This is a genomic window from Nocardia inohanensis NBRC 100128 (assembly GCF_001612945.1).
Taxonomy (GTDB): Bacteria; Actinomycetota; Actinomycetes; order Mycobacteriales; family Mycobacteriaceae; genus Nocardia; species Nocardia inohanensis.
Genome location: NZ_BDBK01000002.1, coordinates 920937 through 978607, shown reverse-complemented (window position 1 = coordinate 978607; position 57671 = coordinate 920937). Strand labels below are relative to the sequence as shown.

Annotated in this window: 47 protein-coding genes, 1 pseudogene and 1 riboswitch (1 of these 49 only partly in view); of the genes and pseudogenes, 20 read left to right on the top strand and 28 right to left on the bottom strand. The window is 66.7% G+C overall.

Translation table 11 applies throughout. The features are described from left to right. The first annotated feature begins 2 nt into the window (after window positions 1-2). From ybaK to NI1_RS10740, 4 genes are all read left to right on the top strand, one after another. The gene (gene ybaK, locus NI1_RS10755; RefSeq protein ID WP_067817520.1) at window positions 3-497 is read left to right on the top strand and encodes a Cys-tRNA(Pro) deacylase; all 495 of its coding nucleotides are present in this window, start codon (window positions 3-5) and stop codon (window positions 495-497) included. 110 nt (window positions 498-607) lie between these two features. After that, window positions 608-1153, top strand: a complete 546-nt coding sequence (locus NI1_RS10750; RefSeq protein WP_067817517.1) for a MarR family winged helix-turn-helix transcriptional regulator — start codon at window positions 608-610, stop codon at window positions 1151-1153. After that, window positions 1150-2835, top strand: a complete 1686-nt coding sequence (locus NI1_RS10745; RefSeq protein WP_067817514.1) for an MDR family MFS transporter — start codon at window positions 1150-1152, stop codon at window positions 2833-2835. Before NI1_RS10750 ends, NI1_RS10745 begins: the two co-directional genes overlap by 4 nt. 164 nt (window positions 2836-2999) lie before the next feature. Next, window positions 3000-3302, top strand: a complete 303-nt coding sequence (locus tag NI1_RS10740) for a hypothetical protein (protein ID WP_157535039.1) — start codon at window positions 3000-3002, stop codon at window positions 3300-3302. Window positions 3303-3337: 35 nt separating this feature from the next. On the opposite strand, the gene NI1_RS10735 is transcribed toward NI1_RS10740, so the two are convergent. Next, a complete protein-coding gene (locus NI1_RS10735; RefSeq protein ID WP_067818205.1) occupies window positions 3338-4102 on the bottom strand; it encodes an SOS response-associated peptidase in 765 nt (254 codons plus the stop codon). 146 nt (window positions 4103-4248) lie between these two features. On the opposite strand from NI1_RS10735, the gene NI1_RS10730 reads away from it, so the two are divergent. Next, window positions 4249-5757, top strand: coding sequence for an aldehyde dehydrogenase family protein (locus NI1_RS10730; protein ID WP_067817505.1), 1509 nt, complete (start codon window positions 4249-4251; stop codon window positions 5755-5757). A gap of 79 nt (window positions 5758-5836) precedes the next feature. On the opposite strand, the gene NI1_RS10725 is transcribed toward NI1_RS10730, so the two are convergent. Next, a complete protein-coding gene (locus NI1_RS10725; protein ID WP_067817503.1) occupies window positions 5837-6124 on the bottom strand; it encodes a hypothetical protein in 288 nt (95 codons plus the stop codon). Window positions 6125-6240: 116 nt separating this feature from the next. Between NI1_RS10725 and aroA the strand changes: the two genes are divergently transcribed. The 3 genes from aroA (at window position 6241) to NI1_RS10710 (ending at window position 9263) form a co-directional block, all read left to right on the top strand. Further along, window positions 6241-7548: a 3-phosphoshikimate 1-carboxyvinyltransferase gene (gene aroA / locus NI1_RS10720; protein ID WP_067818202.1), complete on the top strand. Its 1308-nt coding sequence runs from the start codon at window positions 6241-6243 to the stop codon at window positions 7546-7548. Further along, window positions 7485-8552, top strand: coding sequence for a ribosome small subunit-dependent GTPase A (gene rsgA, locus NI1_RS10715; RefSeq protein WP_084522896.1), 1068 nt, complete (start codon window positions 7485-7487; stop codon window positions 8550-8552). The genes aroA and rsgA overlap by 64 nt, the downstream gene beginning before the upstream one ends. A gap of 81 nt (window positions 8553-8633) precedes the next feature. Further along, window positions 8634-9263: a nitroreductase family deazaflavin-dependent oxidoreductase gene (locus NI1_RS10710; protein ID WP_245663155.1), complete on the top strand. Its 630-nt coding sequence runs from the start codon at window positions 8634-8636 to the stop codon at window positions 9261-9263. 15 nt (window positions 9264-9278) lie between these two features. Here NI1_RS10710 and NI1_RS10705 read toward each other — a convergent pair whose 3' ends face one another. After that, window positions 9279-12071, bottom strand: coding sequence for a helix-turn-helix transcriptional regulator (locus NI1_RS10705; protein ID WP_169815558.1), 2793 nt, complete (start codon window positions 12069-12071; stop codon window positions 9279-9281). Between the two features lie 470 nt (window positions 12072-12541). Between NI1_RS10705 and NI1_RS10700 the strand changes: the two genes are divergently transcribed. Next, a complete protein-coding gene (locus NI1_RS10700) occupies window positions 12542-12859 on the top strand; it encodes a hypothetical protein (RefSeq protein ID WP_067817499.1) in 318 nt (105 codons plus the stop codon). Window positions 12860-12877: 18 nt separating this feature from the next. Here NI1_RS10700 and NI1_RS10695 read toward each other — a convergent pair whose 3' ends face one another. Both NI1_RS10695 and secA read right to left on the bottom strand, forming a co-directional pair. Beyond that, the gene (locus NI1_RS10695) at window positions 12878-15985 is read right to left on the bottom strand and encodes an AAA family ATPase (RefSeq protein WP_067817490.1); all 3108 of its coding nucleotides are present in this window, start codon (window positions 15983-15985) and stop codon (window positions 12878-12880) included. Window positions 15986-16321: 336 nt separating this feature from the next. Further along, window positions 16322-19156, bottom strand: a complete 2835-nt coding sequence (gene secA / locus NI1_RS10690; protein WP_067817488.1) for a preprotein translocase subunit SecA — start codon at window positions 19154-19156, stop codon at window positions 16322-16324. Window positions 19157-19537: 381 nt separating this feature from the next. Here secA and NI1_RS10685 point away from each other — a divergent pair, with 381 nt between their 5' ends. The 6 genes from NI1_RS10685 (at window position 19538) to bluB (ending at window position 26543) form a co-directional block, all read left to right on the top strand. Further along, complete coding sequence (locus NI1_RS10685; RefSeq protein ID WP_067817485.1) at window positions 19538-20959, top strand: WS/DGAT/MGAT family O-acyltransferase; 1422 nt, start codon at window positions 19538-19540, stop codon at window positions 20957-20959. Between the two features lie 46 nt (window positions 20960-21005). After that, complete coding sequence (locus NI1_RS10680; protein WP_174564482.1) at window positions 21006-21515, top strand: DUF6912 family protein; 510 nt, start codon at window positions 21006-21008, stop codon at window positions 21513-21515. A 184-nt stretch (window positions 21516-21699) separates the two neighbouring features. Beyond that, window positions 21700-22860 carry a ferredoxin reductase gene (locus NI1_RS10675; RefSeq protein WP_067818191.1) on the top strand — a complete coding sequence of 387 codons (1161 nt, stop codon included), beginning with the start codon at window positions 21700-21702 and terminating at the stop codon, window positions 22858-22860. A gap of 153 nt (window positions 22861-23013) precedes the next feature. After that, window positions 23014-24441, top strand: a complete 1428-nt coding sequence (locus NI1_RS10670) for a fatty acid desaturase family protein (RefSeq protein ID WP_067817483.1) — start codon at window positions 23014-23016, stop codon at window positions 24439-24441. Between the two features lie 95 nt (window positions 24442-24536). Next, complete coding sequence (locus tag NI1_RS10665) at window positions 24537-25790, top strand: fatty acid desaturase family protein (protein ID WP_067817481.1); 1254 nt, start codon at window positions 24537-24539, stop codon at window positions 25788-25790. A gap of 120 nt (window positions 25791-25910) precedes the next feature. After that, window positions 25911-26543: a 5,6-dimethylbenzimidazole synthase gene (bluB, locus tag NI1_RS10660; RefSeq protein ID WP_067818188.1), complete on the top strand. Its 633-nt coding sequence runs from the start codon at window positions 25911-25913 to the stop codon at window positions 26541-26543. Between the two features lie 49 nt (window positions 26544-26592). Here bluB and NI1_RS10655 read toward each other — a convergent pair whose 3' ends face one another. From NI1_RS10655 to NI1_RS10620, 8 genes and pseudogenes are all read right to left on the bottom strand, one after another. Beyond that, window positions 26593-26994 carry a hypothetical protein gene (locus NI1_RS10655; RefSeq protein ID WP_067817480.1) on the bottom strand — a complete coding sequence of 134 codons (402 nt, stop codon included), beginning with the start codon at window positions 26992-26994 and terminating at the stop codon, window positions 26593-26595. 210 nt (window positions 26995-27204) lie between these two features. Further along, window positions 27205-28488, bottom strand: a complete 1284-nt coding sequence (locus tag NI1_RS10650; RefSeq protein WP_281179485.1) for an acetyl-CoA C-acyltransferase — start codon at window positions 28486-28488, stop codon at window positions 27205-27207. 111 nt (window positions 28489-28599) lie between these two features. Continuing rightward, the gene (gene hpf, locus NI1_RS10645; RefSeq protein ID WP_084522995.1) at window positions 28600-29316 is read right to left on the bottom strand and encodes a ribosome hibernation-promoting factor, HPF/YfiA family; all 717 of its coding nucleotides are present in this window, start codon (window positions 29314-29316) and stop codon (window positions 28600-28602) included. Window positions 29317-29500: 184 nt separating this feature from the next. Then, window positions 29501-30145: a ComF family protein gene (locus NI1_RS10640; RefSeq protein WP_067817477.1), complete on the bottom strand. Its 645-nt coding sequence runs from the start codon at window positions 30143-30145 to the stop codon at window positions 29501-29503. Window positions 30146-30161: 16 nt separating this feature from the next. Further along, window positions 30162-31976: an MtrAB system accessory lipoprotein LpqB gene (lpqB, locus tag NI1_RS10635; RefSeq protein ID WP_084522894.1), complete on the bottom strand. Its 1815-nt coding sequence runs from the start codon at window positions 31974-31976 to the stop codon at window positions 30162-30164. A gap of 409 nt (window positions 31977-32385) precedes the next feature. Continuing rightward, window positions 32386-33929 (bottom strand): annotated as a pseudogene (gene mtrB / locus NI1_RS10630) (MtrAB system histidine kinase MtrB); the annotation flags it as partial. A 44-nt stretch (window positions 33930-33973) separates the two neighbouring features. Next, window positions 33974-34651 (bottom strand): MtrAB system response regulator MtrA, encoded by a 678-nt coding sequence (mtrA, locus tag NI1_RS10625; protein ID WP_033090495.1) that lies wholly within the window; start codon window positions 34649-34651, stop codon window positions 33974-33976. Window positions 34652-34729: 78 nt separating this feature from the next. Further along, on the bottom strand, window positions 34730-35377 hold the full coding sequence (locus NI1_RS10620) for a dTMP kinase (protein WP_067817475.1): 648 nt from the start codon (window positions 35375-35377) through the stop codon (window positions 34730-34732). 102 nt (window positions 35378-35479) lie between these two features. Between NI1_RS10620 and NI1_RS10615 the strand changes: the two genes are divergently transcribed. Then, the gene (locus tag NI1_RS10615) at window positions 35480-36580 is read left to right on the top strand and encodes a glycerophosphodiester phosphodiesterase (protein WP_084522892.1); all 1101 of its coding nucleotides are present in this window, start codon (window positions 35480-35482) and stop codon (window positions 36578-36580) included. A gap of 401 nt (window positions 36581-36981) precedes the next feature. Here NI1_RS10615 and NI1_RS10610 read toward each other — a convergent pair whose 3' ends face one another. The 3 genes from NI1_RS10610 to NI1_RS10600 form a co-directional block, all read right to left on the bottom strand. Continuing rightward, window positions 36982-37572 (bottom strand): DUF4190 domain-containing protein, encoded by a 591-nt coding sequence (locus NI1_RS10610; protein ID WP_084522890.1) that lies wholly within the window; start codon window positions 37570-37572, stop codon window positions 36982-36984. A 229-nt stretch (window positions 37573-37801) separates the two neighbouring features. Then, complete coding sequence (locus NI1_RS10605) at window positions 37802-38068, bottom strand: DUF397 domain-containing protein (protein ID WP_067818179.1); 267 nt, start codon at window positions 38066-38068, stop codon at window positions 37802-37804. Between the two features lie 33 nt (window positions 38069-38101). After that, window positions 38102-38947 carry a helix-turn-helix domain-containing protein gene (locus NI1_RS10600; RefSeq protein ID WP_067817468.1) on the bottom strand — a complete coding sequence of 282 codons (846 nt, stop codon included), beginning with the start codon at window positions 38945-38947 and terminating at the stop codon, window positions 38102-38104. 122 nt (window positions 38948-39069) lie between these two features. Between NI1_RS10600 and NI1_RS10595 the strand changes: the two genes are divergently transcribed. Genes NI1_RS10595 through NI1_RS10585 form a run of 3 tightly spaced genes read left to right on the top strand, consistent with a single transcriptional unit; the run spans window position 39070 to window position 41327 of the window. Beyond that, window positions 39070-39513: a DUF4254 domain-containing protein gene (locus NI1_RS10595; protein WP_067817466.1), complete on the top strand. Its 444-nt coding sequence runs from the start codon at window positions 39070-39072 to the stop codon at window positions 39511-39513. Further along, entirely contained in the window at window positions 39510-39740 is a 231-nt protein-coding gene (locus NI1_RS10590) for a hypothetical protein (RefSeq protein ID WP_067817461.1), read from the top strand. The genes NI1_RS10595 and NI1_RS10590 overlap by 4 nt, the downstream gene beginning before the upstream one ends. An 18-nt stretch (window positions 39741-39758) precedes the next feature. Further along, window positions 39759-41327, top strand: a complete 1569-nt coding sequence (locus NI1_RS10585; RefSeq protein ID WP_218026722.1) for an ATP-binding protein — start codon at window positions 39759-39761, stop codon at window positions 41325-41327. Window positions 41328-41357: 30 nt separating this feature from the next. On the opposite strand, the gene NI1_RS40230 is transcribed toward NI1_RS10585, so the two are convergent. The 9 genes from NI1_RS40230 to NI1_RS10540 all read right to left on the bottom strand — a co-directional run bounded on the left by NI1_RS40230 (window position 41358) and on the right by NI1_RS10540 (window position 54824). Continuing rightward, window positions 41358-41612, bottom strand: a complete 255-nt coding sequence (locus NI1_RS40230; RefSeq protein ID WP_439957245.1) for a DUF6959 family protein — start codon at window positions 41610-41612, stop codon at window positions 41358-41360. Between the two features lie 108 nt (window positions 41613-41720). Next, on the bottom strand, window positions 41721-42206 hold the full coding sequence (locus tag NI1_RS10575) for a hypothetical protein (RefSeq protein ID WP_157535037.1): 486 nt from the start codon (window positions 42204-42206) through the stop codon (window positions 41721-41723). Continuing rightward, on the bottom strand, window positions 42203-48442 hold the full coding sequence (locus tag NI1_RS10570; RefSeq protein ID WP_067817453.1) for a putative T7SS-secreted protein: 6240 nt from the start codon (window positions 48440-48442) through the stop codon (window positions 42203-42205). Before NI1_RS10570 ends, NI1_RS10575 begins: the two co-directional genes overlap by 4 nt. A gap of 3 nt (window positions 48443-48445) precedes the next feature. After that, window positions 48446-49084, bottom strand: a complete 639-nt coding sequence (locus NI1_RS10565; RefSeq protein WP_067817450.1) for a hypothetical protein — start codon at window positions 49082-49084, stop codon at window positions 48446-48448. Between the two features lie 2 nt (window positions 49085-49086). Next, window positions 49087-49494 carry a hypothetical protein gene (locus NI1_RS10560; protein ID WP_067818173.1) on the bottom strand — a complete coding sequence of 136 codons (408 nt, stop codon included), beginning with the start codon at window positions 49492-49494 and terminating at the stop codon, window positions 49087-49089. A 110-nt stretch (window positions 49495-49604) separates the two neighbouring features. Further along, window positions 49605-51080 (bottom strand): adenosylhomocysteinase, encoded by a 1476-nt coding sequence (gene ahcY / locus NI1_RS10555; protein WP_067817448.1) that lies wholly within the window; start codon window positions 51078-51080, stop codon window positions 49605-49607. Window positions 51081-51207: 127 nt separating this feature from the next. After that, window positions 51208-52371 carry an alkane 1-monooxygenase gene (locus NI1_RS10550; protein WP_067817437.1) on the bottom strand — a complete coding sequence of 388 codons (1164 nt, stop codon included), beginning with the start codon at window positions 52369-52371 and terminating at the stop codon, window positions 51208-51210. A gap of 186 nt (window positions 52372-52557) precedes the next feature. Beyond that, entirely contained in the window at window positions 52558-53250 is a 693-nt protein-coding gene (locus tag NI1_RS10545; RefSeq protein ID WP_067817434.1) for a response regulator, read from the bottom strand. Next, complete coding sequence (locus NI1_RS10540; protein WP_245663154.1) at window positions 53247-54824, bottom strand: sensor histidine kinase; 1578 nt, start codon at window positions 54822-54824, stop codon at window positions 53247-53249. The genes NI1_RS10545 and NI1_RS10540 overlap by 4 nt, the downstream gene beginning before the upstream one ends. 152 nt (window positions 54825-54976) lie before the next feature. Between NI1_RS10540 and NI1_RS10535 the strand changes: the two genes are divergently transcribed. Then, window positions 54977-56344, top strand: coding sequence for a cation:dicarboxylate symporter family transporter (locus tag NI1_RS10535; protein ID WP_067817431.1), 1368 nt, complete (start codon window positions 54977-54979; stop codon window positions 56342-56344). A 78-nt stretch (window positions 56345-56422) separates the two neighbouring features. Here NI1_RS10535 and NI1_RS10530 read toward each other — a convergent pair whose 3' ends face one another. The 3 genes from NI1_RS10530 to NI1_RS10520 all read right to left on the bottom strand — a co-directional run. Further along, the gene (locus NI1_RS10530; protein ID WP_067817428.1) at window positions 56423-56866 is read right to left on the bottom strand and encodes a 6,7-dimethyl-8-ribityllumazine synthase; all 444 of its coding nucleotides are present in this window, start codon (window positions 56864-56866) and stop codon (window positions 56423-56425) included. Between the two features lie 80 nt (window positions 56867-56946). Then, window positions 56947-57104: riboswitch (FMN riboswitch) on the bottom strand. 13 nt (window positions 57105-57117) lie between these two features. Further along, complete coding sequence (locus NI1_RS10525; protein WP_067817425.1) at window positions 57118-57639, bottom strand: NUDIX hydrolase; 522 nt, start codon at window positions 57637-57639, stop codon at window positions 57118-57120. Between the two features lie 31 nt (window positions 57640-57670). After that, a protein-coding gene (locus NI1_RS10520) for a coenzyme F420-0:L-glutamate ligase (RefSeq protein WP_067818167.1) crosses the window boundary here: on the bottom strand, window position 57671 shows a 1-nt sliver of it. The gene runs 1382 nt beyond the window's last position; only 1 of the gene's 1383 nt is visible here; its start codon lies beyond the right edge, outside the window — the gene reads right to left on this strand; only part of the stop codon is in view: it crosses the right edge, with 1 base visible at window position 57671.

Sequence of the window (57671 nt, the reverse complement as noted above, 5' to 3'; positions counted from 1 at the left end):
TCATGGCTGCTGCTTCCACCCCCGCGATCAAGACCCTGGTGCAGGCGAAGGTGGAGCATCGGGTGCACGCCTACGAGCACGATCCACGCAGCGATTCCTATGGGGCGGAAGCGGTCTCGGCACTGGCGGCAGAGCTGGGCGTGGCGGCCGATCAGATCTTCAAGACCCTGGTGATCGAGCTGGGTTCGGGGGCGCTTGCCGTGGCGGTGCTGCCGGTGCCGACCAAGTTGTCGCTCAAGGCGGCGGCCGCGGCGCTGGGCGCGGGCAAGGCGGCCATGGCGGACAAGGCCAAGGCCGAGCGGACGACCGGGTACGTGCTGGGCGGGGTGTCGCCGCTGGGGCAGAAGAAGCGGTTGCCGACGGTGATCGACGAGACGGCTCTGCTGTGGGACCGGGTGCTGTGCAGTGCGGGTAAGCGCGGGCTGGAGATCGAGCTGTCGCCGGCGGATTTGATCACGTTGACCGGGGCGGTCACCGCCGATGTCGCGGTGAGCTGAGACACCTCTCCGGAAAGAACTTGCCAAAGCGCAACTATCTCCACATACTTGCACGGTACAACTAGTTGATTAGTGCAAGCAGTTGCTAGACGCAAGGAGGTGATCCGGCCATGACCGATGACCCGGCGACACCCGTATGTGCCATTCCGGACGATGTCATCGATGCCGTCGCCCTCCAGGTGATCCGCCTCGGCCGCCTGCGTGATCGCACCAATGCGCAGATCGCCGCCGCCACCCAGGGCGAGATCGAACCGGCCGCGTTCGCCATCCTGTTCCAGCTCATCCACCACGGGCCGATGCGCTCGGGGGCCCTCGCCGAGGCGCTGTACTCCGACGCCTCAACCATCAGCCGGCAGGTCGCCGCCCTGGTCAAGAAGGGGCTACTGGAGCGCCGCGCCGATCCCAGCGACGGACGGGTGAGCGTACTGGCCATCACCGAGATGGGGCGCACCGTCGCCACCGAGATCCGGGCCCGGCGCAACGATTCGCTGCGCAAGATCTTCGGCGACTGGCCCGAGGACGAGCTCGAGACCTTCGCGCGGCTGTTCGCCCGCTTCGTGGACGGTTACGAGATCTCGCGGCAGACCATGCTGGCCGAGCTGTCCACCAAAGCCTCCCTCTTCCCGAAAATCGAAACCGCAGAGAGCAATTCGTGACGACTACAACTCAGACCGAACCGGTCTCCTCGGCCGGGTTCACGCATAAACAGATCATGGCCGTGCTGTCCGGCCTGCTGCTCGGCATGCTGCTGGGCGCGCTGGACCAGACCATCGTCTCCACCTCCATCCGCACCATCGCCGATGACCTCCAGGGTTATTCGATGCAGGCGTGGGTGACCACGGCGTACCTGATCACCGCCACGCTGGCCACTCCGCTCTACGGCAAGCTCTCGGACATGTACGGCCGCAAGCCGTTCTATCTGCTCGCCATCACGCTGTTCGTCTCCGGGTCGCTGCTGTGCACCCTCGCGGGTTCGATGTATCAGCTCGCGGCGTTCCGGGCCTTCCAGGGCTTGGGCGCGGGCGGTCTGATGTCCCTCGCCTTCACCATCCTCGGCGATATGGTCAGCCCGCGTGAGCGCGCCAAGTACCAGGGCTACTTCCTGGCCGTGTTCGGCACCTCCAGCGTCGTCGGCCCCGTGCTGGGCGGCATCCTGGCCGGGCAGAACGAGATCCTGGGCATCTCCGGCTGGCGCTGGGTGTTCCTGGTGAACGTGCCGCTGGGCCTGATCGCGCTGGTCGTGGTCTCCCGTGTGCTGCGGCTGCCGAAGGTGGAGCGGCCCAAGGTTTCCGTCGACTGGCTCGGCGTCATCACCATGGCGGTCGGCATCGTGCCGCTGCTGGTGGTGGCCGAACAGGGCCGCGAATGGGGTTGGACCAGCGCGAATGCGCTGACCTGCTACATCGTCGGCGCGCTCGGCCTGATCGGCTTCGTGGCCGTGGAGGCGAAACAGGGTGACGCGGCGCTGATTCCGCTGCGCATGTTCAAGAACACCACCTTCGCGCTCGGCGTGCTCATCTCGATCGTGGTGGGCGCGGCCATGTTCGGCGGCATCACCCTGATCCCGCAGTACCTACAGGTGGTGAAGGGCTCCAGCCCGACCATGGCGGGCCTACAGATGCTGCCCATGGTGGTCGGCATGATGGTGGCCTCGATCATCTCCGGTCAGACGATCTCCCGGACCGGGCGCTACAAGTGGTTCCCGCCGATCGGCGCGACGCTGGTCGTGGTGGGCCTGTTCCTGCTGCACTTCGTCACCGCCGACACCCACCTGTGGGTGGCGATGATCTTCATGCTGATCCTGGGCCTGGGGCTGGGCAACCTGATGCAGCCGCTGACGCTGGCGTTGCAGAACGCGTTGCCGCCCAAGGACATGGGTGTGTCGACCGCGGCCGCGACCTTCTTCCGGCAGATCGGCGGCACCCTGGGTGTGGCGATCTTCCTGTCGATTCTGTTCGCGCAGGTCGGGCCGAATATCGGCACCGAGTTGCGGGCGTCGGCGTCGCAGCCGGCCTTCCAGCAGGCCGTGGCGCAGGGCGTGCACTCGGACAATGCGGCCGAGGCGGCGCTGTCCAAGGGCCTGGCCGCGAAGGACACCTCCGCCGCCGGTGAGGTGCTCAAGGACAGCTCGATCATCCAGCAGCTGGATCCGGCGCTGGCGCATCCGTTCAAGGTCGGTTTCGCCGAGTCCATGGACACCGTGTTCCTCGCGGCGGGCGGCGTGGCGGTCATCGCGCTGCTGCTGGTGCTGTTCTGGAAGGAAGTGCCGCTGCGCACGGCGGGCGGCATCCAGGCGCGGACCGAGAAAGAGATCGAGGCCGCGGTCGAGGCCATCTAGCTCGCACGACGAGTAAGTCCCGGCCCCCGCTGTCCGCGGCGGGGGCCAGGTTTGAAGAGGCTGATTTCCTCAAGAGCGCTCCGGCCGCGATCCCTGGATCGCGGCCGGAGCTGTGTATTACTTGATCAAGCCAGGTTCGTTCGACCCGAGGATGTGATCAGGCAATGTCTCTCCAACGGCGTATTCGCTCCATCTTGGTTATCGGCGCTGCGATTGCGGCGCTCGGCACCGGACCCATGACGCTGGCCACCGCCACCGCCGCTCCCGGCATCGAGATCCCGGCAAAAGCGCCGGAGTACCCGCTCGGCCCGGAATCCAACTACCCGGGTGAACAGAAGCAGGACAAGAACGCGGAGAAGGCGGAGAAGGTCGGCGGCGGGGTGGCCACCAAGGCCATCGATACGACGGCCGGGCTCATCAAATGCGGGCTGAATTTCGTGCTGCCGTCCGTGAAGTGCAGTATCTGACCGCTTTTCGCATGGCACCCGCGAACGGGCCGGGCTCAGATCAAGCTGATCTGCCCGGCCTGTTCGGTGACCTGGCCCAGTAGGTCCGGACCGTTGTTCTTGACGCTGTTCACCAGCGACGGCACCTCGCGGATCACGATGTCCGAAACCGATTGCGGGCTGGGGGTTTCCAGTAGTTCGGCCGGGGCGGGGTGGTCCGGGTCCAGCCAGGCGTCCCAGTGCGAGCGCGGCATGGCCAGCGGCATGCGGTCGTGCACCTTGGTCAGGTCGCCGACGGCATCGGTGGTCAGGATGGTGCAGGACAGGATGGGCGGGGCGTCTTCCAGCTCGCGGTCCCGCCAGACCGACCAGAGCCCGGCCATGTAGAGCCGCTCCCCGTCGCCACGGGACATGAAGAACGGCCGCTTGAAAGCCTTTCCGTTGCCGTCGGTATCGGTGATCCACTCGTACCAGCCGTCCATCGGCACCAGGCAGCGGCGTTTCTTCACGGCGTCGCGGAAGGACGCGGTGGTGGCGGCCTTGTCGGCGCGGGCATTGAACAGGGGTTTGCCCTTGGCCGGGATGCCGGGTTCGGCGGCCTTGGTCCAGGGCGGGATCAGACCCCAGCGCATGGCGCGAATGCGCAGCGCGGCCGGGTCCTCGGGATGGTCGCGGTCGTGCCGCTCGACCACGGTGAGCACCCGGTTGGTCGGGGCCACGTTGTAGTTCGGGTCGAATCCCTTGTCGTCGGTCTCGTCGATGGCGTCGAGTTCGACGGCCAGCTTGGCGGGATTCGTCGTCGTCGCATACCTACCGCACATGAATCCCATGCTGCCACCGGATACCGACAATGTGCGGTCCCCGGGCCGCGAGAATTGTGACGCGCGCATCTGATGGCGATTGACATCACTTTACGGGTGTGAGACGTTCGTCCCATCACACTCTCATCAAGGGACTGCCGCCAATCATGACTGCAACCGACGCCGCCGCGCTCGATCAGGCCGACACGCTGACTTCCGTCAACCCTGCCACCGGCGAAGCGCTCGCCACCTACAAGATCGACGACGAGGCCGCGGTGCAGGCCGCCGTCGCCAAGGCCCGCATCGCCGCCGCCACCTGGGGTGCGCTGACCTACGCCGAACGCAAGAAGCATCTGCTGCGCTGGGGCGCCAAGCTGGTCGAGAAGTCCGACGAGCTGAGCGCGCTCATCCACGCCGAGAACGGCAAGCCGCTCGACGACGCCTTCCTCGAATTGATGCTGGCGCTCGAGCACATCAAGTGGGCGGCCTCCAATGCCGAGAAGGTGCTCAAGCCCAAGAAGGTCTCCCCCGGTGCGCTGATGGCGAACTTCGCGGCGCATCTGGAGCAGCGTCCGCTGGGCGTGGTCGGCGTGATCGGGCCGTGGAATTACCCGGTGTACACGCCGAACGGATCCATCGCCTACGCGCTCGCGGCCGGTAACGCCGTGGTGTTCAAGCCGAGCGAATTCTCCACCGGCATCGGCAATTTCGTGGCCAAGGCGTTCGCGGAGGCGAATCCCGAACTCCCCGATGGGGTTTTCGTCACCGTCAACGGATTCGGTGCCACCGGTGCGGCTTTGGTGAAAGCGGGCGTGGACAAGCTCGCGTTCACCGGCTCCACCGCTACCGGTAAGAAGATCATGGCCAGCGCCGCCGAGACGCTCACCCCGGTGCTGCTGGAGTGCGGCGGCAAGGACGCGGTCATCGTGGCCGCCGACGCCGATATCAAGGCCGCCGCGGACGCCGTGGCGTGGGGCGCGACCGCCAACTCGGGCCAGACCTGCGCGGGTGTGGAGCGGGTGTACGTCGACAAGTCGGTCGCCGAGCCGTTCATCGCCGAGGTGAAGCGGATCCTCAGCGACGTGAAGCCGGGGTCGGACAGCAAGGCTTCCTACGGGCCGATGACCATGCCGAGCCAGATCGACATCGTGCGCCGGCATATCGAGGACGCGCTCAAGAACGGCGGCAAGGCCGTACTGGGCGGGCCGGAGTCGATCAAGGGTCCGTACATCGAGCCGGTGATCATCGTGGATGCCGACGAGTCCTCGGATGCGGTGTGCGAGGAGACCTTCGGGCCGACCGTCACCATTCGCACGGTCAGCGGCGTGGACGAGGCCGTCGAGCTGGCGAACAAGAGCAAGTACGGGCTCGGCTCCGCGGTGTACTCCAAGAAGCAGGGTCTCGAGATCGCCCGTCGCCTGGATGTCGGCTGCACCTCGGTGAACTCGGTGCTCGCCTACGCCGCGATCTCCGGACTGCCGTTCGGCGGCACCGGCGATTCGGGCATCGGGCGCATCCACGGTGCGCCGGGTCTGCTGGAATTCTCGCGGCCACACTCGATCGCGGTGCAGCGCTTCACGATTCCCGGCATGGCGTTGCTGTCCTACACCCGCACCGACCGCACCATGAAACTGCTGCACAAGGTCGTCGGCCTGGTGCACGGGCGCGCCAAGTAGGGAAGACAACTCTCGTAGCTTTCAGGGGTTTTCCTGAAACCCCTGAAAGCCGAACGGGTTCCTTCCGGGGGTCCGGCGTTCAGCTGGGCGGCAGGGGCGGCGGTGCGAAGAACTCTTCGAGGGGGGTCGGGCCGGTGTAGCGGCGGCAGGGGCAGCGCGCCCACTCTTTGATGCCGTAGCCCGTTTTGCGCATGGTCTCGGTGTGGCATTCACCGGACTCGCGATCGTGCAGGGCCAGGTCGTGGCCGCAGCCGCAGAGAGCCGCGGGCTGGGCGGCCTGCTTCGAGGACCGGCGGCCGTATTTGCCGAGCGCCCAGCCGCCGCCGAGCAGGGCCGCGCCGGTGAGCAGGCTGATGGGATCGAACATCCGACCAGTATACGTACCTCTATACGTATATGGCCAGGGCGGGCTGAATGGCGGATTTCGTGCTGGATAGGGGCGTGGACCTTCGGAAGGTATGGATCATTTGGGAGGATGGGGGTGTGACTTTCTGGCCCGCGCCCCATGTCCGAGTTCCCGTCAATGCCACCGTGACCCTGCCCGGGTCCAAATCCATCACCAATCGAGCCTTGATCCTTGCCGCACTGGCGGATCGGCCATCCACGCTGACGGGCGCTCTGCGCAGCCGGGACACCGATCTGATGATCGAAGCGCTGCGGGCCATGGGCACCACCATCGAAGGGGACGGCGAGACGCTGACCGTCACGCCGCCTGCCGGATTCACCAGCGCCATGGTGAATTGCGGGCTCGCCGGGACCGTCATGCGCTTCCTGCCGCCGGTCGCGGCGCTCGCCACCGGTGATGTGGCGTTCGACGGGGACGAGCAGGCGCGGGTGCGGCCGCTGGGCACGATTCTGAACGCGCTGCGGGAGCTCGGGCTCGATATCGACGGCGACACACTGCCTTTCGTGGTGCACGGGACGGGGACGCTGCGCGGCGGGCCGGTCACCATCGACGCGTCGGCCTCCTCGCAGTTCGTCTCCGGGCTGCTGCTGTCGGCGGCGCGGTTCGAGCAGGGCGTCACCGTGCATCACAGCGGCTCGGCGCTGCCGTCCATGCCGCATATCGAAATGACCGTGCAGATGCTGCGGCAGGCCGATGTGCGGGTGGAGGCGCCGAAGGATCCGCGCAAGGCGCAGACCTGGACCGTGGCGCCGGGGCCGATTCGCGCGGTGGACTGGGAGATCGAGCCGGATCTCTCCAATGCCACACCGTTCCTGGCGGCGGCGGCCGTCACCGGCGGCGAGGTGAGCATTCCGCATTGGCCGCGGCTCACCACCCAGCCGGGGGATGTGATTCGCGAGATCCTGGTGCGGATGGGCGCGGAGGCGCGGATCTTCGACGGCCTGCTGACGGTGCGCGGGCCGGAGCGGCTGGCGGGCATCGATATCGATCTGCACGACGTGGGTGAGCTGACGCCGACGGTGGCGGCCCTTGCGGCGCTGGCGGATTCGCCGTCGCGGCTGCGCGGGATCGCGCACCTGCGCGGGCACGAGACCGACCGGTTGGCCGCGTTGGCCACCGAGATCAACCGGCTCGGCGGCAAGGTCACCGAGACCTCCGACGGGCTCGAGATCCTGCCCAACCCGCTCAGCGGCGGCAGCTGGCACTCCTACGCCGACCATCGGATGGCCACCGCGGGCGCCATCATCGGCCTGGCCGTGCCGGGCATCGAGATCGAGGACATCGGCACCACCGCCAAGACGCTCCCGAACTTCGTCGCGCTGTGGGACGGGATGCTCGCCGACTCCGGGGTGGAACGCTCCGGCGGGGCGGGAGCGGGACACTGAGGAAGCGCGAGTACGACGAATCCGATGTCCGGGTCCGCCCGGGCAAGGGGACTCGTCCCCGCACCAAGACCCGCCCGCAGCATCTGGACGCCGAGACGGCCATGGTCGTCTCGGTGGACCGGGGGCGCTGGGGTTGTGTGCTCGACGACGATCCGGAGCGCCGCATCGTCGCCATGCGCGCCCGGGAGCTCGGGCGCACCCCCATCGTGGTGGGTGACCAGGTGGATCTGGTCGGGGATCTCTCCGGTAAGCCGGACACGCTGGCGCGCATCGTGCGGGTCAGCGATCGGCGAACCGTATTGCGCCGCACCGCCGATGACACCGATCCGTTCGAGCGGATCGTGGTGGCCAATGCGGAGCAGTTGTTCATCGTGGTGGCGCTGGCGGATCCGCCGCCGCGCACCGGGTTCGTGGAGCGGGCCATGGTGGCCGCGTATGTCGGTGGGCTGCAACCTATTCTGTGCCTGACCAAGCACGATCTGGCCGCCGAATCCGAATTCGCCGCCGCCTTCGAGGATTTGGATCTCACCATCCTCTACGGCGGGATCGAGGATCCGCTGCAACCGGTGGTCGATCAGCTGCACGACAAGCTCACCGCGTTCATCGGCCACTCCGGGGTCGGCAAGTCCACGCTGGTGAATCGTCTTGTGCCGGAAGCGGAACGGGCCGTGGGTGTCGTCTCCGGCGTCGGCAAGGGCCGCCACACCTCCACCCAGTCGGTCGCGCTGCCACTGCCCGACGGCGGCTGGGTGATCGACACCCCCGGTGTGCGCTCCTTCGGCCTCGCCCACATCACCCCCGACGATGTCATCAGCGCCTTCAGCGATCTCGCCGAGGCCATCGAGGACTGCCCGCGCGGCTGCACCCACCTGGGCCCGCCCGCCGACCCGGAATGCGCCCTCGACAACCTCCCCGGCAAGGAACGCCGAGTCGCCGCCATCCGCCTGCTCCTCAACGCCATCAACACCAACGACCCCTGGTTCCGCAGCGCCGCCTCGGACTGAAATCCCCAGCCCCACAACCACTTCCAGCCGGACCGGAGATTCGTCCTGCGAATTCTGAGACTCCGGTCTAGTCTGGCGTATATGGACGCCGAAGTGCCGGACGTTCCGGCTCGCGATTTCTCGCCCCCCGAATACCCCCTGTCGCGCAAGCGAACCCCCCTCCGCGAGCGCCTGCGTAAACGCCGGTCCGAGCGCCGCCCCCGTGCCAACCGCCCCGGCGACCACGCCCGCTGGAACCCCCTGCCCGCCATCGGCCGCGCCCTGGCCCGCCGCCCGATAGTCATGCGCACCGCCCCCGCCGTCGTCGCCCTCGAACGAGTCACACGCCGACTCACCAAGGGCCGCAAGGGAGTTCTCGACCTGGCCGGCCTCCCCGCGCTCCAGTTGACCGTGCGGGGACGCCGCACCGGACTCCCCCGCACCGTCAGCCTCCTCTACGTCCCCGACCTGGAAGACGAGAAAACCATCCTGCTGATCGGCTCCAACTGGGGCCAGCAGCGCCACCCCGCCTGGTCCGCCAACCTCACCTCCGCCGACTCCGCCGAACTACAAATAGGCGACGAGCACTTCACCGTGAACGTCCGCCAGCTCACCGGCATCGACCGCGAGCGCGCCTGGCAACGAGCCCTCACCTTCTGGCCCGGCTACGCCATGGAACAGCGCCTCGCCGGCACCCGCCGCTTCCGCCTCTTCGAACTCACCCGAGCCTGACCACTGCACGCGGTTTCAGTGGGGGCGGATGATGCGGAGGCCGTTGTCGAAGTCGACTCGGGCCAGTTCGCCGCGGCCGCTGAGGCCGAGCTTTTCGAAGATTCGGGAGAGGTGGTGGCCTACGGTTCGGGGGCTGAGGATCAGTTCGGCGGCTATCTCGCGGTTGGTCATGCCTTGGGCTGCCAGTTGGGCGACTTTGAGTTCTTGCATGGTGAGGGGGTTGTCGCCGAGAGTGGTGGGGATTTTGGGGCGGGGGACGGTCAGGTCCAGTTCGCGGCGGGCGCTGAAGGACCAGGGGGCGGCGTCCATCAGGTCGAAAGCTTCTGCGGCGGTGCGCAATTGCTCGGCGGCGTCGCGGCGGCGGCGGGCGCGGCGGAGCCATTTGCCGTAGAGGAGCTGGATGCGGGCGCGGGCGAACGTGTGGTGGCCGGCGGCGTCCACGGCCAGGGCGCGGCGGTAGCTGTGGTCGGCCTTGTCGTCCTCGCTGAGCAGGGCGTTGCAGGTGTAGGCGGCGGCGATGGCCCAGGGGGCGCGGGTGCGCAGGGCCCAGGCGCGGATCAGGTCGGCGTAGTCGGTGGCCTCGTCGAAGCGGCCGGCACGGGTGGCGGCCTCCACCAGGTCGACGGCGGCCAGGCGGGCCAGGGTGGGATGGCGGGCCTCGTGACCGGGAGCGACCAGGGCGCGCAGCCGCAGGTGGGCGGTTTCGGGGTCGCCGACGGTCAAGGCGTGGAAGCCCTGATGCCAGTAGGCGGCGGCGATCAGGACGGTGGCATTGCGCGGGCGGGCCAGGGCGAGTGCTTGCTCCGCGCTCTCGGCGACGGTGGCGGCATCACCGCGCAGCGCGGCCAGGCGGGCGCGCACCGTCCAGCATTGCGCCAGCACATTGGCGGTGTCACCGGCCTGCGCCAGCTCGAAAGCCTCGGCCAGCGTGGACTTTCCGGCCTCCCAGCGGCCGGTCGCCAATTGCAGCAAAGCCAGCTGCGGGAGCAAACCGATGGCGCCGGTGCGTGAACCGGCGACCCGCAACTGCGATGCCACCCGGGTATAGGACTCCACGGCCCGGCCCGCCAGCCCCCACTCCATGATCTGCGCGGCCGGCGGCAGCAGCCGGGCCGCCTGCGCGGGATGCGTTGCCGCATCGGCCATATCGAGCTGGCTGCCGATCGGCTCCGCGTCATCCGCACCGGTCGACCAGCGCGATCGCGAAGCCAGCAAACGCAATTCGGCCGCCGCCCCCGCATCCACCACGGCCGTGTCCCGCAACAGCATGGTGCCCGCCCGCGCGATATCGCCGGTGATCATCTCCAGCATCCCGGCCAGCCCACCCCCGGCCGCCGCCACCGCCGTAGCCGAAGTCCGCGTCCCCGCCAATGCCAGCAGCCGGCGCGCCGATTCGATATCCCCGCTGTCCCAAGCGAATCGGGCCGCCTTGGACAAACGCATTCCGGCATCGTCCGAATCCGGCGTGATCGCCGCCGCCCGCCGCAGTACCGCCGCGGCGGCAGCCGGACCGTAGCGCGCCCGCACCCGCTCCGCCCCGGCGGCAAGCGCCGCCGAGAGCTCCCCATCCGGCCCTTCTACCGCCATGGAACTGTGCCAGTTCCGCAGATCCGCATCCCCCTCCGCCGAACCGCCATCGAGCGGAGGCGTTACGGGTGCGGCCGCGCGTGGTGATGAAGCGCGGGCGTCGGAATCCGGTTGCGGCACAGGTTCATCGCGCTGGTCCGGAGGTTCCGAGGGGGCGAGCGTGGCGGCGAGCGCACGGTGGATGGCGCGGCGCTGCGCACGCGAGGAAGCATCGTAGGCGGCATTGCAGAGCAGGCGGTGGCGTTGCTCCACCCGGCCGTCGCCGAGGGCCAGCAAGCCGGTGGTGAGCGCTTGTTCCCAGTCGGGGGCGGTGACGCCGAGAGTGCCGGCGGCCGCGGTGACGGTAGCGATGATGCCGCGATCCTCGGCGGCGGCCACGGCCAGCAGGGTGCGCAGGCCCGGCGAGAGAGCGGCGAGCCGGGAGGCGAAGGCCGAGCGGAGGCGCGGGCCGAGCGGGACCGGGCCCCAGGCGATTCCGGCGAATTCCTCGGCGTCGACGGGGAGTTCCCGCAGGGCGAGGGGATTTCCGGCGGCGACGGCCAGGGCGCGAGCGGTGCGGGCCGCTCCGAGGGAACGACCACGACGGGCCAGCAGCAGCCGGGCGTCGACATCGGAGAGCGCGGGCAATCGATGCCCCGGCAAGCCCTCCCACGGGGTGGCGGCGGGCTCTTCAGGGAGGGCGGCCAGCAGCACCACCGGGCTCGCTGCGAGCCTGCGAATGGCGAAGACGAGGGCTTGCGCCGTGGCGCGGTCGATGAAATGCGCATCGTCGAGCAGGAGCAGCAGCGGGCGTTCGGCGGCGGCCGCGGACAGCAGGGTGACCAGGGCGGCACCCACCAGGAACCCGTCGACCGCACCCGGGTGCCGACCGCGAGCGAGATCGCCCATCGCCTCGAAATGGTGACCCAGGGCGGCGCCCAAGGCGACGGCTTGGGGTGCGGGGAGGGCGGTCAGGCGGGTTTCGAGGGGCAGCAGGAGCTCGTGCAGGGCCGCGTAGGGCAGCTCGGCTTCGGCTGCCGCACCGTTGCAGGTGAGGATGCGGAAGCCCTTGGCGCGGTGCGCGATATCGCGCAGCAACGCGGTGCGACCGGTTCCGGGGTCGCCCCGGAACACCAGGCTCGCACCGCGGCCGGTACGTGCCGCGGCCAGCATCTCCTGCGCACAGGTCTGCTCGGCTCCCCGTCCGAGCAGACCGTGTTCATGCCCGCTGCCGGCCACCATGGCAATCGGTCGGCAATCAATTCCCTCGCCCCACTTCATCCTGATCAAAGAGATATCACGCGAATATCACATATCGGTCACATTTGACCGACCGATACAGTGACCGATATAGCGACCGTTGCCCATGATGTTGGGGGCTGTCGGGGATTCCAAGTACTCGATACCCGTCACATAGAACTTCAAACCAGATACTGCGGAACCCGGGCTCGACCTGGGCGGATTCGCCGACCATCGACGACCGGCAGCTGTACCGGCCGCAGACCGACCAACCGGCTCGCCGCAACACCCGCCATCGCGCCCCCATACGGGATTTCGAATTACATTCCCGGCCGACTTACCAGAAAGTTCTCTGATCGGAATTACGCTCGGCAGACCCCGAAAGAGGACATCCCGAGTTCCTTTCGACGGGAATCGACGCGACGGCATTCGCCGGGGATGCGCCAAGCGCCGGAAGTCGCTAGCCTGCCGACGTGGAAGACCATGAGCGCAATGATTTTTCGCCGCTCCTAGACAACGATCTCGGCCCGGGCGCACCGGTCGCGCCGGAGGTCCGCGTGGGCCGCAACGACGACGGGCAGCCGCTGCCCGAATGCGTGCGCTGCGGCCGGGCCGCCGTGCTCTATCTGCGCGCCGTCTGGCTTTCCACCCGCGCCATGCTCGACGGCGGCACCGATGTGGACAGCCACATCCACGTGAATTCCTGCGGGCCCTGCGCCGGCAGCGTGGCCGGCATGATTCTCATCAATTGGGATCCCCGCTATTGGGGCGAATCGGTGCAACTCGACTGACACGGAAACCCTTGCCGCTCAACGCGGGCGGATGATGCGCAAGCCATTGTCGAAGTCGATATCGGCGAGTTCGGCGCGGCCCGCCAAACCCAGTTTCCCGAAGATCCGGGACAGGTGATGGCCGACCGTGCGCGGGCTCAGCACCAGTTCCGCGCCGATCGCCCGATTCGTCAAACCCTGGGCGGCCAGCCGCGCCACCCGCAACTCCTGGGCGGTGAGCACCGGATCGGTGCTGTGGCCGGTGGCGGGAGCCGGGCGGCGACCGGTCAGCTCGAGTTCCTGCTGCGCGCGTTCGACCCACGGCGTCGCGCCCATATAGCCGAAGGCTTCCCGCGCCGCGACCAATTGCTCGGCCGCGTCGCCGCGCCGGCGAGCACGCCGCAACCATTTGCCGTAGAGCAGCCGGGTACGGGCATGCCCGAGATCATGGCGGGGGGTGCGGCGCTGGGCGAGCGCGCGTCGGAAGTGATACTCCGCCTGCTGATCCGGGCTCAGCAGGGCGCGGCAGGCATGCGCGGCGGCGATGGCCCAGTCGGCGCGGGAGCGGATCGCCCAGTCGCGAATGGTCTCGTAGTAGGCGGTGGCGTCGGTGAGGCGGCCGACCCGGTGCGCGGCCTCGACCATGTCCAGGGCGGCCAGGCGCGCGTAGGTGAGGTGGCGGGCGTCGTGACCGGGCTGGGCGAGCGTGCGCAGACGCAGGTAGGCGGTCTCCGGGTCACCGGCGGAGAGGGCGTGGAAGCCGAGATGCCAATGCGAGGAGGCGATCAGCGCCCGCGACCGCTGCGGTCGCGCCAAAGCCAGTGCGCGGTCCAGGTTTTCCAACGCGGTATCCGAATCTCCGCGCAGCGAAGCGATTTTCGCCTGTAGGTTCAAGCACTGCGCCAGTACGTTCCCCGCGTCATCGGGCCGGGCCAGCTCCAGTCCCTCCGCCACCGTGGCGGCGGCCGAATCCCAGCGTCCGGTGGCGAACTGCACAATTCCCAACTGCGGCAACATCAGCAGCGCCGCCGACCGCGACACCCCGCGCAGATAGGCGGCCGCCTCCGCGTACGGCTGCAAGGCCGTATCGGCCAGCCCCCACATCAAAACCAATGGCGCGGGCGGCAATTGATGCATGGCGGTGCTGATGTGCGGCGCGGTCCGGAAGACATCGAACCGCGTCGGCACCGGATGCGCGTCATCGTGCCCCGCCGCCCACCGCGCCCGCTCCGCCAGCTCCCGCAGGCTCTCCCCCGCCTCCCCGCCCACGACCGCCGCGTCCCGCAACAACAGGGCGCCGGCCCGCTCCGGCTCCCCGCCGACGAACTCCAGCAGCCCCGCCATCCCCCCGCTGGCCGCCGCCACCCGCTCGGCCCCGATCCGCTCCCCCGCCCGCTCCAGCAGCCGCCGCGCCGACTCGATATCCCCACCGGCCCAAGCGAATCGAGCCGCCGTCGCCAGCCGCTCCCCCGCATCCCCCGCATCCGGCGTGATAGCGGCGGCCCGCCGCAACAACGCCGCCGCCCCCAACGCCCCGACCGACGACCGCGCACCTCCCGCGAACGCGACCACCGCACCCGGCACAACCACACCATCCACACCGGACGCGATCCCGGCCACCGGATCCGGCGCAGCCGCACCACCCCGACCGGACGCGAACCCCACCACCGGGTACGGCGCGGCCGCACCACCCCGACTAGGCGCGAACCCCACCACCGGATCCGGCGCAGCCGCACCACCCCGACTAGACGCGAACCCCACCACTGGATCCGGCGCAGCCGCACCACCCCGACTAGACGCGAACCCCACCACCGGATCCGGCGCAGCCGCGTCATCCCGACCGGACGCGATCCCGGCGGCGGTGGGCTCCGCCGAGGCAGAACCGTTGTCCGAGCGCCAGGGCTCATCACTGTGCGGGCCATGCGTGTCCGCGGGTGACAAGGCATGGGGCGTTTCACGGATGTTCGAGGGCGAGGTGTCGTGTGGCGTGCCGGTCACCCGGGCGGTGGAGACCAGGCCGCCGAGTTGGTGGGCGATGCGCGTGAGAGCGGTGGCGGTCGGTTCGTGCGGGCCGTCCAATGCTGCGGCTTCGTGCCAGTGGCGATGTTCGGGCTGGGTCGCGGCGGCGGCCAGGGCGCGGTGGACGGCGCGGCGCTGCTGCGGGGTGGCGGCGTCGTAGGCGGCGGCGCACAGGAGACGGTCGCGCATGTCGACGCGGCCGTCGCCGATGGTGAGCAGGGCGGCGGATTCGGCTTGTTCCCAGGCGGTTTCGGGGATGCCGAGCGTGATGGCGGCCCGGCTGACGGTGCACAACGCACCGGAGTCCTCGGCGGCGACGACGGTGAGCAGGCTGCGCAGGGCATCCGGGAGCGCGGACAGGCGGTCTTCGAAGGTGCGGCGCAGCCTGGGGCCGAGTGGGACGGGGCCGCGCGCGATGCCCGCGAATTCCTCTGCCGTGATGGGCAATTCGCACAGGGCCAGGGGATTTCCGGCGGCCGCCGCGAGTATCCGCGCCGCACGCAACGCACCGATCTCGCCGCACCGCCGGGTGAGCAGCTGCCGGGCGGCCGGTTCGTCGAGACCGTTCAGCGGCAGCGCGGGCAGCCGGTGCCAGACCGTGGTCGCCGGATCCTCCCGCAAAGCGCACAGCAGCGCGATCGGCGTGGCCGCCAACCGCCGCAGCGCGAACAGCAACGCGTGCACGCTGGCGGCGTCGAGCAGCTGCGCGTCATCGACGACCAGCAAGACCGGCCCGGTGGCGGCCAGCCGCGACAGCAGGGTCACCAATGCGGCCCCGACCAGGAACCCGTCGGCCGCACCGGGTTCGACACCCAGCGCGCGAGCCAGCGCCTGCGCTTGCGGAGCGGGCAGTGTGCTCCAGGCGTCCGCCGCGCTTCCCGCCTCGGCTCCGGACCCCGTCAGCGGGAGGAGAAGTTCGTGGAGGGCGGCGTAAGCGAAGGGGGATTCGGCGGCGCGGCCGTGACATTCGAGCAGTTGGAAGCCGTCGGCGCGGGCGATGGCGTCACGAAGAAGCGCGGATTTGCCGATGCCGGATTCGCCGTAGAGGGCGAGGGTGGCCGAGCGTCCGGAGCGGGCCGTGGTCAGGACCCGGTCGATATGTCGTTGTTCGCGGTCCCGTCCGAACATCCCCAACCCCTCGATATGCACGCTCCGCAGTATTGCGCGGTTAATTACCGGCAATCAAATTCGTTAACGCCATGCGCTATGCAGGAAATCACATGTAACGAAACGCGTTCGGGGTCGAACACCAACCCGCGCCGCAAGCGATTCGGCGACCGATTACCGCTAGCCAGCCACCGTCCAGCATCCGATACGCAGCAAATAGCCCGAAATGTCATAGCGGGCTTGGCATCTCACCACTCCCGCTGTTCACAATCCATTTACCGAAGTTTCGCCGAAAACGAAAGCGCCCCGGGTGTTCCCACCCGGGGCGCCTCGGTTCGAAATCAGCCTGAGCCGAATTCAGCGACGCCGCTTGGACTTCGGCGCCCGATCCTGCTTACCCTGCGCCCGCGCCGCTTCCCGGCGCTCCCGCCGGGTGCCGCCGTCACCGTCGCCGTACTCCTCGGCATCGCTGTGCACGGCCGCGCGACCGCCCTCGTCCGGGCCCGCCGGACCCGAGTAGGACAGCCCACGCGGACCCGACTCGTCGATCCCCTTGGCCCGCAACGCGGCCGGAGCGCCGTTACCGGCGGGCGCGGCCTCCTGGGTGGGCAGCGGGCGGTTGCCGACCGGCGATTGCAGTCCGGAGGCGACCTGCACCCCGGCGGGCTGCGGCGCCTGCACCTCGACCTGGAGGTTGAACAGGAACCCGACCGACTCTTCCTTCAGGCCCTCGAGCATGGCGGCGAACATGTCGAAGCCCTCGCGCTGGTACTCGACCAGCGGGTCGCGCTGCGCCATCGCCCGCAGGCCGATGCCCTCCTTGAGGTAGTCCATCTCGTAGAGGTGCTCACGCCACTTGCGGTCCAGCACCGACAGCAGGATCTGGCGCTCCAGATTGCGCATGCTGCCCGCGCCGGCCAGCCCGTCGATCTCGGCTTCACGGGCCTCGTAGGCGCCGTGCGCGTCGTCGAGGACGGCGTCCAGCAGCTCCTCGCGGGACAGGTCGCCGATCTCGCCGTCGGCGTTCTCGCCGGTGAGGTCCTTGTAGTCGATTCCGATGGGGTACAGCGTCTTCAGCGCGCCCCACAGCTTGGCCAGATCCCAGTCCTCGACATAGCCCTCGGCGGTGGCGCCATTGACGTAGGCGGTGATCACGTCGGTGATCATCTCCTGCACCTGGCCCTCCATATCCTCGCCTTCGAGGATGCGGGCGCGCTCGGCGTAGATCACCTTGCGCTGCTGGTTCATGACCTCGTCGTACTTCAGAACGTTCTTGCGGATCTCGAAGTTCTGCTGCTCGACCTGGGTCTGCGCGGACTTGATGGCGCGCGAGACCATCTTGGCCTCGATCGGCACGTCGTCGGGCAGGTTCAGCCGCGTCATGATCGATTCGAGGGCCGCGCCGTTGAAGCGCCGCATCAGCTCGTCACCCAGCGACAGGTAGAACCGCGACTCACCCGGGTCGCCCTGGCGGCCGGAACGACCGCGCAGCTGGTTGTCGATGCGCCGCGACTCGTGGCGTTCGGTGCCGAGCACGTAGAGACCGCCGGCCTCACGCACCGCATCGGCATCCGCCTCGGTCTGCTCCTTGACCCGCTCCAGGGTCGCGTGCCACTGGGCCTCGTACTCTTCGGGCGTCTCGACCGGGTCCAAGCCCTGCCGGCGCAGCAGCAGGTCGGCGATGATGTCCGGGTTGCCGCCCAGCACGATATCGGTACCACGACCGGCCATGTTGGTGGCGACGGTGACCGCGCCCGGCCGTCCGGCCTCGGCGACGATCTGCGCTTCCTGCTCGTGGAACTTGGCGTTCAGCACCGAGTGCGCGATGCCGCGCTTGGTCAGCAGCTTGGACAGGTACTCCGAGCGCTCGACCGACGTCGTACCGACCAGCACCGGCTGGCCCTTCTCGTTGCGCTCGGCGATATCGTCGGCGACCGCGGAGTACTTGGCCTCTTCGGTCTTGTAGATCAGGTCGGACTGGTCGACGCGGACCATCGGCTTGTTGGTCGGGATCGGGACCACGCCGAGGTCGTAGGTCTGGTGCAACTCGGCCGCCTCGGTCTCGGCGGTACCGGTCATACCGGAGAGCTTGTCGTAGAGGCGGAAGTAGTTCTGCAACGTGATGGTGGCGAGGGTCTGGTTCTCCGGCTGGATCTCCACGCCCTCTTTGGCCTCGATGGCCTGGTGCATGCCCTCGTTGTAGCGGCGTCCCACCAGAATGCGGCCGGTGAACTCGTCGACGATGATCACCTCGCCGTCGCGGACGATGTAATCCTTGTCGCGGGTGTACAGCTCCTTGGCCTTGACGGCATTGTTCAGGTAGCTGACCAGCGGCGAATTCGCGGCCTCGTACAGATTGTCGATACCGAGCTGGTCCTCGACGAACTCCACGCCCGCCTCGTGCACGCCGATGGTGCGCTTCTTGATATCGACCTCGTAGTGCAGGTCCTTCTTCAGAAGCGGCGCGATGCGCGCGAATTCGGCGTACCACTTCGAGGAGGCGTCGGCCGGACCCGAAATGATGAGCGGGGTACGGGCTTCGTCGATGAGGATCGAGTCGACCTCGTCGACGATGGCGAAATTGTGCCCGCGCTGCACCAGATCATCCAGCGAGTGCGTCATATTGTCGCGCAGGTAATCGAAGCCGAACTCGTTGTTGGTGCCGTAGGTGATCTCGGCGGCGTAGGCCACGCGGCGCTCGGCCGGGCTCATACCGCCGAGGATGACGCCCACGTCGAAGCCGAGGAAGCGGTGCACGCGGCCCATCCACTCGGCATCGCGCTTGGCCAGGTAGTCGTTGACCGTGACCACGTGCACGCCATCGCCGGAGATGGCGTTCAGGTAGGCGGGGAGCACACAGGTCAAGGTCTTGCCCTCACCGGTCTTCATCTCCGACACATTGCCGATGTGCAGCGCCGCGCCGCCCATGATCTGCACCTTGTAGTGCTTCTGGTTGAGCACGCGCCAGGACGCCTCGCGGGCGGTGGCGAAGGCCTCGAGCAGCAGTTCGTCGAGGGACTCCCCGTTCGCGTAACGCTGCTGGAACTCGCCGGTCTTGGCCTGCAATTCGGCGTCGGAGAGGGCGGTGAACTCCTCATCCAGGGCGATGACCTCGTCGGCCAGGTTCGCAAGCCGCTTGACGGTGCGACCCTCACCAATCCGTAGCAACCTCGAAAACGTCAGCGCAGGCACGGGTCTTGTCAGTCCTCTGGTCGGTGTGTCGTTGGCCCCCGCCATGGCGGGAAAGGTCGGCGCGCGGGCACGCAACCAATGCCATGGTAATGCGCTGCCCATCGTAGGCGTCGAAGTGCGCGGGCGGAGGTCGGGGCGGGAGCGGGTCGCCGGTGGCCGGGCCCCTGACGTTCCGCCCGGATCCTTCCGGATGGTAGCGATGAGCTGCGCTGATCCGCCGGCGAATCGTTTTGCTGCCGAAGCCCTTTCGAGACCTCTGAAGTACGATGGAACCGGCCCGTCGTGTGGAAGCTTGCGCCCGCACACCTGGACGGGGGCGTCGATGCCTGGCAGGGGACAAATGCGGGCTCGATGCGGAGCACTTAGGGAGTAGCGGGCAGCGTGATCACCAGACTGACGCCGCAGGACGCGTCGTTCTATCGGCTGGAATCGAGCAGTAATCCGATGCATATCGGGTCGCTCGCCATTCTGCGCAATCCCGCCCCGGGCGGGAATTCCGGACACGCGCCCCTGGATTACGAACGGCTGCTCACACTGGTCGAATCGCGTTTGCCGCTGGTGCCGCGATATCGGAACAAGGTGCGCGAGATCCCGTTCGAGCTGGGCCGCCCGGTCTGGGTGGACGACGCGAATTTCGACATCACCTATCACATCCGGCGTTCGGCGCTGCCGGAACCGGGCACCGACGATCAATTGCTCGACCTGGTCGCCCGGCTGGCGTCGCGGCCGCTGGACAACACCCGGCCGCTGTGGGAGATGTACTTCGTCGAAGGGCTCTCCGGCGGGCGCTGCGCCATTTTCACCAAGACGCATTCGGCGCTGGTGGACGGCGATTCCGCGCTGGAGATCGGGCACGTGATCCTGGACACCTCGGCCGCCCCCCGCGAGGTCGCCGACGACGCCTGGATGCCGCATCGGGAACCGGCCGATGTGGAGCTGCTGATCGGCGCGATCCTGCATCTGGCCACCCAGCCGCGCGAGGCGCTGGACGTGGCCCGCCATCACAGCGCCGAGGCGTTCGCGCTGATCGACGCCACCGGCAAGGCCGTCAAGAAGATGGTGTCGATGCTGCGGGCCGCGGCGCTCGGCGCACCCGACAGCCCGCTGAACATCCGCACCTCCCGCAATCGCCGGTTCGAGGTGGTGCGCACGGATCTGGAGGACTACCGCAAGATCCGCAAACGCTTCGACTGCTCGATCAACGACGTCATCCTGGCGGTGGTCACCGGCGCGCTGCGCAATTGGTTGCTGTCGCGTGGCCAGATCCTCACCGAGGCCGACGCGCTGCGGGCGATCGTGCCCATGTCGGTGTACGCGGACGGCCCCAACGGCGAGCTGAAACCGGCCGGCGAGGTGACCTCGCTGGTGGTGGATCTGCCGGTGGGCGAGGCGAATCCGGTGATCCGCATGTCGCACATCAAGCACGCCACCGAGGCGCACGTGCGGCATCAGCGCGGGGTGCGGGCCCGGACCCTGGTGCACATGGCCGGATTCGCTCCGGCGAGCCTGCATGCCATGAGCGTGCGCTCTGCGAGTACTTTTGCAGAGCACACGTTCAATCTGGTGATCACCAACGCGCCGGGTCCGCAGCAGCCCATGTACATCGGCGGCGCGCGGATGCTGGAGATGTACCCGGTGTCGCCGTTGCTGCGCTTTCAGGCTCTGAGCATCGGGCTCACGTCCTATGACGGACGGGTGTTCTACGGACTCAACGCCGACCGCGACGCGATGGCCGATATCGCGGTGCTGACCGCTTCGGTGCACGAGTCGATGGAGGAGATGCTCGGTGCCTGCGTCCAGTGAGTCCGCGTCCGGGAAGCTGCGCGTCTATGTTCCGGCCACCGTGCCGATGCTGCGAGAGCTGGTGGCGGACCGGGAGATCCGGGCCATCGGGGATACCGCGTTCGCGGTGACGCCGGCGCTGCGCGAGGCGTACGCCTCGGGTGATGACGAGGAGCTGGCCGAGGTCGCCATGTCCGAGGCCGCGCGAGCGTCGCTGCGCCTGCTGGCCGAGGAGCAGGCGGCCGCGGATCTGAACGGTGCGGATGCCGGGGACACGGCGGCGCCGGGGCCGATCTTCCGCCGGGCGGTCGTGGCCGCCGACGTGACGGGTGCGACGCTGCGGCCGGATCTCGACGATGCGGTGGTCAAGCTTTCGGGGCCGATCACCTACAACCAGATCGCGTCGGTGCACGTGGATCTGGCCGAGGCCGAATCCGAGGTGTCGAAGGCCGTGGAGATCATCGATGCCGCCGATATGGGCGATCCCGATGCCGAATTCGTGCTCGGTGATGCCGAGGACCATCAGCTGGCTTGGTACGCCACCCAGGAACTGCCGTTCCTGCTGGATCTGCTCTGAGAGATGGTTTTCGGGGGCCAGGCCCCCGAACCCCCGGGGCAGTACCGAAGGTCTTTCCTGTCCAGTCGCGGCACCGTAACCTACGGTAGCGTAACCTTGCTGTGACATCTCCGCGGCGATGCCGCCGCGGCCGGCGATGGTCGCGCTCACCAGCGCACACGACGACAGGAAAGCGTTCCAGAACATGGCATCGAAAAGTGGGGGCTTCTCCGTGCGGGGACTGCGGGAATGGCTGGAGGCCCCCGTGGCCGACGGCTCGACCGCGGGCCGCACGCCCTTGGACACGCTGCGCGGAGCAGCGGCGCGCATCACCACTCCCCTGTTGCCGGACGACTATCTGCACCTGGTGAACCCGCTGTGGTCGGCGCGCGAGCTGCGCGGCCGCATCGTGGAGGTGCGCAAGGAGACCGCGGACGCAGCCACCCTGGTGATCAAGCCGGGCTGGGGCTTCGACTTCAAGTTCGAGCCGGGGCAGTACATCGGCATCGGTGTGCTGGTGGACGGCCGCTGGCATTGGCGCTCGTATTCGCTGACCTGCCCGCCGGATTGGACCGATCCCGGGCACAAGGGCAAGCGGCTCATCTCCATCGCGGTGAAGGCCATGCCGGAGGGTTTCCTCTCCAGCCACCTGGTCAGCGGCGTGCCGGTCGGCGCCATCGTGCGCCTGGCCGCGCCGCAGGGCGGGTTCGTGCTGCCCGAGCCGCCGCCGGCCAAGGTGCTGTTCCTGACCGCGGGTTCGGGCATCACCCCGGTGATGGCCATGCTGCGCACCATGGATCGCCGCGACGGCGTCCCGGATGTCATGCACATTCACTCCGCGCGCACCCCGGACGACGTCATGTTCGGTGACGAGCTGCGCGAAATGCACGACAAGCACCCGAGTTTCACCGCCCACCTGCATCTGACCGGCGAGAACGGCAAGTTCGCGCTGGCCGATCTGGACGAACTGGTCCCGGACTGGCGCGAGCGCGAGACCTGGGCCTGCGGTCCGCTGGGCATGCTCGACGAGATCGAGAAGCATTGGACCGCAGCGGGTATCGAGAACAAGCTGCACGTGGAGCGGTTCGAGATCGAACGCAATGCCAGCGCCGAGGGCGGCAAGGTCACCTTCGGCAAGACCGGCCGCACCGTCGAGGTGGACGGCGCGACCACGCTGCTCCAAGCCGGTGAGGGCGCGGGCGTGCAGATGCCGTTCGGCTGCCGGATGGGCATCTGCCAGACCTGTGTGGTGACCATCACCGACGGTCACGTGCGCGATCTGCGCAACGGAAACGAGAAGCGCGCGGGTGAGAAAGTGCAGACCTGTGTTTCGGCGGCGGCGGGCGACTGCACGCTCGAGGTGTGACGCGCGGACCGGCTTCGGCCGACGGGCTCGAGAACGGCTACCCTCGATAGCAGTCGAGCCTGACGCGGCCCCGCTCGTGCCTCCATTGGAGACGCCGGGGCCGCGGACCCGCACAGCGGTGTGAGGCGGATAAACCCACGGAAGGATTTGCCGGTGGCCATCACCGACATCAAAGCGTTCAGCCATCTCTCGGCTTCGGACATCGAGGCCCTGGGCCATGAACTCGATACGATTCGCCGCGACGTGGAACTGTCGCTCGGTGCGCGCGATGCCAAGTACATCCGCCGCACCATCGCCGCGCAACGGATTATCGAGGCGGCGGGCCGGGCGACCCTGTTCGCGTCCAAGAAGCGCTGGGCCTGGCTCACCGGCACCGCGCTGCTCTCGGTCGCGAAGATCATCGAGAACATGGAGCTCGGGCACAACATCAGCCACGGGCAATGGGATTGGATGAACGATCCCGAAATCCACTCCACCACTTGGGAGTGGGATCAGACCGGCACCTCCGAGCAGTGGAAAGCCGCGCACAACTACTCGCATCACATGTACACCAACATCCTCGACATGGACGAGGATCTCGGTTTCGGCATTCTGCGGATGACTCGCGACGAGGAATGGCGGCCCATCAATCTGGCGCAGCCGTTCGCGAATCTGGTGCTGGCCGCGCTGTTCGAGTGGGGCATCGCGCTGCACGATCTGTCGGCGCAGAAGGAGCAGCTGGGAGTCGATCCCAAGGATTGGTTCTCCGAGCCGAACAAGGCGTTCTGGCGCAAAGCGGGCAAGCAGGTCGCCAAGGATTTCGTGATCTATCCGGCGCTCACCGGTCCGGCCTGGAAGTCGACGCTGAAGGCCAATGCCACCGCCAACCTGGTGCGCAACCTCTGGGCTTACGCGGTCATCTTCTGCGGACATTTCCCGGACGGCGCGGAGAAGTTCACCGTGGACCAGTTCGAGAACGAGACGCAGGGCGAATGGTATCTGCGGCAGATGCTGGGCAGCGCGAATTTCAATTCCGGCCCGGTGATGGCGTTCATGAGCGGCAACCTCAGCTACCAGATCGAACACCACATGTTCCCGGACCTGCCGTCGAATCGGTACGCCGAGGTGTCGGCGAAGGTGCGCGAGCTGTGCGAGAAGTACGACCTGCCGTACACCACCGGGTCGATCGGTAAGCAATATCTGCTGGCGTTCCGCACCATTCACAAACTGGCGCTGCCGGACAGCTGGCTGAAGGCGACCTCCGACAATGCGCCGGAAACGTCCTCGGAGCGCAAGTTCGCCGGTATCACCCTGCCGTCGATGCCGTCGCTGAACAGCGAATGGCTGACCGAGCACCAGCCGCAGTGGAGCGTGGATCCGGTGACGGGTCAGCGCCGCGGGCTGCGTTCGGCCATGCAGGAGGCCAAGGTGGTGCTGAAGGAAAAGGCGCTGCACGAGAAGGAAGTGCTGCGCGAGGCGAAGGTGAACCTACAGGAAAAGGCAAGGGCGGAAAAGGAACTGCTGCGTTCGAAGGCGGAACCGTTGCGCACCGAAGCCAAGCGCCGCTGGTCGCTCTCGGGTAAGCTGCGCCGTAATCGCTAGCAGATGAAGGTGTCGAAAACAATGCGGTCTTCGACACGCTAGGGATTCAATCGTCCGTAACCTACGGAGCCGTAACCTACGGTACTGTAAGTTGCATGGCGATCTCGGATGTCAAGGAATACGCACATCTCACCCCCGAAGACGTAGAAGCTATCGGCGCGGAACTCGACTCGATTCGCCGCGAAGTCGAATCCGTCCGGGGCGAAAAAGACGCGGCCTACATTCGCAAGGTGATCCGTTTGCAGCGCGGCCTCGAAATCGGTGGCCGCGCCGCGCTTTTCGCGAGCCTCTTCCCGCCGGCGTGGATTGCCGGAACCGCCATGCTCGGCGTTGCCAAGATCATCGAGAATATGGAGATCGGGCACAACGTCATGCATGGCCAGTGGGACTGGATGAACGATCCGGAAATCCACTCCACCAAATGGGAATGGGACAACGCCGGTCCCTCCGAGCACTGGAAGATCACCCACAACTTCCTGCACCACAAGTACACCAATGTCCTCGGCATGGACGACGACATCGGCTACGGCCTGCTGCGCGTCACCCGCGACCAGCGCTGGACCCCGTTCTACCTGGGCCAGCCGGTGTACAACCTGCTTTTGCAGATGTTCTTCGAATACGGCGTCGCCATCCAGCATCTGGAGCTCGGCAAGGTCGCCAAGAAGAAGTGGCCGGCCGGTTCCCCCGAACGCATCCAGTTCGAGGAGGACCGCAATCTGGTGCTGAAGAAGATCGGCAAGCAGGCCGCGAAGGACTACCTGATCTTCCCGCTGCTCACCGGTCCCGCCTTCTTCGGCACGCTGACCGCCAACCTGACCGCCAATGTCATCCGCAATGTATGGACCAACGCGGTCATCTTCTGCGGGCACTTCCCCGACGGCGCCGAGAAGTTCACCAAGGCCGATATCGACGGCGAGACCCAGGGCGAGTGGTACCTGCGCCAGATGCTGGGCTCGGCCAATATCTCCGGCGGGCCGCTGCTGCACTTCATGACCGGCAACCTGTCGCACCAGATCGAGCACCACCTGTTCCCCGATCTGCCCTCGAACCACCTGGCTTCCATCGCGGTTCGGGTGCGGGCCCTGTGCGACAAGTACGACCTGCCCTACACCACCGGTTCGCTGCCGGTGCAGTACGCCAAGTCGTGGCGCACCATCATGAAGCTGTCGCTGCCCAACAAGTACCTGGCCCGCAGCACCGACGACGCCCCGGAAACCAAGTCCGAGAAGGTGTTCGGCGGTGCGCCGACCATCGACGCCATGACCGGTCGCCGCCGTGGCCTGCGCACCGCGCTGAAGGAGGGCCGTCGCCGGCTGTCCCGCCGCCAGGATCACGCGCTGGCCGGCTGACCGCCACCCGGGAATCCGAGACGCCCCCGTCGATTCGACGGGGGCGTTTTCGTTCGCGTTCTTCCGCCTGGTTCACTGGGGGGCGTGTGTTCCGAAGGCCCGATCGCGTCCCCCGAATGTCTGAGCGTCTACGACGCGATTCGATTGCGCCGCGATGTGCGGGCCGAATTCACCGGGGCGGTGGTCGAGGACGCGACCCTGCTGCGCATTCTCGAGGCGGCGCACCGCGCACCCAGCGTCGGCAATTCCATGCCGTGGGATTTCGTGGTGCTGCGCGATCCGGCGATGCTGGCCAAGTTCGCCGAGCACGTGGCGCAGAAGCGCCAGGAGTTCAATGATTCACTGCCCGCCGATCGAGCCGAGACCTTCAATCCGATCAAGATCGAGGGAATTGTCGAGTCCGGGACCGGGATCGTGGTCACCCACGACCAGACCCGCGGCGGCACCCATGTACTCGGCCGGGCGACAGTCCCCGAAACCGGCATCTACTCGACCGTTCTCGCCATCCAGAACTTGTGGCTGGCGGCCACCGCCGAAGGCATCGGGGTGGGCTGGGTCAGCTTCTACGACACCCCGTACCTGAGCGAAATGCTCGGGCTGCCATCGCATGTGAAGCCGGTGGCGTGGCTGTGCGTGGGCCCGGTGCGCGAATTCCAGACGGTGCCCGACCTCGAGCGGTTCGGCTGGCGCGATCGCCGCCCGCTGGAGGCCGCGATCCACTGGGAGCAATTCGGTTCCCCGGCAGCCGAATAGCCGAAACCCCGCCCCGGCTTGCTCCCTCGATCACACTGTGACGCGGGAGTCAGTGCATCGGCTGGGTTTGGTGCCCGACGACGCGCACCTCATCGAGGGTGACCTCGGGGTCGCCGTTGCCCGATCGGCCGGTGACGGTAATGGTCCCGGTGAACTCGTCACCCTGCGTGACCTCGCGCATCCGGGCTCCGGTCAGCTCGGCGCGCGCGCCGTTCAGGGTGTAGAACTCGGTGGGACCGCCGGTGATGAACGCCAACGTCCAGTTGGCGGCGTCGGAGTAGACCAGCCCGTGCACCTGGAATCGCTCTCCGGCATGCGCCCGGTAGTCCCGCAATACTGCCTTCATCTCGTCCTGCGGCGTCGAATCGGCCACCGCCACACCGGTTCCCGCGAGTCCCAATACGGTCGTGGCCATGGCGATCGCCGTGACCACGGCTCTCTTGCACACCATGTCTCACACAACTCCCTCATCTACTCATTGCTCTTGGAATAACTCCGGCCCACCCGGTCGAAACCGAATGGGCCGAATTTTCTCGATCACGCCAGTCCGGGACCGGCGCCGCGCGGCCCATCAGTGACACCGGCGGTCCGGTGTATCCGCGGCCGGCGGATCAGAGCAGATGCAGGTTGGAAGGGTATTTTCAGGGACCCGGCCGGTCACCTAGACGCGTTCGAGCACCGCCGACGCGCCGATGCCGCCCGCAGCGCAGATTCCGAGCAACGCGGTGGACTTGCCGGTGCGAGCCAGTTCGTTGGCCATGGTGGTGACCATGCGGGCGCCGGTCGCGCCGAAGGGGTGGCCGAGCGAGACCGACCCGCCGTGCACGTTGAGGCGCTCGGGGTCGATCTCGCCGACGGCGGTGTCGCGGTCGAGCCGGGTCTTGGCCCATTCGGCGCTGGCCAGGGCCGAGACCACGGACAGGGTCTGGGCGGCGAAAGCCTCGTGGATGTCGACGAAATCGATGTCGGACAAGGCCATTCCGGCCTTGTCGAGCGCACGCGGCATGGAGATGGCGGGGCCGATGAGGACCTGGTCACGCGGGTCCACGCTGACGAAGCTCCAGGAACGGAAGGCGGCGAGCGGCTGGTAGCCGAGCGCGCGCGCCTTCTCCTCGCTCATCAGCAGCACGGCCGACGCGCCATCGGTGAGCGGGCTGGCGTTGCCGGCGGTGACGGTGCCCGGTTCGGCGAAAACCGGTGGCAGCTTGGCCAATTTGGCCATGCTGGTGTCCTTGCGGACCAGGCCGTCGCGGGTGACGCGGGTGCCGTCGGGGGTGGTGACGGTCAGGACTTCGGAGTCGAAGCGGCCGGATTCGATGGCCGCGGCGGCCCGGTGGTGGGACAGGACGGCGAACCGGTCCTGGGCGGCGCGGCCGATATTGTGAATGCGCGCCATCTTCTCGGCGGATTCACCCATCACCTCGCCGGTGGTGCGCTCGGCGATCTTCGGCCGCTTCGGCATCAGGTCGTAGAACGGCGCGAGTTGGGTTGCGGCCGTGAGGTAGTCCTTCGGCTTGGGCTTGCCCAGGGCCAGCGGCGCGGCGGCATGGATGAGCTTCTGCGGGAGCTTCACCTCGGCATTGCTGACCGAGTCACTGCCGCCCGCGATCATCACGTCGTACTCGCCGCGTTCGATGGCCGCGGCCGCCGAGACCACCGCTTGCAGCCCGGACGCGCAGGCGCGGGTGACCGTGTAACCCTCACAGCCCGGGTCCAATCCGAGATCCAAGGCGATCTCGCGGGCGATGTTCGGCGCGGCGGCGGGCAGGATGACCCCGCCCCACACGATGGATTGCACCGCCGCGCCCGGCAGCCCGGTGCGTTCGAGCAGCCCCCGCACGGCGGCATCGGCCAGGTCGATGGAGTCCATCCGGGTGTAGTCGGTGAAGGCGCGCACGAAGGGGGTGCGCGCTCCGGCGACGATGACGGCACGATTCTTACTCACCAGTCAGTTGTAACTGATACATGCTGTAACAGCAAGTGTCGGACGGGCTGGAGAGTCGGACGACCGGGGCTCTGATGAAAGCCCCGGTCGGAAGTGGGTTACGCCAGAGAACTAAGCGAGCCGGATGAGGCCGTAGTCGAAGGCGTGGCGACGATAGACGACCGACGGTCGGTCGGTCTCCTTGTCCATGAACATGAAGAAATCGTGACCGACCAGCTCCATTTGGTAGAGAGCATCGTCGATCGTCATCGGGATCGCCGGGTGCGTCTTGGTGCGCACCACATGGCCGGGACCGGCCTCGTCCTGCTCATCGGAGCCGTGATCGTGAGCCGAGGCCCCGTTCGAGGCGGCGGCGAACAGGGAGTCGTCGATGAGTCCGGCCGTCGCTTCCGCGACCGAGATCGGCGTCTTGTCCCCGTGATGGACGCGGCGGCGGTCCTTGAGGCGACGCAACCGGCCTTCCAGCCGCTCCACCGCGAGTTCCAAGGCGGCGTAGAAGCTGTCCGCGCAGGCCTCGGCCCGTACGACCGGGCCCTTACCGCGGGCGGTGATCTCTATCCGCTGGCAGTTCTTACGCTGACGACGGTTGCGTTCGTGGGTGAGTTCCACGTCGAACAGGTAGATGGTGGGGTCGAAGCGCTCCAATCGAGACAGCTTGTCCGCCACGTGGATTCGGAAATGATCGGGCACTCCACCCTCACCGAGGGTTCGTCCCTTGACCACGACATCCGCACTGGTTGCCCGACTGGATTGGTCGTCGGAGCTGAATTCATCGTCCAGCAGAGCGGTGTCTGCGTTCTTCGCTGAAGGTCGTGAAGTAGTCGTCACGCGTACCTCCCGGATCTGGCCGCACAAGCCACTCGTGCGGCGGGATTGAAACGTGTGCCGATCGACTGACTCGCTCGGCACATATGGTCCGAGGCGCCACCTCCAAACTTGCGGTTCGGGTGTCTGATCGCGACGGTAGTACGTCAGCGACCTGTCCGCCAGTGTTCACGCAAATATCGAATAATCAAGCGGAACACGTAACCAGCACGGCACGTACCGGAACTCCGGCGGTAACCAGCGCGCGGGTCGATTCGGACACCGTCGTACCGGTTGTCAGTACGTCGTCAATGAGCACTACCTCGGCATTTGCCGGAAAACCGGCGGAATCCGGCCGGGTGGGGGCTACGATGATCCGCCCGCGCAGATTGTGCTGGCGATCGCTCTCGTTCAGGCCCGCGGAGTCCCGCACACCCGCCCCGGAACCCAACATTCGTACCAGTCGGCAATCCGGTAGCCAACTCGCGGCGACGCGCGCCGCGCGGATCACCGGGTCACCGCCGCGCCTGCGCGCGGCCGCCGCCCGGCTGGGCGCGGGGACCAGAATCAGCGGCCGGGACGCGTCCCGCAAATAATCCAGCCCCCTGGCCAGCGCCAGCCCCAGCGGCGCGGCCAGATCCGTCCGGCGATGCTCCTTGGCGGCCAGCACGGCCCGCCTGGGTGCGCCCCGATAGGACGCCAGCGCCCAGCACGGCACCCCGGGGTCGGCCCGCGGCCGGATGCGCACGGGCGGACCGGAGAGAGCGGCGGAACAGGCTGCGCACCACGCGGTTCCGGCCCGCCCGCACCCGCCGCAGGCACGCGGCAGGATCAGCTCCAGCAGCTCCCCCATGCCCTCCAGTGTGCGCTTATCCGGGCAGCACCGGAATGGCATTGGCCCCCAGGCCGGGAACTTCGCGCCAGAAGTATTCGCCGCCTTCGGGATTGCGGGTCAACTCCAGCACCGCGCGCGAATCGGCCACGTATTCGTGATCGGGCGCGGCGCTGACCACCCGTACCGGCGGGGTCAGGTTCTGGGTGCTCTGCGGCTGGAAGCCGGAGCCGTCGACCAGCACGGTGGCGACCGGATCCACATTGCCCTCGCGGCCGACGATCACCTTCTCGTCGTTCTGCCAGTCCAGGGTGACGGCCGCCGTGCTCAAGCCGACCGCGAGCGGCAACGGCGAGGTGAGCGCGTATTTCCCGCCCGCCTGCGGAGTCACCACGGCCACGTAGACCTTGCCGTTGGCGATCAGCGCGGCGCGCGCCCCGGACGGGGAGATGCGCAGTTCGGTGATCGGCCCGCGCGGCGCGGTGGCGGCGTTGGCGCCGGAATTGGCCGGGGGCGCGGTCAATTCGCCGATGGTCACCTCCTGCACCGACACATTGCCGGTGCCGCGGTCGTGCACGGCGCGAATCACCTTGTCACCGTCCTGCACGGTCCAGGCGGAGCTGCCGTCGGCGGGCCAGGACGGGCGGGTGAAGGTGCCGGCGGTGGCGACCGGGAAGCCCTGGCCGTCATAGGTGCCGATGATGAGCGTGCGTTCGGGTTCGGGTGCGGGACGGCCGGATCCGGCTACGGCGGCCACCAGCTGCCCGTCCGGCGAGAGCGCCACCGATTGCAGGCCGTGGGTGCTGCCGTAGAAGCCGGGCGCGGCGGTGATGCCGTTCTCGGTGACCGCGACCAGCGAGCCGTCGCGCACCGCGTGCAGTCCTGCGCGATTGCGCGCCACCGCGTCCGGGCTCATCGCCTCCACATCGGCCGGATTCCAGCCGATGGTGGCGTACCGGTCGTCGAGGGGTTTGCCATCGGCCAGCAGGAAGTAGGGTCCGATGACCTCGGCGCCGGCCAGCGTCAGCACGGTCTGGGTGGCCAAGAGCTCCTTGGCTTTCGAATCCAGGCTCGAGGCCCCGGCGAAGTCGACCTGCACGCCGCCCGCGCCGACGCCGACATTGTCGGTCTCGCCATTGGGTTTGCTGACCGGCCCGCGCACCGTCACCCCGCCGGAGAGCGGGTTGCGCACGGCGGGGGCGAGCGCATTCTGCGGTCCATCGGCCAGCATGCCGATCAGCTTCTGCGCCAGCTGGTCCTTGCGCGCGGAGATCCAGCGCAGGTCCGGAACCATCGCCGCGCCCGCCAGGTTCGGGAAGAACAGCGAGTACCGCTTGTAGGACTTGGCGAACGCGGTCTGCTCGACGATGACGCCGGGCGGCAGTTCGTCGACCCGCCACTCGCCATCCACCTTGACCAGTTCGACCTTCTGCTCCAAGGTGCCTTCCGCCGCCCTGTACGAGCTGTCAGCGGCCAATTCGCCTATCTTGCGGGCTCGGATCACATACGTGGCGGTATCGGCGGTACGGGACTCACGGAGTGTGTCCGGGCGATCGACGATGGTGGTGCCGGCGGCGTCGTCCCAGCGCACATTGGCCGAGGGCGAGAGGAACTGCCGGGCCGCCTGGTGCCGGTTGGTCGGGTCCGCGGTGGCTTGCAGGAAGTCCCGCAGCAGCTGGTCCGGTTCGCGCCCGGAGATGGGTGGGGTGGGACCGGCGCTGGTGGGTTGCCGTTCCAGCGTGCCCAGGGCCTGCGGGGCGGAGGAATCCGGCAGGCTGGCACAGGCGGTGAGCCCCACCAGGCAAGCGAGGGCCATGAGCGCCCGGGCCAGACGCGAGGAGCGTGCGCTCATGGTTTGCCGTCCGTGGAATCGGCGGGGGCCGAGCCGTCCTGCGGGGCACCGTCGCCCGCGCTGTCGGCGGTGGGCGGGACGGCATCGCCGCCGGGTTCGGCGGGTTCGGCGGTACCCGCGGCGAACTCCACGCCCGCCGGGTCGGCGAGCACGGCATTGCCTGCGGCGAACTCCACACCCGCCGGGTCGGCGAGCACGGCGCCGGCGGCCGGGAATTCCGCACCGGTCGCGTCGGCGAGGGACCAGGTGGCCGGCGGCGATCCGGTCGTGCCGGCACCCGGGGCGGCGTCGGCCGAACCGGATTCGGCTCCTGCACCGGATCCGCTTGCGGCGGAACCGGATTCCGGCTGATCGCCATCCGCCGGCGCGGGATCGAGGGCGGGAACGGCCTCCAGACCGCGCTTCTTCGGCGGTTCCAGGGACAGCGGGCTGGGGCCGAGCTTCTTGCCGCGCACCAGCGGCAGGGTGAGGCGGAAGCAGGCGCCGACGCCGAGTTCACCCCAGGCTTCGAGCTTGCCTTCGTGCAGGTTGGCGTCCTCGACGCTGATGGACAGGCCGAGGCCGGTGCCGCCGGAGCGCCGCATGCGCGAGGGGTCCGAGCGCCAGAACCGGTTGAAGACCAGCTTCTCCTCGCCCGGGCGCAAACCGACGCCTTGGTCGCGCACCACGATGGCGACGGCATTGGCGTCACCGTCACCGCGCATGCGCATGAGGACGGGTTTGCCTTCGCTGTGGTCAATGGCATTGGCGAGCAGATTGCGCAGCACGCGTTCGACGCGGCGCGGATCCACCTCCGCCACAAGGGGTTCCTCGGGCATGTCGACGACGAGTTCGACGCCGGACTCCTTGGCCAGATGCCGCACGGTGGAGACCGCGGCCCGCGCGCACATGCGCACATCCAGCGATTCCACTTGCAGCTCGGCCACACCCGCGTCGTGGCGGCTGATCTCGAGCAGGTCGTTGAGCAGCCCCTCGAACCGGTCGAGTTCGTTCACCAGCAGTTCCGCGGAGCGCGCCAGCGCCGGATCCAGGTCGTCGCTGGAGCCGTGGATGAGGTCGGCCGCCATGCGCACCGTGGTCAACGGTGTGCGCAGCTCGTGGCTGACGTCGGAGGTGAAGCGGCGCTGTAGATTTCCGAACTCCTCGAGTTGGGTGATCTGGTTGGACAGGCTCTCGGCCATCTCGTTGAACGACATGGCCAGCCTGGCCATGTCGTCCTCGCCGCGCACCAGCATGCGCTCTTTGAGTCGTCCATCGGCGAAACGACTCGCGATGCGCGCGGCGGATCGGATGGGCAGCACCACTTGCCGGGTCACCAGCGCGGTGATGGCGGCCAGCAGAACCAGCAGCACGATGCCGCCGATGAGCATGGTGCCGCGCATCAGGCTGAGCGAGTTCTGCTCGTTGGTGAGCGGGAAGATCAGGTAGATCTCCAGCGTCGGAATGTCGGCGGCGGGCGATCCGATGATCAGCGCCGAGCCGCGATACCCATCCGGATCGGAGACCGTGGCGAATTGATAGCTGACCTGCCGTTCCTGCACGAAATGGCGTAGCTCCGCGGGGATTTCCTGGATCGGCCCCGCGTTCAGCTCCGATTGCGAGTCGCCGATCATGGCCAGCGCGGAGTCGTAACTGCCTGCCGCGCCGCCGGATTGGGAGCCGCCGCCCCCCGGCCAGGGCGCGGCGGGCATCCTCCAATCGAGCCAGCTGGGTGCTCGAGTCGTGCACACCGGTCAGCGTGGCCTGCACCGTGTTTCGCGCACGGCCCATCTCCTCGACGGCCGCGTTGATCTTCGCGTCCAGCAACCGGTCGGTGATCTGACTCGTGAGCACGACTCCGAGAATCGTGATCACGATCAGCGACAGGGTGAGGGTGGACACGACGACGCGCAATTGCAGCGAACGCCGCCAGACGTGGCCCAGTTGCTCTCCGACATTGCGGAACCAGGCCACCACTACCGCCAGCCACCGCTGAACGCGGTTTCTGGAACCAGCGATCACGGCGGTCCGGCCTTGTAGCCCACACCTCGCACGGTCAGCACGATCTCAGGGTTCTCCGGATCCTTCTCCACCTTGGCGCGCAACCGCTGTACGTGCACATTGACCAGGCGGGTGTCGGCGGCATGCCGGTAACCCCAGACCTGTTCGAGGAGCACCTCGCGGGTGAACACCTGGCGCGGCTTGCGGGCCAGCGCGACCAGCAGATCGAATTCCAGTGGAGTCAGCGAGATCTGCGCACCGCCGCGAGTCACCTTGTGCGCGGGCACATCGATGACGATATCGGCGATGGAGAGCAGCTCCTGCGGCTCCTCCTCGGTGCGGCGCAGGCGAGCCCGCACCCGAGCAACGAGTTCCTTCGGCTTGAACGGCTTGACGATGTAATCGTCTGCGCCCGACTCCAACCCCAGGACGACGTCGACCGTATCGGTCTTCGCCGTCAGCATCACGATCGGTACTCCCGAGTCGGCTCGCAGTACCCGGCACACATCGATGCCGTTCATGCCGGGCAGCATGAGGTCCAGCAACACGAGATCCGGGCGCAACTCCCGGACCGCGGTCAGCGCCTGCGTGCCGTCACCGACGACGTGAGGGTCGAAACCCTCACCGCGCAAGACGATCGTGAGCATCTCCGCGAGAGCCATATCGTCGTCGACGACCAGAATCTTCGGCTTCATAACTACTATGTTGTCACCTTCCGCGCTCCGATCGGGCCGCCACGCCAACACTCGTGACCTGTCGGCGCACATCCAACCCTATCCAGCAACATTTTCCGCGATCCGCGCCGCGAGTGTTGCCGGATCGTCACCGCTCCGATGCACCCACCACGGTCCAAACCAATTGATTTCGGCCAGCTCACGATAGACGTTGCCGGTCCTGCGTTGCAGCCCTCCGTCTTTCTCGTAGGCGTCGAGTGCGCGAGTCGCATCCGCCGCACCCCGCAGCCGGGCGCGTTCCTCGGCCACATCCACCGGGACATCCAGCAGAATTTGGACATCCGGGGCGGGCAGCGCGAACCGTTCGAACTCCAATTGACCGATCCAGGCCGCGATTTCGCCGCGCGCGTCCTGCTCCATGCGGGCCGCCGAGTACGCCGCATTCGACGCCACGTACCGGTCCAGCAGCACAATGTCATTGTCCGCCAGCAGTTTCGCCAATTCGTCGCGGGCGCCGGCGCGATCGAGCGCGAACAGCAACGCCATCGCATTGACCGACTGGGCGGTATCCCCGTGGCCACCGCGCAGCGCCTCGGCCGCGAGATCGGCGTGCACGGATTTCCCGTACCGCGGAAAAGCGAGCGTCGCCACGCGCAGTCCGCGCTCCCGGAGCGTGGCCACCACGGCATCGGTCAGCGTGCGCTTGCCCGCGCCGTCCAGACCCTCGATGACCACCAACGCACCCATGCCCGCGAGATTACCGAACGATCGTGGTCGAGCGGCGCCGGGAGGCGGTTTGCGTCGAACGTCCGAATTCTTGGCTGCTGAATGATTGCTATAGTCCGCCTCATGACCTCCAAAGGCGTCAAGTCAGTGCAGCTCAAGCATGCTTTTGCGGTCTTCGGAGCAGCGTTAGCGGCAGTAGGTTTGACTGCCTGCGGCAGCTCCGACGACAAGGATTCGTCCTCGACCACCACCACCGTCGCCGCCGATACCGCCCGCAAATTCGACCTGCAAGCCCATCGCGGCGGGCGCGGCATGACCATCGAGGAGTCGCTGCCCGGTTTCGCCAAGGCCATCGAACTGGGCGTGACCACCCTCGAACTCGACATCGTCCTCACCGCGGACAAGGTGCCGCTGATCTGGCACGACCCGATGATCCAGCCCGAGAAGTGCACCGACACCGCCCCCGCATCCCCCGACGACCCCCAATACCCCTACGTCGGCAAACTCGTCCACGACCTGACCTTCGCCCAGATCCACACCTTGGATTGCGGCAAGAAGCTCACCGGTTTCCCCGAAGCCCAGGAACTGCCCGGCAACAAGATCGCCCGCCTCCCCGAACTCTTCGACCTGGTGAAGTCCTACCCCGGCGCCTTCGAAGCACTCCGCTACAACATCGAAACGAAGATCGAGGGCGAAAAGCCCGAACAGTCCGCCACCCCCGAAGAATTCGTAGACGTCATCCTCGCCGCCATCCAAGCCGCCGGCGCCACCGACAAGGTCGAAATCCAATCCTTCGCCTGGAGCAGCCTGCCGCTGGTGAAAGCGAAGAACCCCACCATCCCGACGGTCGCCCTCTACGACGACTCCACCTTCAAACCGAACAGCCCCTGGCTGCAACCGATTCGCTACGAAGACCACCCCAACGACCCCCTGGGCGCCATCAAGGCCCTAGGCGCAGACATCTCCTCCCCCAGCTACGTAAACCCCTGGAACAGCGAAACCAAGGCAAGCGATCCCAACTTCAAGCTCACCACAACAGCCGAATACGTAACCAAGGCACACGATCTCGGCATCAAAGTAATCCCCTGGACCGTGAACGACAAAGCCACCATCGGCCTGGTCCTCGACCAAGGCGTAGACGGCATCATCACCGACTACCCCAACCGCGCCCGAGAAGTAATGCAGGAGAAGAACTACCCCCTCCCCACCCCATTCCACAAGTAACCCAACGCAACTGAACGGGCCGATCGCCGACAGCGACCGGCCCGTTCCCCTACCCGGGCTACTTCACGCAAACATCGATAACCGGCAACCAAGTCCCCCCGGTCAAAGTACAAATAGCCGCATTGATCAACTGACTCGCACTGGACCCCGTCCCCGCCGACCCCGAAGGCCCGTTCCCCGAAAGCGAATCCAACGACCCGGTCGTCCCCCCGGCCACAGGCGCAGGCTCCACCGCGACCGGAGCGGCAGCAGCCAACCCAGCCGTGGAAACAGCAGCGGCAATCGCAAAGGCGGCCACGATCGCACGCGAGAACTGGCGGGTCACAGTGCTTTTCGACATGCCAGGCACCCTACAAGGATTGAACACCAAACGTTTCAGAATCGCCGATTTGTTGGGCCCGCTACCCGCCGAGCTTGCCGGTGAGCTCCGCCGTCGTGTCGTACACCATGCACTGCACCGAATGATTGCTCTGAAAATCTCGTTCGGTATCAGCGCCGTACCAGACCCATTTGAGGTTCGGATTCACAGCACGAAGCCGATCGACCTGCTCACCACACCGCTTCTCCACCTCCACCGCCATCTGCTCGGTCCCCAACCACGTAGCCAGATTCCACACATCGACGATCTGCGCATCATGCGGAACACCGCACTCCACAATGGTCGCCCCGGAAATCCTCAAATCCCGCTTGACCGGCGCATTCACACAATCGCCCGCCAACAACGACCGCAGCGGTTGATAGCCCGACCTCGAACCACTCACCGACGCCGCACCGGTACCCGACACCGGCCCGCCCACCCTGTCCTCCATCGCATTCCCGACCACGGTGAGCCCGACGAACACGGCCCACACCAACGAAATCGCGATACCGCCGATCGCCAGCCCCCGCCCCTGCTGACCCCGAGCCTTGATCTGCGACAGCCCGATCAACCCGAAAGGCACAGCAAGAAAACAGATTCCCACCACACCGGTAATGAACGCGGCAATCGCCATCCCGTTCGTCCCCGGCGGCCGAGGAGCCGGCCATCCCGGTTGTCCCGGAACAGGCGGCGGATACCCCGGCGGCTGACCGGGTAGCTGGTTGTACGGATACGGCTGATAGAACGATCCCCCAGGTGAACTCACACCCACAACCTAGCGACACTCGCCCCACAAGCGGAATCCAGCGGTCGCCCCTCCCCCAATCCCCTCACCGCATCGAACCACAACGCCGAGACAAGAACTAACCGAACCGCCCCGCGTCGATGGCCGACAGAAACGCATCCCACTCTGGCCCGGCCAAGCTGATGATCGGTTGCGCGGCAGGATCGTTCGCAGGATCGCGCAGATACTTGCTATCCCGAATCAAGACGGCAACTTCGGCCAACCGGACCTCCACGCAATTACCACCCCCGCCGTCACCGCTGTAGCTGCTCTTCCGCCACCCGTCCTGCGGTTCGGTCCGTGCCGCTGCATCGAAACTGCTGGTCCCTGTTAGCGCATCGTCCATAACAGTTCCCAGCATAGGCGAGCGCTTTCCGCGTCAGAGTTCCCGTTTCCGCAGCTCGAGCAACGACTCCTCAGGACCCAGAGCCGCAGCGGCGAGCCGTCCGAAAGCGGCGGTGAACCGAGCTATTCCGTCGGCCTCCACATAGATCACCCCGGCCGGCGTCTCCACGCACGCGAGCGTCGGATAGGGGTCGGGCAGATCGAAAACCTTGAAGGATCCATCCGGCGCGGCATGCGCACCGACCGACTCCGGCAGCACTCGAACCACCACATTCGACCGCTCGGCCATATTCGCCAGGTGCGCAAGCTGTTCGGCGTGAACCTTCGCCCCGCCGATGGGGCGGCGAAGAATCGACTCATCCAGGATCGTCGTCAACTGCACGGGACGCGGTCGGCTCAGCACCTGCTGGCGAATCATCCTGACCTCGAGCCACCGATCCACTTGATCATCGGACGCATCCGGATCGACTGCCCGAATTACCGCCTCCGCGTAGGCGGGTGTCTGCAACAACCCTGGAATCACAACCGTATTGAACGATTTGATCTCCGACGCCCGCGCCTCCAGCCACGCATAGTCGATGATCGACGGATCGACATCCTGCGCGTACCCCTCCCACCAACCCTTTTGCCACACGTCGAGACTGAGCCGGCGCAGCGCTTCGCGAACCTGCTCGTCCCCGACCCCGTAGAGCGTCAGCAACTCCTGCACATCATCCGCACGCGGCGGATAAAGCCCTGCTTCGAACCGGCTGACAGTCGACGAGTCCCGCTTCAGATAGGCCGCGGCATCCTTCAGCGTTATGCCCGCTTCGTCTCGATACCGCCGAAGCTGCTGCCCGAGCCACTGCGCGCGCAGCGTCGGTCCCTGCCGACCAGCCACTAGCACCTCCCTGACCTCGCCCGATCATCGCTGAAAGCATACCTTGCATCTCTCTTGCAAAATTGCACAGCTCGAGCAAAACTGAATACTCCAGCCCAAATCCACACCTCGGACTGGTCGCGATGAGCCGTTTGCCATCGAAGGATCTGCTGCTCGAAGCCTGCGCCGGCCTGGTGCACGACCCCTACCCGCTCCTGCTCGCCGCCTACGAACTTGCCAGCCTCCACGAAGCAAGGTCATCCGCCGACCGCACCGACACCCACGAAATCGACTGCGGCAGAGCGCGATTGATCCACGACATCGACCTCTGGGTATCCCGAACCATCGCCACCGCCCTCATCGCCCCCAGCATGCACACCGAATCCATCGGCGCCGACATAGACCGCCTCGCCAAGCTCTCCGTCTCAGCCTTCGCAGCCCACCACTCCAACACCACCGACCAAGAGCTACACCACGCTTGGCACCGCCTGGCCGAACTCTCCCTCGGCTACGGCGACCTCGCCGACGACCTCACTACCGGCCGCCGCCGTCTCCCTACCCCCGACCACCCCGAGGAATCCCGATGACCCCGTTGATGATCCTGTTCCTCCTCGGCGTAGCAACCGGCGTCTTCACCACCTGGTCGCTCGTATTCCTCACCGCAGCGACCAAACCCGCCACCCGCGACCGCAACCAGTGGACGGTAGCGAGCATCGCCGCCCGCATCCAGGCCGAAGGCATCTCCCCCGCCATCACATTCACGACCGCCGCGAACGGTAGGCTGCACAAGCGGTCCGCGCCGGACTGCTCGTGATCACGAGGCGGGAGAGGCGTGAAGTACTTCAATACGACCGGCCCCTGCGATCCGAGCCTGCACTACATGCTGCCCGCCGCCGAACGCCTGCCGTCAGCCCGGCGCCACATCTCCCGCGGCCAGTACTTCGTCGTTCACGCGCCCAGGCAGACCGGCAAGACAACAAGTCTCGCGGAGCTGACGCGGCAGCTCACCGCCGAAGGCGAGTATGTCGCCCTGCACTTCACCTGCGAAGTCGCCGCCCCCTTCGGCGATGATTTCGACGGCGCGTCCCGGGCGATCCTGGACCAGATCCGCTATGCCGCCGAAGCCGCCGGCGTACCGCCTCCCCCCGTCACACCACCGGATGCGGCTGCCGGAACGAGCCTGATCAACGCTCTGACCGCATGGGCATCGAGCTCACCGAAACCACTGGTGCTGTTCTTCGACGAGATCGACTCAATCCAGGGCGAGAGCCTGGTCAGCATCCTGCGGCAGCTCCGCGCCGGATACACCACCAATCGGCGCGGTTTCGCACACTCGGTCGTCCTGTGCGGCCTTCGCGACGTCCGCGACTACAAAGCCGCCGCCGGCGGCGACCCGAACCGCCTCGGCACTGCGAGCCCCTTCAACATCAAGGTGGAGTCGATCCGCATCGGAGACTTCACCCGCGCCGAGCTGGATGCGCTCTACCACCAGCACACCGCCGCGACCGGTCAGCAGTTCGACACCCGCGCAAAAGATCTCGCCTTCTTCTACACCCAAGGCCAACCCTGGCTGGTCAACGCACTCGCCACCGAGATCCTCGACAACATGGCCATCGAAACCACCATCACCGACACCCACGTCGATGAAGCCAAAGAACGCCTGATCCTCACCCGCGCAACGCATCTCGACTCCCTGGTAACCAAACTCTCGGAGCCGCGCGTCCGCCAAGTAATCGAACCACTCATCGCCGGCGAACTGCCGGACACAGACTTCGCCTTCAACGAAGCCGTTTCCTACACCGCAGATCTCGGCCTCATCGCCCCGGACAACCCGGTCCGGATCGCCAACCCCATCTACAAAGAGGTCATCCTCCGCATACTCGGCAGCGGCATAGAACGCATCATCACCGCCGACCCCCACTCCTTCCGTCACCCCGACGGCCGCCTCGACTTCCCCCGCCTCCTAACCGAATTCGCAGCTTTCTGGAAACTGAACGGCGAAATCCTCACCGCCGAACAGGGCTACCACGAAGTCGCCCCCCAACTAGTCCTCATGGCCTACCTGCACCGAATCATCAACGGCGGCGGCTACATCGACCGCGAATACGGCGTAGGCCGAGGCCGCATAGACCTCCTGATCCGCCAGCCCTACACCACCCCCGACGGCCGCCGCGCCGAACAACGCGAAGCCCTCGAACTGAAAGTCTGGCGCGACAAACAAAAAGACCCCCTCCCCGACGGCCTCGCCCAACTGGACGGCTACCTCGACCGCATGTCCCTCTCCACCGGAGTCCTGGTCATCTTCGACCGCCGCCCCGACGCTGCGGCCATCACCGCCCGCACCACCTTCTCCGAAGCCACCACCCCCACAAGCCGAACTGTCACCGTTCTACGCGCCTAACCGACCACTCGGCGGCCAGAACAAACTCATTCATTCAGAAAATAGGGCAGTTGGAGTCCCAACCTCGGAAACCATCTCCTCGTACGCCTTCCGCATGTCGGTGACAGTTCTCGAGCCTTCCAAGAGAGCGAACGCCGCATCCTCGAGATTGCCGCGAGCCAACTCTGCCCCAGCCTCCGCGAGTGTCTCAGCGAAGATCGCCAACGAGTCTCCTTGGATCGACAAGCTGGGGAACTTCCTTCCCTCCCAACGAATCAGGGCATAGTTCCCTCGTAATCCGACCACCCGCGCTTCGTAGTCCACTGCAGAATCTCCAACTTGTCCTACATATCCTTGACGGCCATCAGGAACTGTTTGACGGCGAGGCCATCCCTACTCCGCACCGCACTGATTTCAGACAGGGACCTGGGCAATGGTCACTAAGCCCGAGAAGGCACTTTCCACCAGCACACCACGACTAGGGATGTATATCCAAAACTCAGGCTTCTGTTCTAGTACGTCATGGATGCACGGATTCAATTCCGGACAATCGATCTCAACGGTTGGCAACGCCAAGCTGCCCCAGAAGATTATGAAGTGGCCAGAGTCTGGCAAATATTTGACAATCAGCGATTCCGCCTCGGCAACGTCAGAATCTGCGGTCTCCAGAACTAGGTCCTCAGGCACATTCGCCCAGTCGACCGAGCCATCGGAGTTACGCGAGAAGTGATTAATACTCATGCGTTCGTACTCACGATGCCGAGACAGGTCGAGAAGCTTCACCCCCTCTCTGCCAACCCAGACAATACGTCGAGGACTCCCATCCTCTGCGCGAGCAGCACGAATCATAGACTTCGGCAGCAAGTCCGGGCGGGAGCCGTATACATCATCGATCGTCATAGATTTCCACCCATAAGTCGCATCACGTCATCCTCTGTTCCCGCCCATTTTACCGCCCACTTTTTGGCCGACGGCCCCTTGCCCACCTCGACATTGAAATGCGGACCCTTCACAGGGTCGAAGTCTATCCTCAGCCTCTTGAACACGTCACCGACGCGCGTGGTAAAACCAACGACTTTCCCGTAAGTACTGGTAGCGACTTCAAGTCGCCCAACATAAGGTTCACGCGTAGCTGGATTTATTTCTCCAAGCAACCTCAATGCCTCATTCCTAGCTTGCTCGAATGACTTGAAAGGACCTACCTCAACTTCTTTCTGTTTGGGATTCTCACCATTCTTCTCGCAAACTGGTGTCAGCCCGAGCGGATCAGTCCAAGAGAGCGGATTGTGAGGGTAGACACCAGGGTTGGGGGCGGGATCCAAACCCAACGGATCTTGCGTGAGAAACCGACCGGTAGCCGGATCGTAAACCCGATACAGGTTGTAGTGGAGTCCGGATTCCGCATCGTAGATCTGCCCTGGCATACGCAGGGGTGTGTCGGCGTCGCCATGCCAGCTCGTAATGCCCCAGAGGTCAGCCCTGGCGGTGGCGACATGTCGACAGGTCACAGGATCGACTAGATCGAGTGGGGTACCAACGAGATCGGAGACGATGGCGTAGAACTCTCTATCGACCTCTTGGTTACTCGCGCCCTGGGTAAGCGGCGCATAGGACTCTGGGCCGTAATGCCACCGGGTGGTTGATGTGTGAGCGCTCTGCTCAATGAGGTGGAAGTCATCCCAGCAGAAGTCGACGCGCTCGATGACCGCACCATCAGCAGTCAAGTGTTGCTTGCCAACTCGGCGTCCGAAGGCATCGTAGGTGTAGTGCCACCACTGATGGTCCGGTGTCCAGACATCGGTGAGTTGGTCCAAGTCGTTGTAGCGGTAGTGCCATACGTCTGGTTTGCGGGAGAGTCTGGTTTTGGTCTTGCGGACCAGGCGCCCGGACTCGTCGTAGGTGTATTGGTGACGGCCGTCGCGGATCAGGAGGTTGTTGCGGTACTCGCGTGATGAATCATGCTGGGGCGATCCAACTCTGAAGAGTAGGTCGGGAGTGGTGGTGACGGGGTCCAGCATTGGCGTGAGGCTGTCGGTGATGTTGCTGAGGGCGTCATAGGTGTAACGCTCGGCTGTGACGCTGTTGCGAGTGAGAGTTGCGACTCTGCCGAGAGGGTCCAGTGCATAGGCATTGTGCACCGAAGCGACGCCGGGGCGATTGATGGTGCGGTTGGTGATGTATCCATCCGGGCGCCAGGTGTATTCGTCGCTGCGGAGTTGGTGGGGGAAAGGGCGCGGGGTGGAGTCGAGGCCTAGGTTGAGGAGGCGCGGCGGGTGGGCGGTTACGTCTTGGCGGAGGAGACGGCCGACGGGGTCGTAGGTGTGGTCGATGGCCAGTTCGGCTACCTGCCAGCGGGTCAGGCGGCCTACGGGGTCGTAGGTGAAGTTGATGTCGTGACCGTCGGCTGTGAGAGCACTGGGTCGGCCGAGATAGTCATAGCGCCAGTGGGTTTCGCCACCAGTAGGCGACGTGCGGGAGGTGCGGCGGCCTTGGTTGTCGTAGGCAAACCGCATCGGAGGCTGGTCGTCGAGTTGTTGGGATTCGAGGAGGCCTGTTGGGGTGTAGGTGAATTGGAGAGTGTGGATGGGGGAATCGTTGATGCCGGTGGTGGCGGTGACGGGACTGCCGCACAAGTCGTGGGTGTAGGTGATCCAGTCGCCGGAGTCGGTGATGACGGAAGTCAGGCGGCCGAGGAGGTCGTGGGTATGGTGGCGGGTTACGCCGGTTGCGGGGGTGATGGTGGTGGTGCGGCCGGTGAGGTCGTGGGTGTAGGTGGTGGCGGCGCCGTTGTAGTCGGTTTGGGAGGTGAGGTGGCCGGCGGGATCGTATTGGTAGTGCCAGGTTTGGCCGTTGGGGTTGGTTACAGAGGTCAGGCGGCGTTCGGTGTCGTGGGTGTAGGTGGTGGTGAAGCCTGCGTGGTCGGTGCGGGTGGCGGGGAGGTCGAAGGCTCCGTAGGTGTAGCGGGTGGTGCCTCCTGCGGGGTTGGTGTGGGTTAGGAGGTTGCCTTCGGCGTCGTAGGTCCAGGATTCGGTGTGGCCGTTGGCGTCTGTGCGGTGGAGGGGTTTGCCGTCCGGAGTCCAGAGGTATGTGGTGGGGGAGCCGAGGGCGTCGGTTACCCGGCGGGGGCGACCGAAGGCGTCTCGCTCGATGAGGGTTTGGGCTCCCTCGGGGTCGGTTACGCGGATCGGGAGACCGGTTGGGTCCGATTCGATTTCAGTTTTCGCACCGTTTGGTTCGGTGATGGTCGCGACTGCGCCCGTGGGGTGATGGGTGTATTCGATTCGGGTGCCGAGGGGATCGATGACCGCGGTGAGGTTGCCGTTGGCGTCCCATTCACGTTGCTGGACGGTGCCGTCGACATCGGTGATCCGGATGGGGCGATGCCGGAAGAGGTATTCGATGTCGATGCTGTGGCCGTCGGGGCGGACGATGCTCGCGACGTCGCCCTGCTCCGTGTAGGTGTACTGGGTGGTGGCGCCGTCGGGGGCGACTACACGCAGGGGGTTGCGGTCGGTGTTGTAGTCGTAGTGGGTTTGAGCGCCGGCGGGGTCCAGGACGTCGCGGAGGCGGAGGTCGGCGTCGTAGCCGCGGGAGGTGCGGGCGCCGAGGGAGTTGGTGTGGGTGGTGAGGGTGCCGGTGCCGTCGGGGAAGGTGAAGTAGTCGAATTCGCAGCTCAGGACTCCGCCGATGCCGTCCTGGCGGATTATGCGGCCGTGCTCGTCGTAGGTGTTGAGCATGTAGTTGTCATTGGAGTCGGTCCACGACAGCATGCGGTGGTGTTCGTCGTAGGTGTAGCGGGTGGTGCCGCCGTAGGAGTTCGTGACCGATGTCAGTTCACCTGAGTCGTAGCCGAAATGTCTGACGGGGATGAGGGTTTCGGTGGCGGCGGTGCGGTCTACGACGGCGAGGCTGGTTACTCGGCCCTCGGCGGTGGTGAGGCGGACGGTGTAGCCGCCGGTGTGGGTGATCTCGAGGGGGTTGCCGTCCGCGTCGTAGTGAAAACGGATGCGATTGCGGTGGCGGTCGGTAATGGCGGAGATGGCGTAGTTGCCCAGGGCGGCGTCGAGACCGCCTAGGACTGGGTCGGGGGCGAAGTGCCACAACAACTCTCGGTCGCAGTCCCAGACTCGGTAGCCGCCGGTGTCGGTGCGAGCGAGGGTCCAGCGGAGGGCGCTGGTGGTGGGGGTGACCGGGTGGTCGACCTCGGGGTGCGGGTAGTTGAGGATCAGGCCGTCTTCGCCGATGAACGTTACGGACTGGTCGGTTACCACCAGGCGGATATCCAGGGTGGCCGACCAGGAGGGGCCGAACCAGCGGCCGAGGCGGTAATTAGAGCGGTGGCGGCGGACCAGGACCAGCGGGAGGATGCCGGGGAGGGTGAGATCGGTTTCGGGGACGAAGAATTCGCCGGTGGCGGCGTCTACCGGGTCGCCGCAGCCGTCTGTCTTGTCGGGGGTTTGGGAATGCTCGGGGCTGTCGTGTGAGCCTTCACCAAGTTGCTGCTGGTCGGAGTCGGCACGATAGGTGGGGCCGGAATCGTCTGCGGCGGGCTCGGTTTCGCCGTGCTTGGGTCCGCCGGCACCGTCGGGTTCGGGGGTGCCTTTGCTATCGAGGCCATCGCTGTCCGGCTTGTGATCGGGTGCTTCGGAATGCCCCGGTCTGTCGTGGACGCCGGGGCCGTCGTGCGTTCCGGGGCCGTGGCTGGTTCCGGACTCGCCGGGCCAGTGCGGTGCGCCTTCGTCTGGAGTGATTCGGGCGGCGGGCGACTCGGGGCGAGGGGTCGCGCCGTCACCCGTCCCGTCGCGGTCGGCCGGCGTACGGTGCTCCGCGTCGGGCGTGCGGTCACGCGGTTCGGGGTCGCTGTGGCGCGGACCCCCGGACTCGTCGGGGTGGGTGCCGGCACGTTCGGAGGAAGGTTCACGGCGGGCAGGTTCCGGGTCACGGCCGTGCGGGCGATTGTTCGCCGACTCTCCGGGACGGGTGGATGAATTCTCGTGAGGTCTTGTCGGCGACGGTGATTCGGGGGCGCGGCCCGCGTGGTTCGGTGCGGTGTTGTTGGGGTGCAACGTCGTTCCAGGCGTGTCCGGCTCGGTCCGGGGATTCACGCGGGTTTCGGCGGGCGCGTGTTCCGGTGCTCGTGTGCCGGGGCTCTCGTCCCCGAGCCGGTTCGGCGAGGGATCGGCATCCGGTTTCAGCGATGCGGGGGCCGCATCGGACTTCGGACCGGTCGGGGCCGCATCGGATTTCGGTGCCGATGGAGCGCCTTCGGAGGTGTCTCGTACCGGGGTCGTTCCCGGTTCGCGGGTGGGTGCCGGTTCCGAGGGGGCCGGATCGGCGTCGGGCGTCCGTCCCGTCGGCGCTTCGGGCTCACGCTGGGTTCCGGGCGAGTTGGGTTCGCGACTTGTACCGGGGTGGTCACCAGTGTGGTCGGCGGGCGCATGCGATTCCGGCTTTGCCGCACCGGGATTCGGCTCGTGAGTGGCCGCGGGAGAGCCCGATTCCGGGACGTTGGAACGGGGCGAATTCGGTTCCGCGTGAGCCGGCGCTTCGGATGCCGGATGGGTTCCGCTCGGCGCCTCCGAACGCGGAGGAGTGTCAGCGCTCGGGTGAGAGGCGGGGGAATCAGCTCGGGGCGAAGGGTTTTCGAGGTTCGTATGAGTTCCGGGCTGCCCGGTTTCGCCGCGATCGCGCGGGCTCGACGGCGCTTCGGTTTGCGGTTCGCCGTGCGATACCGGAGCGTCGTGCTCCGGCTCGGCGCGCGTGGCGGGGCCCGGAGCCTCGGACTCCAGCTTCGGCGCAGCGGATTCCGGTGCGGGACCGTGCTGGGTCCCGGCGTCGACCGAGGTGTTCGGGGCCGGTTCGGTTTCGCGCGGCAGTCCGGCGCTCGGCTTCTCGGCGACCGGCTTCTCCACGGAGGGCGCGGTGTGCGAGGGACCGTGGCCGCCGCCGAGGTTGTCGCCCAGGTTCGATTTCGGCCGGACGCCGGTGGGAAGATCGTCGAGCAGGCGGGTGGTCTTGACCGCTGCGGTCCCCGCCTTGTCCATCAGCGACACCGCGGTTTTGGCGCTGCCGCCACCGCCGGTGACGAGGTTCAGCGCCACTTCGCTGGTGAGCATGCCGGCGAATTCGAAGGGATTGGTGCGGGCCTCGGTGACCATGGTGTCGAGTACGGCGGCGGGATCGGAAGCCGCGACGACGAGTCCGGTGGCCAGATTCGACATGGCCTTCTGGTATTCCGCCGGGTGGGTCATGTTGTAGGTGTCGGTCGGATTGACCGCGCGGATGAACGCGACCGTGCTGGACAGCCCGGTCAGGAACCCGTTGGTGAAGCTGCTCTTGGCGTGTTCGGCGATGTCGCCCAGGTCGCTGAAGTCGGCGGCCACGCGAGAGGTGAAAGGCGGCTTCTCGGGTGCTTTCCCGGTGGACTCCGCGATCTTGGCGGCTATCTCGGTAGCGGTGGTGTCACGCTGGGATCGGGCATCGAGGAGGATCTGGTGGGCGTTGCGCCGGATCTCGCTCCACGTGTCCTTCAGGGAGCCCTGCTGTTTCTGCTGTTCACCGGTGAGGGAGTTCCACCACTTCTTCTTGGTGTCCTCCTCGGTGGCGGCGCGCTTCCATTCGGTGACGGCTTCGGCGGCACGGGTTTGCGCGGTTTGGACGGCGTGCGACCAGACGTTCAGATGGCCCGCGGTGGCGGTGAACGCCTCGGAGCTGTCCCACCAGAGTTTCGGCTGTTTGTCGTAGACGGCATTGAAGGAGTCCGCGCCCTTACCGGTCCAGTTCGCGGTGTCGATGGCGCGCAGCGCGTCTCCGGTGGAGGCGATGGATTTCGCCATTTCCTCCAAGGTCTTCACGGCGGAATCGATTTCGGCGGGTTCGCCGCGGATCAGTTCCTTGGGATCCTCGGACTGCCACAGTTCGCGCTCGTCTACCGCTCCCCCGGTAGCCGATTCGATCTGGTCACCGAGGTCGTTCAGGAATTGCGACACCCCATCCAGACCGAGCTTGTCGGCCAGCGCGGCTTGGCCTTCGAGAACGGTGTCGGCGGCATGGCCGAGGGTTTCGGTCGCCTTCTCGACGCCGCGGTCGATGATGTCGACGAGATTGTCGAGGCCGAGGCGGTTGGACAACCCCATGGATCAGCTCTGCTGCGGATTGAGGATCGCCGCCGCCTGTTCCGCGCCCTGGGTATTCCAGGCCGCGTCCGGCAGCCCGCTGGTGGGGAGCTTGGGGCCGCCCAGGAATTGGGACGCCGCACCGACATTGGCCAGAGCCTGTGGGCCGACGGTCTGGATCACCTGGTTGTTCTTCGCGATCTGCGCCTGCGCGTCCCGGAAGGACTGGGCCGAATAGTCGCTGTTGAGGACCTGATTGAACGGGTTGTCCGCCAAGGTCTGCCCCAGCGTCCGCTTCTTGATGTCATCACTGGACAGGTGCGGATTGCCCACCAGGTTGGTGTAGATCTGCTTGAGCGTGTCCTTGGTCGCCTGTTCCATCATGTTGTACCGACCGGCGGCCAGACCGAGCGTCTCGGCGATCGAATTGCCCGCCTGCACCAGGTTTCGCACTCCCCACGACCAGCGATCGGTGAACTCCTCGAAACCCTTCTGCACCACTTCTTTTCCCGCTTCGAGCGGCGACAGTGCCAAGGCCGAGAAACCACGTCCCGACGCGGCGGCCTCCTTGACCCCGATCTCCGACAGCTTGCTGATGGTCGCGGTGATCCCCTGCGCCGCCTGAATCAGCGTCTCCGCCGGGACTTCCAAGTCCTCCGACACGACTACACCCCCTGCTTCTGCAATTCTTCGATCTGGTCTTCGTTCAAGATGGGCGGGAACGCCATCGGGGTCGCGCCGGTGATATCGACCGCCACCCCGGTCGGTTCAGCACATCCCGCCGCGTAATCGGCCAGCCGCCACCCGCTCAACGTCTGATACGGGTGGTTGTCGCCGGGCCGCAGTTCGTCACGCGCCGAGAGCCATCGCGCGTACGGCTCCAGCCCGGTGAATGCGCAAATCCATGCGACTCCCCCGAATTTCGATACCGAGAACTGCCGGTCCGCGTTGATCGGCACCAGCAAAACGGCACCGCGAAACGCCTGCCGCAGCGCTGTCGCATAACCGAATCCCGCGTAGAAGGCGTCGATTTCGGAGCGGAGCGCATCGGTACCCGGTCCCAGTTCGACCACGGTGATCAACCCCTCCCGACCGCACCCCTGCAGTGATCATGTCCGCCGAGCATAGCGGGCCGGTCGCGTTCGCGACCGGCCCGCTCAGACTGCCTTACAGCCAGTTCCGCTCAGTAGCGGTAGTGCTCCGGCTTGTAGGGGCCCTCCACGTCCACGCCGATGTACTCGGCCTGGTCCTTGGTGAGCTTGGTGAGGGTGCCGCCCAGGGCTTCCACGTGGATGCGGGCGACCTTTTCGTCGAGGTGCTTGGGGAGGCGGTAGACCTCGTTGTCGTATTCCTGGGGCTTGGTCCAGAGTTCGATCTGGGCGATCACCTGGTTGGAGAAGGAGTTCGACATGACGAAGGAGGGGTGGCCCGTCGCGTTGCCGAGGTTGAGGAGGCGGCCTTCGGACAGGACGATGATGGAGCGGCCGGTGTCCGGGAAGGTCCACAGGTCGACCTGGGGCTTGATGTTGAGGCGCTCGGCGCCGGAGCGCTCCAGGGCGGCCATGTCGATCTCGTTGTCGAAGTGGCCGATATTGCCGAGGATGGCTTGGCCCTTCATCGCCTTCATGTGATCGAGGGTGATGATGTCCTTGTTGCCGGTGGAGGTGACGACGATGTCGGCGTCGGCGATGGCCTGCTCGACGGTGACGACGTCGAAGCCGTCCATCAGGGCCTGGAGGGCGTTGATGGGGTCGATCTCGGTGACCTGGACGCGGGCGCCCTGACCCTTCAGGGATTCGGCGCAGCCCTTGCCGACGTCGCCGTAGCCGCAGATCAGGACCTTCTTGCCGCCGATGAGGACGTCGGTGCCGCGGTTGATGCCGTCGACCAGCGAGTGGCGGGTGCCGTACTTGTTGTCGAACTTGGACTTGGTGACCGAGTCGTTGACATTGATTGCGGGGAAGGACAATTCACCCGCGGCCGCGAACTGGTAGAGGCGCAGGACGCCGGTGGTGGTCTCCTCGGTGACGCCCTTGACCGAGTCGGCGATCTTGCCCCACTTGCCCTTGTCGGCTTCGAGGCTGGCGCGCAACAGGTTCAGGAAGACCTTGTACTCGGCGGAGTGGGTCTCGTCCTCGGGCGGGACGACGCCGGCCTTCTCGAACTGGGCGCCGCGCAGGACGAGCATGGTGGCGTCGCCGCCATCGTCGAGGATCATGTTGGCGGGTTCACCCGGCCAGGTGAGCATCTGCTCGGCGGCCCACCAGTACTCCTCCAGGGTCTCGCCCTTCCAGGCGAAGACGGGGGTGCCCTTGGGCTCGTCGACGGTGCCGTGCGGGCCGACGACGACCGCGGCGGCGGCGTGGTCCTGGGTGGAGAAGATGTTGCAGGAGGCCCAGCGGACTTCCGCGCCGAGCGCGGTGAGGGTCTCGATGAGCACGGCGGTCTGCACGGTCATGTGCAGGGAGCCGGAGATGCGTGCGCCCTTGAGCGGCTGCACGTCGTGGTATTCGCGGCGGAGCGCCATCAGGCCGGGCATCTCGTGCTCGGCGAGGCGAATTTCCTTGCGGCCGAACTCGGCCTGGGACAGGTCCGCCACCTTGAAGTCGATCCCGTTGCGGACGTCTGCGGTCATATTGATGGACACTGCGGTCGTCATCTGCCTCTCCTGGTCGGCTGCTTGCCCTAAAGGCTAGACGGTCCGACCTGGAGACGGACATGCGGCAAGGCAAGCGTGCGTACACTGTACGCACGCTTGCCTGCCTTTGTCGATTACACCGCGCCGATCACGCCGCGGCGGTCAGCCGGTGCCGCACCAGGATCCGCTCCCGCTTGCGCGGCTGGATATTGGCCAGGCTGACATCCCCGCCGTAGTGCGCGAGCACCCGGCGGTCCATCACGAAACGCCACAGCGGCGGGACGGCCGCCAGCAAGAGCATCGTGGCATACCCCGCCGGAAGCTGCGGAGCCTCTTCGGAGGTCCGGAGCGTCTGGTACCGGCGTCCCGGATTGGCGTGATGGTCACTGTGCCGTTGCAGGTGGAACAGGAAGATATTGGTGACCAGGCGGTCGCTGTTCCAGCTGTCGCGGGGCGAGGTACGGGCCCAGCGGCCATTGGGACGGCGACGGCGCAGCAGGCCGTAGTGCTCCACGTAGTTGACGGTCTCCAGCAGGCCGACGCCGATGACGGCCTGGAGCAGCAGCCAGGGCAGCACGGCCCAGCCGAAGATCGCGATCAGGGCGCCGAAGAGCACCAGGGTCATCGACCAGGCTTGCAGGATGTGATTGTGGACCGAGAACCAGCCGTGCCCCTTGCGGCGCAGCCGGTCCCGTTCGATGCCGATACCGGACCGGAAGCCGCCGATCACGCTGCGCGGCAGGAACTCCCACAGCGATTCCCCCAGCCGGGCGCTGGCGGGATCGGTGGGCGTGGCCACCCGGGCGTGATGCCCCCGGTTGTGCTCGACGAAGAAATGACCGTAACCCGACTGTGCCAGAGCGATTTTCGACAACCAGCGCTCCAGTTGCTCGGAGCGATGACCGAGCTCATGGGCCGCGTTGATGCCGATGCCACTGACGAAGCCGAGGGTGGCCGCGAGCCCGAGCTTGTCCACCGTGGACAGGTCGGTCCCGGCCCACATGGCGGACGCGATGATCAGGCCGATGAGCTGCACCGGCAGGAACAGGTAGGTGCACCACCGGTAGTACCGGTCGTTGCTGAGTAGCTCGTAGTCCTCGTCCCTGGGATTGCTGCCGTCTTCGCCGACGACCCAATCCAGGACGGGAATCACTATGAGAACGATGATGGGGCCTATCCACCAGAAGACCTCATAGTCGGTCCACAGCACCAACTGTGAGGGCAGCAACGCACTCGCCGGGGCGATGAGCCCCAGGAACCACAAGTGTCGTTTGGAATCCGGCGAACTGGACCGTTTGCCGACCTTTTGCACGTTTGCCCCGCTAATCAGATACCTCTATAACTTCGCAGCTAGATATGTACAGACACTAACGCCGTTACAGAACATTTTGAGTGGCGAAGGTGGCAACCGTTACAACCAGGACGGTCTGTTCTCGCGCTACCGTCGCTGTGGTGTCGGTCACCGCACATCACCTGCAAACCTGCGATGAGCAACCGCTCAGTGGGACCAGACGTAACGAACCTGTGGCCGCCCGGTCCGACCGTAGTCGGTTCGCCGTTCCACCACACCGTCTTCGGCCATACGTTCCAGGTATCGCCAAGCGGTAACCCGCGAAACGCCGACGGCGCGCCCGACTTCCCCGGCGGACAACCCGCCGGGGTTTGCCCGTACCGCTCGCGCCACCTCATCCATGGTCTGCGGCGCAATGCCTTTCGGCGAGGTCGCACGATGATCCGACGTTCGCAGCGCACCGAAGGCGCGGTCGATGTCCTGTTGCGAGACCGCCGCCTCCCCCGCCGGCAGCGCGGCCCGATATCGGAGATAGCGATCGAGCTTCTCGCGGAATGCCGCGAAGGTGAACGGCTTCAACAGATACAGCACCACGCCGTGCGCGACCGCGGCCCGCACCATGGCCAGATCCCGCGCGGAGGTCACCGCGATGACATCGGGGCGCGGACGCAGTCCGGCGAGGGCCGCAGCAACCGCCAGGCCGCTCATATCCGGTAAACCGATATCCATCAACACCAAATCCACCGGATCGCAATCGGTTTGTGACTTCCCGGCGGCTGCGATCGCGTCCTTGCCGGTGTGCACCACTTCCACGACCGTGAAGCCCGGCAACCGTTCGACGTAAGACCGATGCGCCGCCGCGATTTTCGGATCGTCCTCGACGATCAGCACCCGGATCATCGCCGGCCGTCCCGCGAAAAGACCACCAGCACCGCCGATTCCGGCTCCGACTGTGCGCGCAGCTCCCCGCCCCGCCGCGCCACCAGCCGCCGCACCAGCGCCAGCCCCAGGCCGTGATGATCGGTCTTGGTGGAGTACCCGCGTTCGGTGGCGCGCGTGAACACCTCCTCGGACATGCCCGGACCGCTGTCGGCCACGCGCACATACAGTTCCGCGGCATCACTGCGCACCGTCACTTCCACCCAGGCGTCCTCGTCGTGGTGCACCGCGTCCACCGCGTTGTCGATGAGATTGCCCAGCAGCGTGACCATTTCGTGCGCGGTGAGCGGCTCCACCGAATCGACCACGGTATCGCCGGTGACGGTCAATTCCACGCCCTGCTCGGCGGCCTTCTCCACCTTGCCCAGCAGCAGCGCCACCACCGCCGGTTCGGAGACCGCGCTGGTGAGCCGGTCGATGAGGGCTTGGGAGAGTTCGAGTTCGGCGGTCGCGAAGTCCACCGCGTCCTCCGGACGGCCCAGCTCCACCATGCTGATCACGGTGTGCAGCCGATTGGCGGCCTCGTGCGCTTGGGCGCGCAGGGATTCGGCGAAATCCCGCACCGAATCCAATTCGCCCAGCACGTCCCGTAATTCGGTGTGATCGCGCAGGGTGAGCACGGTGCCGATGCGGCGGCCGTCGTGCTCCACCTCGTCCTGATTCACCACCAGCACCCGGTCGGCGGTCACGTGCATCTCATCGCGCACCACGCCGGTTCCCAAGCGCTGCAACGACACCGGGAGATCGGAGCGGGTGATCGTTCCGTCGGGCAGGTCGAGCAGTCGCCGGGCCTCGTCGTTCACCACTTCCAGGCGCTCACCGTCCCGGCCGAACACCAGCAGCCCCTCGTGCACCGAGTGCAGCACGGCGTCGTGATGCTCGTACAGCGCGCGTAGTTCGTCGGTCCCGAGCCCGTGGGTCTGCCGCAACAGCCTGCGCCGCAACAACAGTGAGCCCAGCGTCACCACCGCCAGGCCCGCGGCCGCGACGGCCAGGATGGTGGGCAGCTGCGCCCGCACCTGATCGCCGATGTGCGCGCGGGTGACGCCCGCCGACACCAGCGCGATGATGCGGCCGTCGGCATCGCGAACCGGGGTGACGGCGCGAATCGAGGGACCCAGTGTGCCCGTGTAGGTCTCGGTGAAGGTCTCCCCCGCCAGCGCGCGATCGATATTGCCGCTGAAGGGCTGGCCGATGCGGGTGGTGTCGGTGTGGGTGTAGCGGGTGCGGTCGGGGGCCATCACCACGATGAAGTCCACGCCGGTCGCCTGGCGAATGCTCTCGGTGACCGGTTGCAGCAGGGTGGTCGGGTTCGGGGCGCGCACGCCGGTCACGGTGGAGGGGGCGCGGGCGACGCTGACGGCGATATCGGTGACCTGCACCCGGATGGCGTCGTCCTGGGCGCTGCGTAAACGTAAGACAGCCAGCGCCGTACCGGTGGCGATCACCACCGCCAGCACCACCAGTTGCACCACGAACACCTGCCCGGCCAGGGTTCGCCCACGCCGGGGCCGCCTGCTCAGACCACTCACCACGCCTCCGAGAAAACCCTGCGCGCGGCGAGACCATGACCCGCCGCGTGAACACAATGTACGAAACAGTGACCCGTATCACTGCCCAGGCCATCATTCTCTATACAAGTACGTGAGCGGGCTCACACCAGGCGGTACCCGGAGGCTTTCCGAAATTGAGTGAATCGACAACAGCGCTATCCCCCGCTGCGGCGCCGAAGCAGCGGGATCGCACGCATTGGCTGTATCTGGCCGTCATCGTGGCGGTGGTCGCGGGCGTCCTGGTCGGCTGGCTGGCCCCCGGGTTCGGCAAATCGGTGGGCGAACTGGGCACCCTGTTCGTGAACCTGATCAAGATGATGATCGCGCCGGTCATCTTCTGCACCATCGTGCTCGGCATCGGCTCGGTGCGGGCCGCGGCGCGGGTCGGCAAGATCGGCGGGCTGGCGCTCGGCTACTTCCTGATCATGTCCACGGCGGCGCTGGCCATCGGCTTGGTGGTGGGCAATCTGCTGCATCCGGGCGACGGGCTGAACGTCGCCGCACACGCCAAGGAGGTCGCCAAGTACGCCAAGGACGCGCAATCCGCGGGCGGCACTTGGGATTTCGTCAAGGAGATCGTGCCGACCACGCTGGTCTCGTCGCTGACCTCCGGCAAGGTGCTCCAGGCGCTGTTCGTGGCACTGCTGGTCGGCTTCGGCATTCAGGCCATGGGCGCGAAGGGTGAACCGCTGCTGCGCGCCGTCGGCCTGATCCAGCAGCTGGTCTTCCGGGTGCTGACCATGATCCTGTGGCTGGCCCCGATCGGCGCGTTCGGCGCCATGGCGAATGTGGTGGCGCGCACCGGACTCGACGCGGTCAAACAGCTGGCCCTGCTCATGGTCGCCTTCTATCTCACCTGCGTGCTGTTCATCTTCGGCGTGCTGGGCACGCTGCTGCGCGCGGTGGCCGGAGTGTCGATCTTCAAGCTCTGCCGCTACCTGGCGCGGGAGTATCTGCTCATCGTCGCCACCTCGTCCTCGGAGTCCGCGTTCCCGCGCCTCATCGCCAAGATGGAGCATCTGGGCGTGGAGCGCACCACCGTGGGTGTCGTTGTGCCGACCGGTTATTCGTTCAATCTGGACGGCACCGCCATCTACCTGACCATGGCGACCCTCTTCGTCGCCGATGCCATGGGCAAGCCGCTGTCCTGGACCGAGCAGCTGGGCCTGCTGGTGTTCATGATCGTGGCGTCCAAGGGCGCGGCCGGTGTGACAGGCGCCGGCCTGGCCACACTGGCCGGCGGTCTCCAGAGTCATCGCCCGGAGCTGCTGGACGGCGTCGGCCTGATCGTCGGCATCGACCGGTTCATGTCCGAAGCCCGTGCGCTGACCAACTTCTCGGGCAATGCGGTCGCCACCGTGCTGGTCGGCACCTGGACCAAGACCATCGACAAGGATCGGGTCCGGGCGGTGCTGGACAAGCAGCTGCCCTTCGACGAGACCACCATGATCGACGAGCACCCCACCGCGGCTCCGGCCGACAAGAGCCTGGTCCCGGCCTGAACCCTACCCACCCAGGGTCGGGACCAGAAACCGCCCGGCGCGCACTCCCCCCGTTGCGCGCCGGGCGGTTTTCCACCGCTACAGCTTCAGGTCGATGGCCAGTGTCGCCACGATCGCGTTCGCCAGCTCGGCGCCCTTCTTCTCGAAATGCCGCCCGAAGTACTCCAGATGCTCGGCGTGCTCATGGAAGTGGTGCGGGGTCAGCACCGCGGAGAACACCGGCACGTCGGTCTCCAGCTGCACCCGCATGAGCGCGTCCACCACCGTCGAGGCGACGAAATCGTGCCGGTAGATGCCGCCGTCGACCACCAGCGCGCAGCCCGCGACGGCCGCGTAGGCGCCACTGTTCGCCAAACGCTTGGCCTGCAAAGGGATTTCGAAGGCGCCGGGCACCTGAATCACGTCGATGTCGGTATAGCCACGCTCGGCCAGACCCGCGCGGCAGGCTTCCACGGCTTTGTCGACGATCTCGGCATGCCAGTTGGCGGCGACGAGTGCGATTCGATTCGTAGTGGGTGACATGGGATTTCCTCCTGTTCGCGATGTCACCCAGGGCAGAAATACGCGAACAGGCCGGCACGCGCGAAGCGGACTGGCCGGTGCCGCGTTCTCTTTCATCCGGACTGTGACCGTCGGCTCCGGGATCACACCGGAATCTGCTGACCCACCCTCGCGGGTGGCGCTCGCGGGCTCGTGCAAACGGATCGGTCCGGATGCCATTACCGCCGGTGGGGAATTTCACCCCGCCCTGAGAACGTGTACAGCATTCAAGGTTACGGCAGCAGCAGCACGTCCGCGTCGGCGGGCAGGGCGTCCACCGGCCACCAGCGCAGGTCGTCGGATTCCGAGCTGCGCACCGGGACGGCCCCGGCCGGCGCCTTGATCTTGAAGAGCAGATCGAGGTGCCGGGTGGGGATACCCAGTGAGCAGGTGATGGGGTGCGCCTGCGCGCCGTAGAGGCCGGGCTCCAGGACCAGGTCCGGGATGCCCGACTCCTCGGTGGCTTCGCGGAAAGCCGCGGCGCTGACCGAATCGTCGGATTCCTCGCAGTGCCCACCCAATTGGATCCAGCGGCCGACGCGGGGATGCAGGGTCAGCAGGACTTCCCGCTCGTCGTGCGAGAACACCACCGCGGAGGCGGTGATATGGCCGGCGGCGTGCTCGCGCAGGCAGCCGCGCGGGGCCGAGCCCAGGAAGGCGAGCATGGACTCGCGGATGGACTGCTCCGGACCCGTTGCCGGGGACCAGGTTTCGAGCAGCTCGACCGCCGACTTGTGCAAGGATTCGGCGCTCACGCCCGCACCTCCGCGAAATCGGGCGAATGACT

Coding starts and splice junctions, on each gene's coding strand:
- NI1_RS10675 (WP_067818191.1), top strand. CDS start 21,700: ATGGCATCGAAAAGTGGGGGCTTCTCCGTGCGGGGACTGCGGGAATGG.
- NI1_RS10750 (WP_067817517.1), top strand. CDS start 608: ATGACCGATGACCCGGCGACACCCGTATGTGCCATTCCGGACGATGTC.
- NI1_RS10620 (WP_067817475.1), bottom strand. CDS start 35,377: ATGGGTGCGTTGGTGGTCATCGAGGGTCTGGACGGCGCGGGCAAGCGC.
- NI1_RS10705 (WP_169815558.1), bottom strand. CDS start 12,071: ATGGTGGCCGGCAGCGGGCATGAACACGGTCTGCTCGGACGGGGAGCC.
- NI1_RS10740 (WP_157535039.1), top strand. CDS start 3,000: ATGTCTCTCCAACGGCGTATTCGCTCCATCTTGGTTATCGGCGCTGCG.
- NI1_RS10590 (WP_067817461.1), top strand. CDS start 39,510: ATGACCCCGTTGATGATCCTGTTCCTCCTCGGCGTAGCAACCGGCGTC.
- NI1_RS10595 (WP_067817466.1), top strand. CDS start 39,070: ATGAGCCGTTTGCCATCGAAGGATCTGCTGCTCGAAGCCTGCGCCGGC.
- NI1_RS10655 (WP_067817480.1), bottom strand. CDS start 26,994: ATGGTGTGCAAGAGAGCCGTGGTCACGGCGATCGCCATGGCCACGACC.
- NI1_RS10710 (WP_245663155.1), top strand. CDS start 8,634: ATGGACGCCGAAGTGCCGGACGTTCCGGCTCGCGATTTCTCGCCCCCC.
- NI1_RS10615 (WP_084522892.1), top strand. CDS start 35,480: ATGACCTCCAAAGGCGTCAAGTCAGTGCAGCTCAAGCATGCTTTTGCG.
- lpqB (WP_084522894.1), bottom strand. CDS start 31,976: ATGAGCGCACGCTCCTCGCGTCTGGCCCGGGCGCTCATGGCCCTCGCT.
- NI1_RS10610 (WP_084522890.1), bottom strand. CDS start 37,572: ATGGCGATTGCCGCGTTCATTACCGGTGTGGTGGGAATCTGTTTTCTT.
- mtrA (WP_033090495.1), bottom strand. CDS start 34,651: ATGAAGCCGAAGATTCTGGTCGTCGACGACGATATGGCTCTCGCGGAG.
- NI1_RS10530 (WP_067817428.1), bottom strand. CDS start 56,866: ATGTCACCCACTACGAATCGAATCGCACTCGTCGCCGCCAACTGGCAT.
- NI1_RS10730 (WP_067817505.1), top strand. CDS start 4,249: ATGACTGCAACCGACGCCGCCGCGCTCGATCAGGCCGACACGCTGACT.
- NI1_RS10640 (WP_067817477.1), bottom strand. CDS start 30,145: ATGGGGGAGCTGCTGGAGCTGATCCTGCCGCGTGCCTGCGGCGGGTGC.
- NI1_RS10570 (WP_067817453.1), bottom strand. CDS start 48,442: ATGGGGTTGTCCAACCGCCTCGGCCTCGACAATCTCGTCGACATCATC.
- NI1_RS10735 (WP_067818205.1), bottom strand. CDS start 4,102: ATGTGCGGTAGGTATGCGACGACGACGAATCCCGCCAAGCTGGCCGTC.
- NI1_RS10575 (WP_157535037.1), bottom strand. CDS start 42,206: ATGACGATCGATGATGTATACGGCTCCCGCCCGGACTTGCTGCCGAAG.
- ybaK (WP_067817520.1), top strand. CDS start 3: ATGGCTGCTGCTTCCACCCCCGCGATCAAGACCCTGGTGCAGGCGAAG.
- NI1_RS10605 (WP_067818179.1), bottom strand. CDS start 38,068: ATGGACGATGCGCTAACAGGGACCAGCAGTTTCGATGCAGCGGCACGG.
- ahcY (WP_067817448.1), bottom strand. CDS start 51,080: ATGACGACCGCAGTGTCCATCAATATGACCGCAGACGTCCGCAACGGG.
- NI1_RS10680 (WP_174564482.1), top strand. CDS start 21,006: ATGCTGCGAGAGCTGGTGGCGGACCGGGAGATCCGGGCCATCGGGGAT.
- NI1_RS10665 (WP_067817481.1), top strand. CDS start 24,537: ATGGCGATCTCGGATGTCAAGGAATACGCACATCTCACCCCCGAAGAC.
- NI1_RS10725 (WP_067817503.1), bottom strand. CDS start 6,124: ATGTTCGATCCCATCAGCCTGCTCACCGGCGCGGCCCTGCTCGGCGGC.
- NI1_RS10545 (WP_067817434.1), bottom strand. CDS start 53,250: ATGATCCGGGTGCTGATCGTCGAGGACGATCCGAAAATCGCGGCGGCG.
- NI1_RS10695 (WP_067817490.1), bottom strand. CDS start 15,985: ATGTTCGGACGGGACCGCGAACAACGACATATCGACCGGGTCCTGACC.